Consider the following 57,671-nt stretch of genomic DNA (forward strand, 5'->3'; position numbering starts at 1 on the left):
AACGGTTTTGGAAACATTTAGTATTTCTTGCCCTGTTGCACCTCCGTAATTTACGAGAACTAATGCTTGGTTTTTATGAATTCCGGCATCGCCAAAACGTTTTCCTTTCAGACCAGCTTGTTCAATTAACCAACCTGCAGGTACTTTGACTTCGGTTTCTGAAATATCAAAGAATCGCATTTCGGGAAATTTTTGGTGGATTTTTTCAAAATCTGTTTTTAAAAGGATTGGATTCTTGAAAAAACTGCCGCTGTTTCCTAATTCGGCCGGGTCTGGTAATTTACTTTTTCGAATGGCAATTACTGCATTACTCACGTCCTTGAGTGTTGGAGTTGTAACGTCGTTTTTGGCTAATTCGGCGGTGATGTCTCCGTACGAAGTATTTATTTTATGGTTTTGCTTCGTTAGTTTGAAAACAACAGCCGTTATAATGTATTGGTCTTTTACCTCATTTTTGAAAACACTTTCTCTGTATCCAAAATGACATTCATCTTTGGTAAAGGTTCTCATTTCCTGATTTTCGATATTTATGGCTTCACAAGAAACAAAAGTGTCTTTGATTTCAGTGCCATAAGCGCCTATGTTTTGTACGGGAGTTGTACCGACATTTCCCGGAATGAGCGACATGTTTTCGAGTCCGCCAAAGTTTTGATCTATTGCCCAAAGCACAAATTGATGCCAGTTTTCACCTGCTTGACTTTCTACCCAAACATAATCGGGGTCTTCTTTGAGTATTTTTTTTCCTTTTAAATCAATATGAATGACTAAAGCTTCGATGTTTTTAGTCAAAAGCATATTGCTCCCGCCACCAAGAACGAATTTCTTTTGGTCTTTGTTTTGTTCCAAAATGCTTTTCAATTCGGGTACAGTGTGAACGGCAACAAATTGGTCGGCTTTGGCTTCAATGCCAAATGTATTGTAGTTTTTTAAAGAAAAATTATTTAGAATCTCCATAAAGAATTGGATTTAATGGTATTTGGCTCTTGGATCTATTCCGAATATAAAGCTCTGTCGATAAAATTATTGAAAGGTTTTAAAGCTATCATTTTTTCTACCATTGAAGGCACAAAATCTTTTTGAGTAACTAATTTGGTATCGAATGGTTGAGTAGCCGTAAAGCTTTTTAATTTCAGGAATTCAATGGCTGGATCTTCCTTATCGTAGCCTTTTGGAGGGTTTTTTAAAGTCGAATTTTCGTCTCTATTCAAATTTTTATAAATGGATTTAAATTTTTTGTCACTTAAAATCTCCTGTAAATCATCATAGAAAAAGTGAATTTCTTTTCTGATTTTTTGCAGTTGATCGGGTTGTGGGCAATACAATCCACCGCCTACAAAGCACTTTCCATTTTCTATATGAAGGTAATAGCCCGAAGCTTCTGCATTTTTGGCTCCTGCAGATATCCAAACCCCTAAATTTGTTTTGTAGGGCGATTTGTCTTTGGCAAACCGAACGTCTCTATTGATTCTAAATGTACAGTTTTTGACTTCTAGCATTTCTAAGGAAGAGTCGAGCGGTTTAAGAGCATCAAGAAAAGAAGCCACCAATTGATGGTAGTCTTTTTTTACGGCTTCGTAGCGTTTTTTATTTTCCAGAAACCAATCGCGATTGTTGTTGGCTTTTAAATCTTCGAGGAATTGTAAGGTTTCTTTTGAGAGCATAGACGAGATTATTGTAATTGGGTTTTTAAATCTTCTTCACTGACGAATCCTGATTTTTGCCATTTTATTACTTTGTTTTCATATAATATTAAAGTAGGAAGTTCGCTGATTTTTAACTCTTTCATTATGGTTTTATTTTCGTCTGCATTCAAGCGAATGATAACTACTTTGTCGGCCATTTCTTTTTGCATTTTTAGTACGTAAGGCTCCATTTTTTTGCAGGGAGCACACCAAGGTGCATAAAAATTCACTAATACTTTCTTGTCAGATTTTAATAATTCATCGTATTCTTGAGGGCAAACACCAATGATTTTAGTATCGGGTTTTGCTAATCCTGCAGCTTCCCATTTAAGCATTCCGCCGTCAAGATTGTAAACGGTTGTAAAACCTAATTCGGCTAATTTTGCCGATGCTTTGGCGCTTCTTCCACCACTTTTACAATACACAAAAACAGGTTTTGTTTTGTCGTATTTGTCGGTTCTTAAAACAAAACTTTCACTAAGCCAATTTACATTATCGGAATTTTCGATATTTCCAGAGGCATATTCTTCGGGTGTACGAACGTCAAGAATTTGTGCATTTGGGGTTGTCTTAATCTTTTCAGAAAAGGTAGTAACATCAATTGTTTTTACAGCGGGTGATGTTTGCCCGTTACAAGAGAGTATAAAAAAAGATATAAGGAATAAAAAAATGTGATTTGTTTTCATTGTAAAATAAATGATTTAGTGTTGGTGTAAAATTAAGCAATTTTTGTTTTTTGAATCTTTAAGTAATCTTAAATAAAAGTTACAAATTGAAAATAGTATAACTCTGCAATGTCGATTTTACGATTGTTTCCGTCCGTTCGGGATGGGTGTCTGATATAAAAAGTTGTCCGAATGTGTCGTTGTTGACCATTTCTATAATTTTAGAAACGCGATTTTCGTCTAATTTGTCGAAGATGTCGTCAAAAAGCAGAATGGGTTTTACACCACTTTGTTTTTTTAGGAATTCAAACTGTGCGAGCTTCAATGCTATCAAAAAAGACTTTTGTTGTCCCTGAGAACCGAATTTCTTAATTGGATAATTGTCAATTTCAAAAGAAAGATCATCTTTGTGAATGCCTAAGCTGGTATATTGCAGCATCCGGTCTTTGTTGATGCTTTGCTGTAAAAGCGTCAGTAAATTATTTTCAAATAGATGGCTTTCATAAATCAATTGAACCGATTCCTGTGAACCTGTTATGTTGTGATGATGAAAGTTGAAAATTGGAATGAACTCGGCTATGAACGCTTTTCTTTTTTCGAAAATGGACTGACCAAATGCGGTTAACTGTTCATTATATATAGACAATGTATCGTTGTCATAGGTATGATTTAAGGCGAAATACTTTAATAAAGCATTGCGTTGACTCATTACTTTTTGGTATTGGATGAGTTGTTGTAGATAATGTGGGTCCAATTGGGAAATCACACTGTCCATAAACTTTCTTCTGGTTTCGCTTCCTTCTACGATTAAATCCCTGTCGGCTGGCGAAATAATTACTAAGGGAATGAATCCGATATGATCCGAGAATTTATCATAAGCTTTTCCGTTGCGTTTCAGGATTTTTTTTTGGCCTTTTTTGAGACTGCACACAATTTGCTCGGTTCTTTCGTTTTTTTCAAATTCGGCGTCAATGACAAAAAACTCTTCGCCATGTTTGATGTTTTGTACGGCAAGCGGATTAAAATAACTTTTTCCGTACGACAAATGATAGATGGCATCCAATACATTTGTTTTTCCGATGCCGTTTTTGCCTACAAAACAATTGATTTTGCTGTCAAATTCGAAATTGGCTTCGGAAAAGTTTTTGTAATTGAATAGGGATATTTTTTTTAAATACATCTGAAGTTCTTGCTGGAATTGTTGACTTTGAAGCCTTTTTTTGGGCGGTTTCTAAGATGGTGCAAATTATTGAAAAATATCGATATATAAGGAAGGGAATTTATGTTTTCGTTTTTTTACTACGTTTGTGGCTCGCGTAAGGGATAGAAGCAAGCTACCGAAGTAGCGCGGATAGCCCGACAGCAGAAAGGGAAAAGGGCGCTGACGACAAAGAGGATAGCCCTTTTTTCTGACTGGTGATACGCCCTAATTGTTGTGATAAAGTGATGGGTTTATAGTAGTAAAATCACGGCAAAAAAATATTTTTTTAATTTTGAATATAAAATCGATTTTTTTTACGTGCATTAGAATAAAAATTTTATTTTTGCCGTTCACTAAATTAAATTTTAAATGGCTACTTACAGTAAAAGAGGATATAAAACACCAAAAGAAAAGGAAGTAAAAGACGATGCAGTTGATAACATTATTATTGACGAAAAAGACAGCACAACTGCTGAGGTTTTTTCGAAATTAGATGAGACGGCTTCAAAAACAGAATTGTGGGTTGCTGAAAACCAAAAAATAATTTTTGGTATTGTAGGGGCTATTGCACTAGTAACTGTTGGTTATTTTGCTTATCAAAAATTTATTGTCACTCCAAAACAAGAAGATGCAGCCAGCGAAATGTTTGTTGCTCAATCTAATTTTGAAAAAGCGACAAATGGTGTGGCAAGCGATTCATTATACAAATTGTCATTGAATGGTTCTGAAGGAAAATTTGGATTTTTGAAAATTGCAGATGAATATTCAGGAACAGATGCAGGTAATTTGGCTAACTATTACGCGGGTATTGCTTACTTGAATACAGGTAAATATGATGAAGCGATTACGTATTTAGGAAAATTTAGCTCTGATGATATGATTTTGAGTGCTTTGGCAAAAGGAGCTATTGGAGATGCTTATTCTCAAAAAAATCAGCCAAAAGAAGCTTTGGACTATTATATTAAAGCAGCAGAATCTAATAAAAATGATTTTACAACACCACGTTTCTTGATGAAAGCAGGTAAAGTAGCTTTGGCGTTGGGAAATAAAGCAGATGCTTTGAAATATTTTACAGATATTAAAGAGAATTACGAAAACGCTCCTGAAGCTGCTACAGTAGATGGTTTGATTGGTTTGTCGCAATAGTTAAAAAAGATTTAGGAATGTTGTTTTATGGATTTCAAAGTTCTATCTTTATTATCTAAAATATGAATTCTAAAATCTAAATTCTAAAATTAAATGGCTACCGTAAATAAAAATTTATCGGATTACAATAAAAACACAGTCCCAAACGCGAAAGATTTTCGCTTTGGGATTGTTGTTTCAGAGTGGAATGATACCATCACAGAAGGTCTTTTTAATGGAGCAATTACTGCTTTGCTAGAAAATGAAGTCCCTTCTCATCACATTATTCGTTGGAATGTTCCTGGGAGCTTTGAGTTAATTTATGGTTCTAAAAAGATGTTACAAACTCAAAATGTTGATGCAGTTATTGCTATTGGATGTGTGATTCAGGGGCAAACCAAGCATTTTGATTTTGTATGCGAGGGTGTAACTCAGGGGATTAAAGATTTGAATGTTCAAACTGATGTTCCTGTTATTTTTTGTGTATTAACAGACGATAACATTCAACAATCTATTGATAGAAGTGGAGGAATTCACGGTAACAAAGGTACTGAAGCAGCAATTGCGGCTATCAAAATGGCTTATATTCGTCAACAGGCTTCATTGTCTCACCAAATTGATGACCAGCACTTATTATCTGCGGGTGCTTTACGAATCGAGAATTTGCCTTTGCAAATAGAAGAATAAAAAATATTTATAAAATTTTAAAAAACCTATACTTTCATAGAATTGTATAGGTTTTTTTATTTTATGGAACATTTTTAATAGATTTATTTTGCTTATTCAAAAACTGAAACCGACAAAATAAAATCAGCTTATTATTGGTTTTAAAAGGATTATGTTTTATTAAGATTTGTTGCGTAATTTTGGTTTTTTTTATGAGTGCCAAAGCGATAAAACCCAGTAGAAATTCCTTAAATTTGTCATCTTTGATTTTAATTTTTGTTTAAAATCTGAAATCTAAAACCTGAAACCTAATATTTTATTAATGTCGAGTATAATTCAATTGCTTCCTGATCATGTTGCCAACCAAATTGCTGCTGGAGAAGTAGTGCAAAGACCTGCTTCAGTAGTAAAAGAATTATTGGAAAATGCAGTTGATGCCAAAGCTACTGACATCAAATTGATTATAAAAGATGCAGGAAAATCATTGGTACAGGTAATTGATAATGGCTCTGGCATGAATGTTACCGATGCCCGTATGTGTTTTGAGCGTCATGCGACTTCCAAGATTCGTCAAGCAGAAGATTTATTCTCATTGCATACCAAAGGCTTTCGTGGCGAAGCATTGGCTTCTATTGCGGCAATTGCTCATATGGAAATGAAAACCAAACAAGAGCAGGAAGAATTGGGAACACACATTATTATTGAAGGTAGTAAGTTTGTATCTCAAGATGTGGCGGTGCTCCCCAAAGGAACTTCATTTGCGGTTAAGAATTTATTTTTTAATATACCAGCTCGTCGTAATTTCCTAAAATCCGATACGGTGGAATACCGACATGTGATTGATGAATTTCAACGAGTAGCATTGGCGCATCCCAAAATTCATTTTACCTTTTACCACAACGGTAGTGACATGTACAATTTGCCGCCATCGAGTTTGAGACAGCGAATTGTCAATTTTTTTGGTGGTAAAACCAATGAAAAATTGGTGCCAGTTGTCGAAGATACTGAGATGATGAATATTCAGGGTTTTGTAAGTAAACCTGAATTTGCCAAAAAAAATAGGGGCGAACAGTTTTTCTTCGTCAATGACCGATTTATAAAAAGTCCCTATTTGCATCATGCAGTTATGGCTGCTTATGACGGAATTTTGAAAGATGGTGCTCAACCGAGTTATTATTTGTATTTAACCGTGCCGCCAAATACAATCGATATCAATATACATCCTACGAAAACGGAAATTAAATTTGATAACGAAAGCGCTTTGTATGCTATTCTGAGGGCTTCTATTAAACACAGTTTAGGTCAGTTTAATGTAGCGCCCGTTCTGGATTTTGAACGTGATGCCAATTTAGACACGCCTTATCATTATAAAAATTTGGACGCGGAAGTGCCAACCATTCAAGTAGATGGAAATTATAATCCTTTCGCCGAAGATAAACCCAATAAGCTTTTTTCATCTTATAAGAAAACAGAACCTGCTGCTAGTTGGGAAAGTTTGTATGTAGATGTAAAACACGATACCGCTGTGGTTTCTGGAGACGATGCATTTGCTTCGAGCAACAACGAATATGCTTTCGAAAACAATGAATTTATTTTTGAAAACGAAGAAGTTACATCATCGTTGTTTAATGATCACGAAGTAGAACAGGCAGTTCATAAATCATATCAAATTCATAAAAAATACATTGTTTCGCCTATAAAATCTGGAATGGTGATAGTAGATCAAAACAGAGCACATCAGCGTGTTTTGTATGAACAATTTCTAGTCAATATGACGGTAAATCAAGCATCGAGTCAGCAATTGTTGTTTCCCATTAATTTGTTTTATTCGGCAAGCGAAATGGAACTTATTGTAGAGTTGCAGCAATCATTGATGAATACTGGCTTTGTTTTTGAGGAATCAAATCATGATCATATAGTTATTTCGGGTATTCCGATAAATGTTACAGAGAGCGAAGTAGCTGCAGTATTAGATCAATTATTGAGTGATTTGCATAACGGAATACCGGAGAGCAGTTTCAGCCAGAACGATACTATTGCCAAATCATTGGCCAAGAGTTTGGCTGTAAAAACAGGTACTTATTTAACCGAAAAAGAACAGGAAAACTTAGTAAATGGACTTTTTGCCTGTAAAGATCCTAATGTTTCCCCATTTCAAAAACCGACTTTCATTACCATGCGTGTGGAAGATTTAGATAAAAAATTTGCATTATGATGAATATTACACCGACAGTAAAACAGTTATTGATAATTAATGTATTGTTTTATATTGGCTCCATGATTGTTGGAGAGCCCGCTTACAAATTGCTTTCGATGTATTATTTCGAAAGTCCGGATTTTCATTTTTGGCAAATTTTCACACACATGTTTATGCATGCGCCATTGCCAAATATCATGCACATTGCTTTCAATATGTTTGCTTTGTATTCATTTGGTTCTGCACTAGAACATTTTTGGGGAGGTAAAAAGTTTCTGTTCTTTTACATTTCTTGTGGTTTAGGAGCAGCTTTATTGCATACTGGGGTGAATTATTATTTTTTTGAAAATGGAATTAATACCTTATTAGCCAATGGATATCAAAAAGTAGAAATACTAAAAATACTAAGTGAAGGAAAGTATGAAACCAAATGGCAGGAAGTGTTAACTCCTTCTGATTTTCAATCTTTCATGGGGGCGTATTTAGGAAATGTAGTAGGCGCTTCTGGAGCTATTTATGGTCTATTAGTTGCTTTTGCTTTTATGTTTCCAAATGCCGAATTGGCCTTGATGTTCATTCCAATTCCTATCAAAGCAAAGTATTTTGTTCCTGGATTGTTATTGATTGATTTGTATTTGGGTGTTGGTGGTAGTTCTCCTTTTGGAGGTTCTAGTGGAATTGCCCATTTTGCCCACCTTGGAGGAGCTTTGGTTGGTTATTTAATGATGTTGTATTGGAAGAAAAATCAATTCAATAGAAACCGTTGGAATTAAATTCTCCCAAGAGAACTATAATATTGACTACAATTCACAACTCATAAACTTAAATATGAATATTTTAGACGATTTAAAATTGCAATACAGATTAGGAGGAATTGGCTTAAAAATGATCTTCTGGAATGTAGGTTGTTTTCTGGTTTCATTAGCATTTTTCTATCATTATAAAGAACGCATTTTTGTTTTCCCCAATTGGATTGCTTTGTCATCAAATCCAACAGATTTGGTAACAAAACCATGGACTTTTCTATCCTATGCTTTTTTTCATAATGATTTTTGGCATTTGTTTTTCAACATGATGGTACTCAATTTTGCAAGCTACTTGTTTTTGACTTTTTTTTCGTCCAAACAATATTTGGGCTTATATCTATTAAGTGCAATTTTTGCGGGATTGATTTTTGTTTTGGGATTCAATATCTTGCATTTGAGTGGTTCTATCATTGGAGCTTCGGCCGCTATCATGGCAATTTTAGTAGCTGTGACGACCTATAGTCCATTGATGAATGTGCGATTAATGTTTATTGGTAATGTAAAATTATGGCACATCACTGCTGTAATCCTAATTTTGGATTTAATGCAGTTTCGTTCAGAAAATACTGGTGGACATATTTCACATCTAGCGGGTGCTTTGTTTGGTTTTATTTTTATAAAATTACTTCAAAACGGAATTGACCTAAGTAAAATAGTGACCAGTATTTTTGATTTTTTTGCTAATCTTTTTAAAAAGCCAGCAACTCCATTCAAAAAAGTACATAAAAATTATAAAAAACCTGTCGAAAAATCAGCTTCAAAAATTGTGGTAAAAGACAAAACGCAACAACAAATTGATGAGATTTTGGACAAAATAAGTCAGTCTGGTTACGATAGCTTGAATAAAGAAGAAAAAGAATTTTTGTTTAAAGCTGGAAAATAGTTTATTTTTATATTATTAATCGGAGTATAAATCGTAAACTTTTATTGCATAAAGTTTTAAACGCATTAAAAAATGAAGAACCTTTCATGGTTTAATAAAGGAATGTTTTTTTTGAATTTAGTGCTTATAGTGCTGACATTCAGTGCGTATTTGCTTCCTTTTCTGTCGCCAAAAATTTTCCCTCTTCTTTCGGTTTTTACTTTATTTATGCCTATATTTTTTTTATTGAATGGGCTCTTTTTTCTGTATTGGGCGATTCAGTTTAAGAAACGCATGATTTTGTCAGGACTGGTTCTTTTAATTGGAATTACTTTTTTCAATAAATTTTATAAATTTTCGTCTAAGGAATTTCAGGAAAGTGATAAAGATTTTACGGTGATGAGCTACAATGTGAGACTGTTTAATGTTTTTAAATGGTTGGATCGTGATGATATTCCTACAGTGATTTTAGAATTTATCAACGAGAAAAATCCGGATATTCTTTGTATTCAGGAATTTTCTAATTCGGGCAATATTGATTTAAAAGTATATCCCTATAAATATGTTTTGATGGAAGGCAACCAAATAAAAACAGGTCAGGCCATTTTTTCTAAATTTCCCATCATAGATCAAGGAAATATTGTTTTTCCTAATTCGAATAATAATGTAGTATTTGCCGACATTAAGAAAGGGAAAGATATTGTCAGAGTGTATAATATGCATTTGCAGTCCATAAAAATATCGCCCGATGTCAATGAAATATCCGAAAACATTGACGTCATTGATCAACAAAAATCAAAGTCACTTATTAGAAGAATTAGTAAGGCTTTCAAGCAACAACAAGAGCAAGCTACTATTTTTCAAGAGCATAAAAAAGATTGTAAATACCCAATTATCATTTGTGGAGACATGAATAATAGTGCATTTTCATATGTGTATCGAAATATAAAGGGAAAACTGAAAGATAGTTTTGAAGAAGCCGGAAAAGGTTTTGGAGCTACTTATAAATTCCGATATTATCCCGCCAGAATCGATTATATTTTTGCTGATGAAACGATGGAAGTCAAACAATTTGAAAGCTTTCCTGAGTTTCAAAATTCCGATCATTATCCTATAATGGCGAAGTTATCGATGAAATAATTATTTTGAATTATTGATTAAAGTTTGATTTTTCAAATACTCCATGGCATATTTTCCTTCATTAAATAATAAATCAAGGACACTCAAATTATTCAGGAAACCATATTTGTCATCAAAAACCTGAGTGTAGTTTTCAAAAATTGAATTGTCTTTTTTTCCGTTTACCAAATAGCGAAAATCTGCAATTTGAGCATTGTCTACTTCATGAAAATACTCAGTTGTGGTGTTGTATTCCAATTTCATACGCAGACATTTGCACACAATTTCTAAAGCTTCAAAATTGAGATCCATCAAAAAAGTATGTTTCTTTTGAAAAATAGGCATTAAATCATCTTCAAAATATTCAAAAAAAGGAGAGCTTCTATAGGCAGCTTCAAGCGATTTGAAGTGCTGTTTTTGCCAGTCAAATTCCGATTCTATTTTAATGTCCTTTGTCTTCTGATGTGTTGCATTGGAATGTTTTATAGGGATATTCAGTAACTGAATTCCGTTTGGGCTGTAGATGTATGTTCTGTTGCGATTGGTTTGTTTCTGAAAATTATCCTCTATTTCAAATGTAATGCTATCCGATTGAGCCATTGCAACAAAATGACTTATGGACGGGAAATAAGAGGGATGTAGTAGTGTTTTCATCTTCGATGGTATTAAAGAAAAAAGTCATAACGTCATTTTATTGACAGTATGACTTTTTTATTTCTAATTGTGATGCAAAGCTATTGAATTATTTTTCTAATTGTTTCGCTTTTCTTTTTTTCCAAAAATATTCCCCAACAAAAAAGGCAGCTAGTGCAATCAAGAAGTATTTAAAATACGATTGCGGTTGTCCTTCCCCGCTTACTGTTGTAAATACTCTGTCCCAACGTATTTTCCCAAGTCCTTTTCCATTAGTATCCCAACTCATCCAAATGAATATTGGTTTTCCTACAATGTGATTTTCAGGAACAAACCCCCAGTAACGGCTATCTTCAGAGTTATGGCGATTGTCTCCCATCATCCAGTAGTAGTTTTGATCAAAAGTATAAGTCGTGGCTACTTTTCCATCAATTCTAATCTCATTACCATTTACTTTCAGGTCTTTTTTCTCGTAATCGGTTATGATGGTTTTATAAAAAGGTAAAGTCTCTAAAGTTAATGCAACTGTTTTTCCTTTTTGAGGAATATATATTGGGCCAAAATTATCACGGTTCCATTTGTTGATGTGTGGGAAAATACCATTTTCTACATTCTTGGATATAATTCGGTTTACAGAAGTGATTCCTGGGACATTTTTTAGTCGCTCCGCTCCAGCAGCAGTCAGTGCGCTAATAAATAAAGTATCTCTTGTTTGTTGGTTTAAGAATCCAGCACCGTCAGTGACATCCATATCCTTCAAAAGGTATTCGAAATCAATAGGTGTTTTATTATCCAAAACAACATTGTATGAAAACTGTGGTTTTGCACGTTCCGGTAAAATTAATTCTTTTCCATTAATGTAAACCAATCCATCTTTTATTGATAAACTATCACCAGGAATACCAACACAACGTTTTACATAGTTTGATTTTTTGTCAACTGGTTTGTCAACTCTTAGTCCAGATTGATCTCTAAATTTGTAAACAGTATCCGCTGGCCAGTTGAAGACAACAATATCGGTACGATTGATGGATTGTAAGGCTGGAAGTCTAAAATAAGGTAATTGAGGCCAATTCAAATATGACTTTTGCTTGGTAAAAGGAATGGTGTCGTGTACCATAGGCATTGCCACGGTTGTCATAGGAACTCTAGCGCCATAATTCATTTTACTTACAAACAAAAAGTCGCCAACCAACAATGATTTTTCCAACGAAGAGGTTGGAATAGTATAAGGTTGTACAAAATAGGTATGAACAATAGTTGCAACAATCACAGCAAAAAGCAATGAACTAATAGTATCCGCCGCTTTATGATCTGGACTTAAATGTCTGTCTGGTTCGTAATTTAAACTTTGGGTATAATTAAGATAAAAGATATAAAATCCAAAAGTTCCAATAACAAGTAGTGTGTCTATAAATGATTTTTTACCGAAACTACGGATGGTTTCTACCCAAATAACGGGAAACATAATCAGGTTAATGATGGGTATAAAAAGTAAAATAGTCCACCAAGTAGGGCGTCCTATAATTTTCATCAAAACAATTGCATTGTAAATAGGAACAGCAGCTTCCCAACGTTTTCTTCCAGCACTTTCGTATAGTTTCCAAGTTCCTAAGAAATGAATAACCTGAACAGCCAAGAAAAATACAAACCAAAGATATAAAGTCATAATTTTGAATTTTAGAAGTTTGAAATTAGAAATTAGATTTTTTATTCAATTTCTAATTATAATTTAAATTTTTTATTTGGAATTTAAGTTAAGTACATCTTTCATGGTATAAACTCCATGTTTTCCGGCAAGCCATTCGGCAGCAATTACAGCACCTAGGGCAAAACCTTCCCTATTATGCGCGGTGTGTTTTATTTCGATTGAATCAACATCAGAATTGTAAGTTACTGTATGCGTTCCTGGAACCGTTCCTACTCTTACAGCTTCAATATGAATTTCATTTTCTTTTGGCGTATCTAATGTCCAATTCGCATAGTTGCTGTTTTCAATAATGCCTTTGGCTAATGAAATAGCAGTTCCGCTCGGTGCATCTAGTTTCTGATCGTGGTGAATCTCTTCCATTTCTACTTTGTAATGGTCGAATTTGGACATGATTTTGGCTAAATATTCATTGAATTCGAAAAATAAATTGACGCCAAGGCTAAAGTTAGAACTGGAGATAAAACCACCATTTTTTTCTTTGCACAAAGCAATCATTTCGTCATAATGTTCAAGCCAACCTGTTGTTCCAGAAACTACGGGAACATTAGCGTTGAAACAGCTGGAAATATTGTTTACTGCTGCTGAAGGAACGCTAAAATCAATAGCGACATCGGCGCTTGAAAGGCCATCGTAAGTATTGAATTCGTCTTTTTTCAAAACGATTTCATGTCCTCTTTCCAGAGCTATTCTTTCGATTACCTGACCCATTTTTCCGTATCCTAAAAGCGCAATTTTCATGTTTTTTTGTATTTTAAATTCTATAACAAACGTATCGATTTTGTATTTTAAAAACGATAATTAAGGGTTAGTCCCAAATTTGATTTTAATGTTACACTATCAGGATTATATTCTGGTCGTAGCGATAAGTTTTGATTGACATTAAACTGTATCAAAGCTGCGTCAACGTTGGCGTCAATAATGTTAAGGATGTAAAAACCAACAATAAATAGTGCCGATAAAGAAGCATTTCGTTGGTAGAATTCTTGAGCCGATATTAATTGTTTGTCCGAAAGATAGTCATAATCAGGATCTGGATTTCCAGCCAGTCTGCTCTTGTAGGCATCTCTGTATTGATTGTATTTTTTGGTATTGTCTATGTATAAATAGGTACTTGTTCCAATAGCACCATAAACTATTGGAATTTTCCAGTATTTTTTATTGTATGCTTGACCTAAACCAGGTAATATAGCCGAATAAAAGGCAGCTTTTGCAGGTGTCAAAGGATCTATGTCGTTTGATTTTACAGTATCTTTTATCTTTAGAATTGCATCGTTATTTGTTTGTGCAAAAACTGCTGCGTTCCCAAAAATGAAAAGGAGTAGAACTATGGAAATGATTTTATTCACTACCCGTTTATTAATTTTAAAATTCTATTAAAATCGGTCTCAGAATCAAATGGAATTGTAATTTTACCTTTACCATTTCCAGCTACTTTTACGTCGATTTTTGTTCCAAAATATTTATTAAAAGTGCTTACTTGCTCATCATCAATTTCAAATGAAGCGGTTTTTGCTGGTAATGCAGGTTTAGGTTTTAAACTTTCGTGATAATTTTTTACCAAAGTTTCTGTTTCTCGAACCGAAAGATTTTGACTGACGATTTTTTGGTAAATATCCGTTTGAACATCATGGTCGTCAATGTTAATGATGGCACGTCCATGTCCCATACTGATGAAGCCATCACGTATTCCTGTTTGAATAATCGGGTCTAATTTTAAAAGTCTTAAATAATTGGCAATAGTAGATCGTTTTTTACCTACTCTTTCACTCATTTGTTCTTGAGTCAATTGAATTTCATCAATTAAGCGTTGATATGAAAGTGCAATTTCTATAGGATCTAAATCATGTCGTTGAATGTTTTCAACCAAGGCCATGATTAAAGATTCGTTATCGTTTGCAATACGAATATAAGCAGGAACGGTCGTAAGTCCAATCAATGTGGATGCACGTAAACGACGTTCTCCAGAAATTAATTGGTATTTATTGAAGTCTAATTTACGAACGGTTATAGGTTGAATAACCCCCAATTCCTTGATGGAGGTGGCTAATTCTCTTAGTGATTCTTCATTAAAATTACTTCGGGGCTGAAACGGATTTATTTCTATAGCATCAATTTCAAGCTCTATAATATTTCCAACCACTTTATCAGCATTTTTATCTTCTACCGATTGAATATCGTTTTCGGGATCTTTTAATAATGCAGATAAACCTCTACCTAAGGCTTGTTTTTTTATTGCTTTTGACATACAACTATTTACTGTTTTTCTTTATAATTTCTTGAGCTAAGTGGATGTAATTAACGGCACCTTTACTGGTTGCATCATAGTTTATAATACTTTCGCCAAAACTAGGTGCTTCGCTCAATTTTACATTTCTTTGAATTACGGTCTCAAAAACCATGTCATTGAAGTGCTTTTGAACTTCTTCAACTACTTGATTGGATAAACGCAATCTGGAATCAAACATGGTCAATAATAGGCCTTCAATGTCTAAATCTGGATTGTGAATTTTTTGAATGCTTTTTATTGTATTCAATAATTTACCCAAACCTTCCAGTGCAAAATATTCGCATTGAATAGGAATAACAACGGAGTCTGCTGCTGTTAAAGCGTTCAAGGTTAATAATCCTAGAGAAGGAGCGCAATCAATAAGAATATAATCGTACTGATCTTTGATGCTGTCTAATGCTTTTTTTAGCATATACTCTCTGTTTTCTTTGTCAACCAATTCGATTTCGATGGCAACAAGATCAATATGTGCAGGAATTACATCAACATTTGGAGCCGAACATTTTATAATAGCCTCCATTGGAGTGTGGCTGTGTTCCAAAATTTGATACGTACCAATTTCAATTGTTTCTACATCAATTCCTAAACCTGACGTGGCATTTGCCTGAGGATCAGCGTCTATTAGTAATACTTTTTTTTCTAAAACACCCAACGAAGCTGCTAGGTTAATAGAAGTAGTAGTCTTTCCAACTCCACCTTTCTGATTCGCAATCGCTATGATTTTGCCCATTTATTTTCTAAATTTTGAACGGTAAAAATACAATTATTTATGGGTTTAGAAAATCTATTTTGTTAACAAAAACAAATAGTTTTTATACTTTCCAATTTATCTTAGCAATACTGTGTATTCTTTGCTTTTTTTAAAATTATTATGCGTAAAAAAAGAGAACTGCATAAATAGTTCTCTTTTTATTGATTTATTATTTAGTGTAATTTCTGATTATTTACGATAGTTGTTGATGTTAATCGGTAAATATCACAGGTAGCTAACTTTTTTTCTTTGCTTTAATCATCATTTCCAATTGATCCCAAAGCTCTTCGGGTATGGCTTCGAGTAAATTGAATTGTCCAGCTCCTTTTAACCATTCACCTCCATCAATAACAATTACTTCACCATTGACATATGCAGAAAAATCTGAAACTAAATAAGCCGCTAAATTGGCCAATTCTTGGTGGTCACCGACGCGTTTCAAAGGTACTTTTTTGGCCAAATCAAATTTTTCGGCTAGATCGCCCGGTAATAAGCGGTCCCAAGCTCCTTTGGTAGGAAATGGTCCAGGCGCAATGGCATTGGTACGAATGCCGTATTTGGCCCATTCTACGGCAAGACTTCTCGTCATAGCCAGTACTCCGGCTTTGGCTGTCGCACTCGGAACAACATAAGCCGAACCTGTCCAGGCATAAGTAGTAACAATATTCAATACACTTGCAGATGTTTGTTTGGTATCTATCCAATGTTTTCCAAAGGCAAGTGTGCAGTTTTTGGATCCTTTCAAAACGATATCAATTACCGTGTCAAAAGCATTGGCCGATAAACGTTCTGTTGGGGAGATGAAATTTCCTGCGGCATTGTTCAATAAAACATCTACTTTTCCGAAGGCTTTCAATACTTCCTGTAACATATTCTCTACCTCTTCGTAATGACGAACGTCACATTGTAACGGTAAACACGTTCCTCCAGTTTCGGCTTCTAATTCTTTGGCGGTATTTTTTAGTTTTTCTAAATCTCTAGAAGTAATGGCAACTTGTGCCCCTAATTCCAGGAAATATTTGGTCATCGCTTTTCCTAAGCCACTTCCGCCTCCTGTAACTACTATTACTTTGCCTTTTAAAGCATCGTCTCTCAACATTTTATCGGTATAACTCATAATTTATTTTTTTTTGGATTGTAAATGTAATAAAATAAAATAGTATGCATGCATAATAAAAATATAAATTCAATTTTTAAATTTTACATAATCTTTTTGTAGCTTCTTCCAAAGTGTGATTGTCTTTGGCGAAGCAAAAACGAATTAATTTTAAATCTTTACCATTTTCATAAAAAGTGGATATTGGAATTGCGGCAACACCATACTCTGTAATTAGACGTTTGCAAAAATCAATATCATTTTCGTTTGAAATGTTGGCATACGAGGCTACTTGAAAATAAGTTCCTTCGCAAGGCATTAATTTGAATCGGCTGTTTTTTAATAATGTTCTGAAATAATCCCTCTTCTCCCGATAGAATGGCCCAATTTTATTGATGCTAACTAAATCCAGATATTCAGAAACAGCTACCTGACAAATGCTATTGACGCTAAACACCAAAAACTGATGGACTTTTTTGATTTCTTTCATCAAATAGTCGGGTGCTACAAGGTAACCTATTTTCCAGCCCGTTACATGAAAAGTTTTCCCAAAAGAAGAAACCATAATGCACCGATCAAGTAATTTGGGTCGACTGTGAGTTGAAATGTGTTTTTGCTCGAAAGTAATGTATTCGTAAACTTCGTCAGAAAGTAAAAGTACATTTGGGTATTTTTCAAGCAGAAATTCAAGATTTTCAAAATCAGATTCATTTAAAATTTTGCCCGTAGGATTGTGTGGATTATTGATGATAATCATTTTGGTTTTCTGAGAAAATGCTTTTTCAATTGTTGTCCAATTGGGTGTATAATCATCATTTAGCGCTACTCGTATTGGTTTTGCTTGGCTTAATAATATTGGAGCTTCGTAACAATCGTAACTTGGATCGAGAATGATAACTTCGTCGTTGGGTTTTAGTATGGCCAGTAATGCAGTGAATATCGCTTGGGTTGCACCGGCTGTAACGAGTATTTCGGTTTCGGGAAGGATATTGCGATTGTAGGATGATTTTACCAATGCTGCAATTTTGACTAACAAAGGTGTGTAACCCGACATGGGTGTGTATTGGTGCACTTCTTCTTTGGCAAGTCTAGAAACAGTCTCGGTCAGTCTTTCGTCAACGGGAAAGTTTGGAAACCCTTGTGAAAGATTGATAGCATTATGTTCTGATGCCATTTTGGACATTACCGTAAAGATACTGGTGGTTACGTTTGGTAATTTACTCATGTAATAAATGAATTTATTTTCAGGAGTATAAAAGTAGTTTTTTTAAGCTGATTTTTTCTTTTTTTGAAGGAATGATGTTCGGGTAAAATAAATATTCCGAGAAAATAAATATTCTTGCGAGCTGTGTGAGGGATAGACGCTGGCTACCAAAGTAGCGCAAATAGCCCGACCGCATAAGAGAAAGGGGCAGAATGATCGGTTTGAAAAGTTTGCCCCTTTTTCTTATGGGGTCACACCCAAATTCTTTTGTATTGTTACATTTTATGAATGATAAAAATAGTAGGACGATTGTGTAAATCGACTGTTTCTTTTTTCCAGGCTACAGCTCTTTTGGTTTTGATATATTCTGTTGGGAGTGTGATATCGGTGGCGATGCAGAGGTAGGTTTCTGGGTTTATGGCTTGTAAAATGTCTTCCAACATTTTGTTGTTTCGGTAAGGTGTTTCTATGAAAATTTGTGACTGATTTTTGTCTGAAGATAGTTTTTCAAGCGTTTTAAGAGCGGTTTTCTTTTCTCCTTTATCAATGGGTAAATAGCCGTTGAAGGTAAAACTTTGACCGTTCATTCCCGATGCCATCATGGCTAATAGGATAGAGGATGGACCAACAAGTGGTACAACCTGAATGCCTTTTTCGTGTGCTAATTTTACAATTACAGCGCCCGGATCGGCTACTCCGGGGCAACCGGCTTCGCTCATCAATCCCATATTTTTGCCTTCCAAAAGTGGCTTTATGAATTCTTGATGATCTTTGGCTTCGGTGTATTTATTGAGAACGAAAAGTTTTAATTCAGATTGTTTTTTCTCGGGATTGGTCAGTTTAATAGACTTTCGAGCTGTTTTGTCATTTTCAACAACATAATAATCAATTAATTCAACGCATCTTTTAATGGTTTGCGGTAATACGTCCATTGGGTCGCAATCGCCCATAGTTGTTGGAATTAAATATAGTTTTCCAAGAAGCGGTGCTGATTTCATAGGATTGACTTTCTGTTTTAGAAATAAAATATTTGTTATTAACTTTTACCAAATGGTTTTGGTTACTATTATTGTAGGTAAAGTTATGGAAACTTAGACTTTTTCTTAGGGATGTTTTGCAATCAAGTTTTGGGCAATGATATCACAAGCTTCGTTGAGCATTTCGTAAACCATATCAAAACCATTTGATACACCGTAGTATGGGTCTGGGACGTCTACGTTTTCACCAGGAAAGATGGCGTCTAGAATGAGTTGTACTTTTTGTTTTTGGGTTTCGTTTTGAGCAAGGTGAATGACATCTCTGTAATTACTGTTGTCCATTACAAAAACGTAATCAAAAGTATCGAAGTCAGATCTTTCAAATTGTCTCCCCTTTTGATTGGCAATATTTAAACCGTTTTTTTGGGCAGTGGCAATAGAGCGGTTGTCTGGACCGCGACCAACATGCCAAGAACCAGTTCCTGCAGAATCTACAGTAAATTTGTCATTAGGGAGTTTGGAGGCCAATATTCCTTCTGCTAGTGGAGAACGACAGATATTACCCAAACAAACCATTAATATTTTGACAGGCATAATGCTTTTATAGCGTTAATTTTGAATTAATATCCTCGACGTATTTTTTGAATTGTTTGTCGGTTGCTACTAAATTGTCTACAGTTTTGCAAGCATGTAATACAGTGGCATGATCGCGGTCTCCAATCTGTGAACCGATATTGGCCAAGGAAGCTTTAGTGAATTTTTTGGCAAAAAACATGGCCAATTGTCTTGCTTGAACTACGTGTCTTTTTCTGGTTTTGGATTGCAAGGTTTCTAAATCCAATTGAAAATAATCGGAGACAATTTTTTGAATGTAATCGATTGAGATTTCTCTTTTTACATTTTTCACAAATTTCTCTACTACACTTTTAGCCAGCTCGATAGTTACTTCTTTTTTGTTGAAAGAAGATTGAGCAATTAATGAAATGATAGCGCCTTCTAATTCGCGAACATTTGATTTAATGTTGCGAGCTACATATTCTATTATTTCGTTTGGAATTTCAACTCCGTCACGATACAAAATGTTTTTTAGTATAGATATTCTCGTTTCATAATCGGGTTGGTGCAACTCGGCAGACAATCCCCATTTGAAACGGGACAATAACCGCTGTTCAATATCTTGCATATCAACAGGAGCCTTGTCTGAGGTCAAGATAACCTGTTTTCCATTTTGGTGCAAATAATTAAAAATGTGAAAAAATACATCTTGTGTTCCTGATTTTCCGGAAAGGAATTGAACATCATCAATGATTAAAACATCTATTAATTGGTAAAAATGGATGAAATCATTTCTGTTGTTTTTCTTTACGGAGTCAATATATTGTTGGGTGAAAATTTCAGCAGATATATACAAAACCGTTTTTTCGGGATATTTGTCTTTGATCTCAACACCAATAGCATGAGCTAAGTGTGTTTTTCCCAACCCGACACCGCCAAAAATCAATAACGGATTGAATGAAGTTCCTCCAGGTTTGTTGGCAACAGCCATACCCGCTGAACGGGCTAATCTATTGGAGTCTCCTTCAAGGAAATTATCAAAACTATAATTGGCATTCAATTGGGACTCGATTTTTAAATTTCGAATACCAGGAATAACAAAAGGATTTTTTAATTCGGGATTAAGGTTTTTAAAAGGGGCATCAACCTCTTGGGGTTTCATTGGTCCTCTATTGGCACTTGGCAATTGTTCCGTAAACGGTTGTTTGTTGCCATAAGTATTCTCCATTTTGATTTTATAGAGTAACTTTGCATTTTTACCAAGTTCTTTGGTTAGGGCTACTTTTAACAATTTTACATAGTGTTCTTCTAGCCATTCGTAGAAAAATTTACTAGGTACTTGAATATATAATGCATTATCGGTAAGTTCAACTGATTTAATTGGTTCAAACCAAGTTTTATAAGCTTGATCCTGAATGTTGTCCTTTATGAAGGACAAACAGTTTTCCCATACTGATTGTGCAGTCTTGTTCATATATCTAGTTAAAATTATTTTTATTATAGTAATTATTGTCTTACAAAAAGAATAGGTGTAAAATTCTTTTTTCGGGATAACAAATATGTGAACAATTATCTGTAAAAAAAAATATTTTGGGTTATAATTTTTGAAAATATTGTTGTAAGGGGCATTTTAAAATTTAAATTTTTAAAACATAATTAATGAAAGATCATCAAATTCAAGTACGTGTTCGTTACTCTGAAACAGACCAAATGGGCGTTGTTTACCACGGAAATTACATACCCTATTTTGAGATAGGAAGAGTCGAATGGCTTAGAAACAAAGGGATTTCATATAAAAGTATGGAAGAAAGCGGGATTGCGTTGCCAATTGTCAATATGAATATCAATTACAAAAAATCGGCCCGGTATGATGAGTTGTTAACGGTGCATACCGTTTTCAAAAGTCAGACGTCTGTGAAGATCGAATTTGATTGTGCAATTTATAATGAAGCCAAAGAGTTATTAACAACTGCTCAATTTTTATTGGTTTTTGTGTCCTTAAAAACAGGCAAACCTATTGCTCCTCCAGATTACATTTTGGAACTACTAAAAACTTTTGAGTAATCATTAGAAAGAGTTCTTTTTAATGAGAATTTATAGTTTTATTATGTCAATTTCAAACAATGAATTAAAAGTGTCGAATATCATTTTGGCATTTTTTTTTCTACTTTTTACTATAATTTTGCCAATTGGCAAATTGGTTTCTTCATTTATTTCCATTTCTTGAGAAGTAATGTCCAATTTTTTTTCTTTGATCACTCGCATCACTTTATTCATGTTTTTGTAATCAAATGAAATCTGAAAAGGAATGTCAATTGTTTTTTCGATAATTTCACAAGATTCCAAAGTAATTTGTGCCGAAGTTTTGTATGCCGAAATCAATCCGCCAACGCCTAATTTTATTCCGCCGTAAATTCGAACAACTACGATAAGGATATTGGTAAGTCCAAAGGATTGTATTTGGCCGTAAATTGGAGCTCCTGCTGTATTGCTTGGTTCTCCGTCATCATTTGCTCTATATTGGATAGTTTCTGTTCCTATTTGATAGGCGTAACAATAGTGAACGGCGTGAGGATGTTGTTTTTTTAAAATTTCGATAATGGGTTTTACTTCTTCCTCTGATTCGATTGGGAAAGCATAGCCAAAGAATTTGCTACTTTTTTCCTTGAATAAAGATTCTTCAGAGGGAAAAGCAATGGTGTTGTAAGTGTCTTTAATTTCCAAAAGGGGATTCTTCTAAATTATTTTTTTATCAAACAAATCAACCACATCTTCTTCGCCTACCTGTAAATTCCAAACAGGAAGTCCAAGTGACAATGCAGCATCTGTATTCTCTTTTTTGTCATCAATAAATAAAGTGTGTTTGGCTTGCAGTCCATTTTGATCCAGTACGAAATTGAAAACTTCTGGATTGGGTTTTCTCATACCAATTTCAAAAGAAAAATATACTTTTTCAAAACATTGATAAAAATCACTATAAAATGTAGTACCCGTTTTTTGTTCGAAAGTATTAATATGAATGGCATCTGTATTGCTCAATAAAAACAGACGGTATTTTTTGGAAAGCATTTGAAGAAATTCCAATCGATACAGTGGGAAGTCCAGAAGTATTGCATTCCATGCTTTCGAAATATCTTCGATTGAAGCATTGTTGGTGTGTTTTTGAATCCCGAACAAAAAATCATCTTCCGAAATGGAACCTACTTCATACTGTAAATTCAATTGGTCTAAATCTTCATTCCATTGGGTTACACCAAGATTTTTTAAACCATCCATAGTTGCTTGCTTATCTAAATTGATAAACACATCTCCAAAATCAAAAATAATAGCATTAATCATGGTTTCTGATAATTAAGAATTCATCGGTGTCAATTGTATATTTTTCGAAATTTGTTTTTGAAATTAATGGAGCATTAATTCCTTTTCCAAAAATCATTTTTCCTGAAAAAACTCGAGCTTCGTCCCAAAGATTCTCATCGATAAAGGTTTGTAAGGTTTGGAGTCCACCTTCAATTATAACCGATTGAATGTTGTACTTGTAAAGCGAATCAACAATTTGTTTTGCTATATTTAGTTCAAAATCAATCACTTCAAAGGTAGTGTTTTCTTCGGAGACTGCGTTTTTAGATTTTGTAAAGACAATCGTTTTGATTTGATTGTCAAAAATTGAACTGTCTTCTGGAATTCTATTATTTTGATCTAAAACTATCCGTACGGGACTGTTTCCAGACCAATCTCTTGCATTCAGTTTGGGATTGTCGTCAATAACTGTTTGTGTGCCTACCAGAATAGCTTGTTCCTCGGTTCGCCATTTATGAACCAATTGTCTGGAATACGTATTGGTAATCCAAACTGGTTTTTTCTCCAATTTTTCAAGAGGAGCAATAAAACCGTCTTGACTTTGTGCCCATTTTAAAATAATATAAGGTCTTTGCTTTTGGTGAAAAGTAAAAAATCGTTTGTTGAGTTCGTTGCATTCATCTTCAAGAATTCCAATTGTAACATGAATGCCTGCTTCTATTAATTTTTTGATGCCATTTCCCGCTACTTTAATATTGGGATCAACAGTGCCAATAACGACGTTTGGAATTTTATTTTTTATAATCAAATCACAGCAAGGAGGTGTTTTTCCAAAATGGCTACACGGTTCCAGACTCACGTAGATAGTAGCTTTTTTTAGCAATGATTTGTCTTGTACCGAGTTTACTGCATTGACTTCGGCATGTGGTTCTCCTGATTTTTTGTGCCAGCCTTCGCCTATGATTTTGCCTTCATAAACAATCACGCTTCCAACCATAGGATTGGGATAGGTCGTTCCTAGTCCGTTTTTGGCCAATTGTATGCAACGGCCCATGTATTTTTCATGTATTTTCACTTTGCAAAAGTAGTAATTTTGGGATTAGGATTTAGTTTCAAAACTTAGGATGTTTTCCCATTTACAATGGCTATTTTTGTGACGTTGAATAAATAATAAAGTTTTATGAATAATTGGGTTATTAGAAAAATACAAAAAGAAGACAATCCGGCGGTCGCGCAATTAATCAGAGATGTTTTTGATGAGTTGAATATTCCAAAAGTAGGAACAGCTTATGAAGATCCTTATCTTGATATGATGTTTGAAGAATACAATAAACCGCGATCTGTTTATTATGTAGTCGAAAGTGAAGGTAAAATTGTCGGTGGAGCGGGCGTTGCACCACTCGCAAATGAAGCTGTCATTTATTGCGAACTGCAAAAAATGTATTTTCTTCCTGAAACCCGCGGAAAAGGAATCGGTAGTCAAATGATGGAGCAATGTTTGCAAAGTGCCAGAGATTTTGGTTATGAAAAATGTTATCTGGAAACGATGCCTTTTATGCATGATGCCCAAAAGTTGTATAGAAAAGTTGGTTTCGAAAATATTTGTTCACCAATGGGAAGTACAGGTCATACGAGTTGTCCGGTTTGGATGCTGAAAGATTTAGCGCTTTAGTAAGAAAAAAACAACATGAAAATAAAAGAATACAGAACTCAATTTATTGAAGCGCTTACTTCGATGTATGGTGAAGGCGAAGCGGAGAGTTTTTTCTATTTGATACTGGAAGAAAAACAACAATTGAAAAGAATCGATTTGGCTTTGCAGCCGGATTTGGTATTTTCTGAATCAGCAATTGAGGTTTGGAATTCTATTTTGGAACAATTGAAATTGGAAATTCCGATTCAGTATTTGTTAGGCAAAACAAGTTTTTATGGATTGGATTTTGAAGTCAACGAAAACGTTTTGATTCCGAGGCCAGAAACAGAGGAACTGGTGGATTGGATTATTAACAGTCAAAAGTCAAAAATCAAAAGTCAAAATTTAAGGATTTTAGACATAGGGACAGGAAGCGGATGCATCGCTATTTCGTTGGCTAAGAATCTCCCTAATGCTGAGGTTTTTGCCATTGATATTTCTGAAAAAGCATTGGCAACTGCCCAAAAAAATGCAACTCTAAACGAAGTAAACATTACTTTTATAGAACAAAATATTCTTGAAACATTGGATTTAAAACAGGAGTTTGATATTATTGTTTCAAACCCGCCGTATGTTCGGAATCTGGAAAAAGAGGAAATCAAAAAAAATGTTTTGGAACACGAACCTCATTTGGCTCTTTTTGTGGAGGACAATGATGCCTTGATTTTTTATAGAAAAATAGCCGATTTGGCTCAAAAAAACCTCTCGAATTCCGGACAACTGTATTTTGAAATCAACCAATATTTGGGTCAGGAAATGGTTGAATTATTGGAAGGAATGGATTTTAAAAATATTGAATTGAGAAAGGATATTTACGGGAATGATAGAATGATGAGGACAGGTTTCAGATAGCAGATGGCAGAACGCAGAATTATTGCAGGTTTCAGAAGGCAGAATTTAGTTGGCAGATTGCTGAGAAGGTAGGGAACAGATTTTGTTAATTAAATTTATCAGGATTGGTCATCATATAATTTAATAATTTCCCAACTTCAAGACTTTTTGAAGTTAAATTGTCAAAAACTTCTTGATTGATATATTCACAGGCAAGTGCATATTCCAGCCAAGATTGGGTTTCTGAGTTTTCGGCATCACTATCTGTTAGTTTGGAAATAAAATGATTCACATATCTTCTTTTTCTGGTAGCTTCGGCAATATTTACCGAAACACTTCTTGAAGAACGCCTAATTTGGTCTGTTAACGAGTATTTCTCTTCTGTTGGAAAAGTTTTCGAAATATGAAAAACAGACATTCCGAACTCAAATGATTTCTTATAAGCTAACAAATCTTGAAATCTCATTGTTATTATTTAAAAAGCTAAGTTATTTAATTATCCTGTAATCTGAATTCTGCTATCTGCATTCTGAAACCTGCGTTCTGAAACCTGCGTTCTGAAACGTGCGTTCTGCAATTTGCAATCTTAATTCTGCGTTCTGCCACCTGCAATCTGAATTCTTATTCATAACGCAGCGCCTCAATAGGATCCATATTGGCTGATTTTAAGGCGGGATACAAGCCAGAAACAAGTGCCACCAAAAAGCTAACAACAAACGCTGCTATCATGGCTCCCCACGGAATTACAAAATCAAAGTCCATAACTTTAGAAAACCCAAAACCGATCAATATCCCAAAAATAATACCAACAAAACCACCTAGTTGTCCAATTAGTAAGGTTTCTATAAAAAACTGAAAGGCGATAGTTGATTTTTTTGCTCCCAATGCTTTTCGAACACCAATTTCTCGGGTACGCTCCGTTACCGAAAAAATCATAATATTCATCAGTGCGATAGACGATCCCAGGATGGTAATTATCCCGATGAGCCATGCTGCAAGTCCAAGATATTTGGTGATGCCAAGAATTCTGTTGATCAAATCGTCGCTTCGTACTATGGCAAAATTATTGTCTTTTACAGGGCTTAATTTTCGTATTCTACGCATGTTGCTATTGGCATTGTCAATGGCTTGATCCAGAAGTTCTTTTTTACTGACCATGACGCTCAAAGTGTAGTTGATGTTCGGTGCCGTAAATAAGGAACGGGCCACTTGTATCGGAATCAAAACCCTTAAATCCTGGCTGTTTCCAAAGGTCGAGCCTTTCTCTTTTAGTACACCAATGACTTTAAATTTGGCACCTCGTATCGAAAGCGTTTTGCCAATTGGGTTGACATCTTTCAGGAGTCCTTTTTCAAAATCAGAACCCACCACACAGGAGTAGGTATTGTTGTCGATGTCAAATTTGGTAAAATTTCTGCCTGAACTGGTTTCGAGCCCCGAATTGGTCAAAAAATGCTCATCAACGCCCAGAACACTTATTTCGGGATCTGTTTTGGTAGCTTCGTATTTTACTTCGGCAGTTCCCGTAGCTGTAAATGACAGCGAGGTTTCGGTAAATGGGTAATTGTATTTGTTCTTAAAAGCCATTGCCTCGGGATAGGAAATAATAGGATTTATGATTTCGCGTTCCCCGCCGCCACGTCTTCGAGAGGTGTTTTCGTATTGATTAATGTTGAAAGTATTGGCTCCCATTGAAGCAAAATTGGAAGATAAAGTATTTTCCAGTGCAGCCACAAGGGTCAGGATTGCAACCAGCGCCGTTATACCAATGGCAATAATCATTACGGTTAAAATGGTTCTTAGCAATTGAGTTCGGATAGAACCAAATGCGATTCGGATATTTTCTTTGAATAGTTTTAGCATCATGCGTTATTTGACACGAAAATACACTTTTTGTTACAATTATGATTTGAGAAATTTGGTTAAATAGTTGTAAGGAGCTATTTCCAGCGGTTGACTCCTTTATTAACCGCAAAGGCCGCAAAGGTTTTGTTGCTTTGTCTATAATTCCGCAAGGAACGCTAAGCTTTGCGAACCTTGCGTTTTTCAAGAGAGCCAATATCTTAGCGCTCCTTGCGGTTAAATTTATTATAGGAATCCCTTGCAGTTAGTCTCTATTTGAAAAAGTCATAAATCAACTTTCTTGAAAACAGGATTAAAGAAGCATTAAATTAAATCACAAATTTTTCAAACGGAATTATTTTAAAAGTAAGATATTTGCAGTGAGAATTAGGAATTTTAAATTACGAATTACGAGTTACGAATTATGGTTTTGAGTAAATCGCTTTTTTTGAAGTTTAAAATCCGTAATTTGTAATTTAAAATTCATAATTGATGAAACCGAGTATTCCAAAAGGAACCAGAGATTTTTCACCTGCTGAGGTGGCAAAAAGACAATACATTATCCAAATCATAAAAAGCAATTTCGAAAAATTTGGATTCCAACCTATAGAAACCCCTTCATTCGAGAACTCCGATACCTTAATGGGGAAATACGGAGAAGAAGGCGACCGATTGATTTTCAAGATATTAAATTCAGGTGATTTTTTGGCAAAAGCCAATGCAACTCATATAGAAAATAAAGACAGCACCCGATTAACATCAAGCATTTCCGAGAAAGCCTTGCGTTATGACTTAACCGTGCCGTTTGCGCGTTATGTAGTGCAACACCAAAACGAAATTGAATTCCCTTTTAAAAGATACCAAATTCAACCAGTTTGGCGTGCCGATCGTCCGCAGAAAGGGCGTTTCAGAGAATTTTTTCAATGTGATGCCGATGTGGTTGGGTCGAAATCCTTGTGGCAAGAAGTAGATTTGGTGCAATTGTACGATTCTGTTTTTACCGCTTTGGGATTGGCAGGCGTTACCATAAAAATCAATAACCGAAAAATACTTTCCGGAATTGCCGAAGTCATTGGCGCATCGGATAAATTGATTGACTTTACAGTTGCTTTAGACAAACTCGACAAAATAGGCGAGGACGGCGTAAAGAAAGAAATGATTGAAAAAGGAATTGCCGAAGAAGCGATTGTCAAAGTACAGCCGTTATTCAATTTTACAGGAACCATCTCTGAGAAAATCGAAAAACTGTCGGCTTTACTTTCTTCATCAACCGAAGGAATGAAAGGAGTGGAGGAGCTTCGTTTTATCTGCGATAATGTTATTAATCTAGGATTGTCAACAGCTAGTTTGGATTTGGACGTGACATTGGCCAGAGGACTGAATTATTATACAGGAGCCATTTTTGAAGTAGCTGCTCCCAAAACAGTTGCAATGGGTTCCATCGGTGGCGGTGGTCGTTACGATGATTTGACCGGTATTTTTGGATTAAAAAATATGAGTGGAGTTGGAATTTCTTTTGGACTAGACCGAATTTATTTGGTGGTCGAAGAGTTAGGATTGTTCCCGGAAGCGGTAACATCGACTTCACGAGCTTTGTTTCTCAACTACGGTGAGGCAGCAGCTTTCTATTCGATGAAAGCCATCAAGGAATTACGCGCTGATGGAATAAAAGTAGAATTGTATCCTGATAATGCCAAAGTGGCAAAACAATTTCAACACGCTGATAAGCGATTTATTCGGTATGCAGTAATCGTAGGCGAAGAAGAAATGAATGGTAATCAATATAGTTTGAAAGATTTGGTTTCTGGAGAGCAGAAAAAAGTCAGCTTAGATGAGCTGAAGGCCATTTTAAAATAAAGAAAATTAAAAGCTGAAACAAGCGATTGTTGAATAGGTAATGCTATTCGCAATCGCTTTTTTTGTTGGTTGTATTTCCAAGAGTTAGGACCATAATTGGTATTAAACTTTATTTCACAGAGAAACGCGAAGAATTCACAAAGTTTCACGAAGCTTTTTAACTCAATCCAAAGAATCCTCCCTGCTTTCTGCTTTCTGCTTTCTGCCCTCTGCCTTCTACTTTCTGCCTTCTACTTTCTGCTCTCTGCACTACGATAACGTGCTTTCATGACAAGTAAACCTAGCTTTATGACAAGTCATGGTCGCTGGATGCTAAGTTCACGTATCTTTATGACAAGTCTGCGTAGCTTAATGCTAAGCAGGCTTACTAAAAAGGAAAGCACAGCTAGCGGGAACAGTAATGCAGTAACTCACATTTTTGGCAGATCATTTTGTTTTTTATACTAATTACGGGAAACCGTATAGAATAGTAAAAATGGCTTTGTAAGTTTGAGACTAACAGTAATAAACGAAATGAACTTTTGACTGAGCTAATCAGTTTTGGGTGTATAGACGCTTTATTGTAGTGGGCATATACAATTTGTAGCCATTGTGACAGAAAATCGTAGAAAACAATAACTAAAAATAACCAAATGAAAATTATAGGATTTAACTTTACAATGAATGACTTTCGTTATTGTGTCCTTGATGGAATTTCTAATCCGCCAACAATAATTGAAAAAAACAAGATTGTCTATCCAAACAATATGGATACATCTGATTTAATGGAATGGTTTGAAACACAATTATCACTTATAATTGATAAACATCAACCAAATAAAATTTCACATAAAATTTCATTAACTCTAACTAAATTAGACCAAATTAGAAATTCTTGTTATCCTCAAGCGATTTTGAATTTACTTGCAAAAAAGAAAAATATTCCAATAAATAGTTATTCAAGTCCTGCAATAAATGCAACAAAATTTGGACAACCAAAGAAAACAGACGTTTATTCTCATATCGATGGAATTATAGGCAGTAATCCTCCATATTGGGACAAAGCAACAAAAGATGCAGTTTTAGTTGCTTGGTTTAATTTATTGTAATATGATAGGAACTACATTAGATAAATTTCAAGTTGTTGACCATTTAGGTAATGGTGCATTTGGACACGTATATTTGTGTTATGACCCGTATTTACAAAAAGAAATTGCAGTAAAAGTAATTAAAGTTCCAAATCCAGAAAATTTTGTAAATGCTGTAAAAGAAGGCCAAACTTTAGATTTATGCAGACATAAACACATTGTTGATGTTAAAGATGTAAGAGCAACTATGTATAATGGCGAAGCAGTTGTAATAATTGTAATGGAATATCTATCTAAAGGCTCAATTCAAAAACATATTGAAAAACGGTTTATTTCAGTTAAAGAAAGTTGCAAAATAATACAACAAAGTCTTTTAGGACTTGAACAAGCACACAATAATAATGTTTTACACAGAGATGTGAAACCAGGAAATATAATGTTCGGAGATAATGGCGAAGCAAAACTTTCAGATTTTGGATTAGCGATAAATTATCATTCTGACCCAAGTGATGTTTTGGGTTACAGACCACATCAGCCTTTGGAAGTTATTGAAGGAAATCCAATGGATAAATTAAGTGATATTTATGCAACAGGCATTACTCTTTACAGATTGTTGAACAACACAAACAAACTTCCTTTTACATTTAGTAGCAAAGAAGAGTGGCTTAAAGCAGTTAAAAAAGACTTATTTCCGCCAAGACAATATTTACCAAATATTCCTGAAAAAGTAATCAAATTATTAAATAAATCTATCCACAAAAACAGAGGAACTCGATTTCAAAATTGTACTGAATTTAGACAAGCAATTGAAAAATTAAATTTTCAAATTGATTGGGTTTATGTTGATGATGACAATTGGATTGGTCAAAATAATGGGATAAATTATTCAATTCATAAATTTAAGAAAAGAACAGGTTGGGTTATAGATTTTAAAAAAAATGGAGTCCGTAAAACTGAAAACTGTTTCATTAATTTACCCGACGATTTTGTAGAGATTGAATTTTTCAAAATAATAAGGGAAACATCATTAAATTGAAATGACAAAACAACGAACTTCTTTTGGCGCGATAACGATAGCGACACCTGCTACAAAAATAAGAACTTAAAAAACAATTTATGAGAGAATGGATAAATGATAGATTTGATACAAATTTTACTGAAGTAGATTTATCAAGTGTTAAAGATTTTTCTTTGATTTGGAATGTTTTTGAAAATGTGGTTTGCCAAAATAATTTTTCAATTGTCCGTACTGAAGAAGGTATAGAAAATAGGGTAATTGATTCAGCTGAATTCAATAGCTATTTACAATATTTTCAAAATAGATATGTTTCAAACGGTACATTTACTAATCGCTTTCAATATTTACATTTTAGAGCTAACAATCATCGAAATCTTGTTGAAGAAGTATTACTTGGAAACAACACAAACAATAACGATATAATATTAGCATTAGTAATAATTGTATATCGATATAGAAATAATCTTTTTCATGGAATAAAAAGAATCCAAGAAATTGATCAACAAAGAGAAAATTTCGAAAATGCAAATGGAGTCTTAAAAACTTTATTAAATCATTTCTAGCAAAAAAGGCAACGGCCAACACCTACTACAACGAATTTGGGCAATTGGCCTAATGGTAAGTTGGTTTTGTATTTGGGATGATTTGGCAAATCCGAAAATAGGGCATAATTTAGTCCCAAACTACTTGTAGCGCGGGAACGTTACAGTCGGTTGTGCGGAACTTAGAAAATAATACTTAATAAAGAACTCATGGGATTAGAAGATTTATCTAATATTTTAGGTGCAAAAACTGTAGAAAAAGCATATGACGACGCATTATCACCACCAATGAAAGAAGTTGGCAAGGCTACATCAGATATTGTTAAAACATTTAGACTTTTTACTACTCCTTTTCAATTAGCAGCAACTCTACAAGACAGACTTGAAATCTATCTTGAAAAAATTCGAAATAACGTTCCCAAAGAAAAACAAATAGAATGTCATCCAATGATTGCAGGACCAATATTTGACAGACTTAAATATTTGGACGATGACAACAAATTAACCACACTTTTTTTGAATTTACTTGAAAGAGCGATTGATAGTGAGAGAGTAAATGAAGCTCATCCTGCATTTATTCATATTATAGAACAATTGTCGCCTGATGAAGCTCTAATACTGTATTTATTGAAAGATAATGAGATACATGTTGTGGATACTTTAGACTTAGACATAGCTGCTAATAAATTCATCAATTTTAAAATAATTGAAGGTGGGTTTCCACAAGAAAAATTAAACATTCCTAATAATTTTGAATTATACTATTCTCATTTAGAAAGTCTTAATTTAATAAAATGGCCAATTATTAATCAAGAACCTATTAGAAGTGAAGATAACTCAATTCAGCTTGGTGTAAAAAGGTTTAGCAAAATAACTGTTACTTCTTGGGGCAAGCTTTTTATTAAAGCATGTATTCCCGATAAAGGTTTTGAAGTTTAATAAATTTCAAAATCAACCGAACCGCTAACAGCTACAACGGATTTAGGCAATTGGCTTAATGGAAAGTTGGTTTTGTATTTGTGATGATTTGCTTCGCCTGTTCACTGTCGCTCGAGTGACAAATCTGCCCTAGTCCCAGAACGTTATCACTCGGATGCAAAATTTGTATTCAAAAATTGACGTTTAATAAGGTAACCCAATACGGTTGCCTTTTTTTATGGGATAAATTTAGCTTGACTCAACATCCAGTTGTAAATTTTGTCTTCTCTAAAATAGCGCTCCACACTGCCGTGATTCCCGCCCTTAACAACGGTAAAAGTAAGATTGGCATCGGGATTGCAAGTCTGTATAGCTTTGACCATTTTTCTGGATTCAGATAATGGGACTATATAATCTTTGTTTCCATGAATAACCCACAAAGGAATCGTTGCTAGGTTGCAGGCATCTTTTGTGTTTCCACCTCCGCAAATGGCTACTGCTGCGGTAATTTTATCGGGATATTTACCGGCAAAATCAAAAGTGCCGTATCCGCCCAAACTCATTCCGCATACATAAACCCTCGATAAATCGGTGTTGTAATTGTTTTGTACATATTCCAAAAGCTTCAAGAGTTTGTCGGGATCCCAAGCACCGTGAGCTACTTGTGGCGCAATAACGATGGCTGGTATTTCTTTTCCTCCTTCGATAGCTCGAATTACGCCGTAACGTTTTACGCGATCCAAATTAGTCCCGGACAGGCTTTTCCCATGTAAAAATAAAATGATAGGCGCCTTTTTGTCCAACACTTCCTGATTGGGCAAATTAATCCAAAAAGGATAATCGGTTTGGTCTGTGATGGCTTTTAGTTGTGCTTGTGCAGTAGGAACAGCGCAAAGCGTAAGTAGGTAAAGTAAAATATGAAATCGCATGAATTGGGGATAATTTTTTGAAATGGGTTCGCAAAGTACCTTTTTATAATTAAAAGGGGAAACTTTTTTGGATAAAAACAAAAATGCAAAATATCTCCTTTTTGGCAATGTCATTAAGGTTAAGGCGTTTAACCGTCACTTCGAGTGATTTTGAATAGTAATGCGATAGCTTTAATATTTAAAATTGTATCGAGAAGCTTTCAAAACGTAAAGGTTCTCGATACTTCGTAAAAATTTTCTATCGCAAATTATTACTCAACTCGAACTGACGAATCCTTAACCTTAATGATATTGCCCTTTAGCCCCGATTACTTCACTATACTTTTATTTTCATCGGAGTTCAGTGAACTTCGTTTGTAATGGAAATCCTTGTGAGCCGGGGTTCGGCTTACAAGATTGCAATGTAGAGCGGGACCAATGCTGCAAAAAGATCCAATCTTTCTGCTCCAAAATTTTATAATCAAATGCAGATGATATGAACTACGGATAGTCGTCTAACCCTTAAATAGTTAGCGATAAATCATTTATTTGGTTTTAAAAAGCAAAATAGCGTGAATTATACAAGTCTTGTTGAGAATTCTATAATATTTCGGAAGCGTTGTAGAGCCACCTTTGTTGTATTAAATTATTTAATTCCTAAATCAAAAAAAATGAAAGCTAAAATTTTACTATTCACTTTTGCAATACTGTGTGTTGCATTAATTACCGGATGCGAAAAAGACGATTTTGAAGAAGTCGTTGGAGTATGTCCGATAGTGGAATCAACAACCCCCTTGAGCAATGCATTAGATGTTCCATTAGGACAAATCATTACCGCAACATTCAACGAGGAAATGGATCCAAGTTCGATTACTTCAACCTCATTTACGGTTGTTGGGGCTGCACCCTTAGCAGGGACGGTTACATATACAGGCAAGACGGCCTCATTCACGCCAACACTTCCACTAGCAGAAAACACCACTTATACGGCTAGAATTACTACTAAAGCAAAAGACTTAATGGGTAATTTTTTGCAGGTTGAGTATGTATGGGCATTTTCAACAGGGACACTTTTGAGACCTGTAGTAACTGCAACAGATCCTATTAATAATGCTATTGCTGTGCCGTTGAATAAAACAATTTCGGCAACATTCAATATGGCTATGAATTCATCAACATTAAACAGTACCACTTTTAAAGTGAATCAAGGAGTTAACGTTGTGACGGGAGCAATTTCTTACACAGGGACAACAGTATCTTTTGTTCCAACAAATCCTTTAGTAGCCAATAAAATCTACACTGTAACGATAACTACGGGTGCTAAAAATTCATTGAATACTGCCATGGCAGCAGATTATACTTGGACTTTTACAACAGATGTAATACCAACAGTAACTGCAACAGATCCTATTAATAATGCTATTGATGTAGCCTTAAATCAAACAGTAACTGCTGATTTTAGTACTATAATGGATGCTGCTACAATCACTGGGACGACATTTACTTTGAAACAAGGAACAACAACAATTCCGGGAACGGTTTCTTATTCAGGTACTACAGCTTCCTTTAACCCAACAAATTCGTTGGTAATTGGCAAAGTTTATACAGCAACAATTACAAATGGAGCCAAAAATGTAGCAGGAACTCCATTGGCTAGTGACTTTGTTTGGAAATTTACGACTATACTGGCACCTCCTGCAGCTATAATTATTGATCTTGGTACTGCTGCTATGTTTGGAGTTTTTGGTGGTAATGCCGGAATGACAAACGAAGGATTAAACACAGTAATTAATAATGGAAGTATAGGGACAACTGCTGTTTCAACAAAGGTTACAGGATTTCATGATGGGGTTGCCATTTATACCGAAACGGATCTAAATGTTGGAAATGTTACAGGTGATATATTTACTGCACCTCCAGCTCCAGGAACAGCCACTTCATTTGCAATTGCACAAAAAGCATTGCTTGATGCAAATGCAGCGTATTTAAGTATTTCCCCAGCTTCAAAACCAGGAGGATCTGATCCAAATGCGGGTGAGTTAGGTGGATTGACATTAGCTCCGGGCGTTTATAAATCGGCAAGCGGTACTTTTAAAATCAGCAATGGTAACCTGACGCTTGATGCACAAGGTGACCCAAATGCCACTTGGATTTTTCAAACGGCTGCAGGTCTGACAGTTGGGATTGCAGGTCCTACAGGTGCCAAAAGTGTAATATTGAAAAATGGTGCATTAGCTAAAAATGTATTTTGGTATGTAGGTAGTGCTGCAACTATTAATGGTGCTGGTGGCGGAACCATGGTTGGAACTATTATTGCTAACTCGGGTGTTACTTTTTCTACTTCCGGAAATGCAGCCCAAACAGTACTCAACGGAAGGGCAATATCCTTAGTTTCTTCTGTGACCATGGTAAATACAACCATTAATGTACCATAAATAATATTGCTAAATAATATATCCCGTTTTCGGACGGGATTCTTCTCAAAAAAAAAATATCTAAATAGACATAAAATGAAAACTAAAATTAGTTTTAAAATAGAATTATATACAACGTGGATTTCAGATAATTTTCACTTAAGTAGCTTTTTCTTATTGACGTTGTTGTGCTTAAGTGCTCAAACAAAGTTGCAGGCTCAAGAGGTTAATTACACAAAACCTACTTGGTACTTTGGTGTTGCAGCTGCAACCAACTATAGTTTTTACCGTGGTTCAACACATCAGCTTAATTCGACTTTGACTCCTCCGGTTACTTTTCATAATGGAGAAGGAGCAGGGCTTTATTTGGCACCGCTTATTGAATTTTATAAACCGAATACAATATTGGGATTTATGTTTCAGGCAGGTTATGACAGCAGAAAAGGTTCCTTTGATCAGAAAATGACTCCTTGTAATTGCCCTGCAGATCTATCTACAGAATTAAGTTATATTACGGTAGAACCAAGCATTCGTATTGCTCCTTTTAAATCTAATTTTTATATATACGGAGGACCACGTTTGGCTTTCAATGTAGATAAATCATTTAAATATCAGTTAGGTATTAATCCGGCATATCCTAATCAAGAAGCATCACCTGAGGTAAGAGGTGATTTTGACAATGTTGACGAAACGCTTATTTCGATGCAAGTTGGAGCAGGGTTTGATATTCCGTTATCCTCACAAAAACACAAAACACAATTCCTTTTGTCTCCTTTTGTGAATTTTCAACCTTATTTTGGACAACATCCCCGCTCAACCGAGACTTGGAGTTTAAGTACTCTTAGAGTTGGTATGGCACTTAAATTTGGGCAGGGAAGTAGAGTGGAAACTCCAGAAGTCGAAACAACTCAAGTTCAGTTTTCGGTATATGCGCCTAAGAATATTCCGGGAGAACGTAATGTAAGAGAGGTATTCCCATTACGTAATTATGTTTTTTATGATCTTGGATCGAATGAAATACCAAGTCGTTACAAATTATTGAAAAAAGAGAATGTAAAAGACTTCAATGAAGATCAGATAGGAGGAGTTACGGCTTCTGTGAATCCGTCGGGTCGTTCTGCACGACAAATGACGGTTTATTATAATGTGATCAATATTCTTGGGAATCGAATGGTAAAAAATCCATCAACAACTATTACACTTGTTGGTTCTTCAGAAAAAGGATCAGAAGATGGTGTCTTGATGGCTGAATCTATCAAAACATATTTAGTTAATGTATTCGAAATAAACGCGTCAAGAATAAGTACGAAAGGGCAATTAAAACCCAATATTCCATCTGAACAGCCTGGAGGAACAAAAGAATTGGAATTGCTTCGCATGGGAGATCGTAGAGTTTCCATCGAAAGTAATTCACCTCAATTATTGATGGAATTTCAAAGCGGTCCAGACGCTCCATTAAAACCATTAGAGTTTGTTACTGTTCAAGAAGCACCTATAGACAGTTATGTTACCATTGATGCAACTGGTGCAGGGCAAGCGTATTCCTCATGGTCTTTAGAAACTACTGATCCAGACGGACAGATGAAAACTTTTGGTCCTTATACGCAAGAAAAAGTAAGTATTCCTGGTAAAAGTATCATGGGAACTCGTTCTGAGGGTGATTATAAAGTAAAAATGATTGGGACAACCAAAAGTGGTAAAATTGAAGAAAAAGTAACCACAACTCACATGGTGCTTTGGACACCTTCTAAAACAGAAGAGGGTCTTAGATATAGTATAATTTTTGAATTTAATAAATCAAAAGCAATTACCATGTATGAGAAATATTTGAGAGAGGTTGTTACGCCTAAAATACCTAAAAACGGTGTTGTCATCATTCATGGTCACACGGACATCATTGGTGAAGAGTCTTATAATTTGAATTTATCTTTGGACAGAGCCAATGAAGTAAAAAGTATTATCGAAAATGCTTTGTCGAATTCAGGCAGAAGAGATGTAAAATTCGAAGTGCATGGTTTTGGAGAAGACGAAAGTATGTCTCCTTTTGAAAATAAGCTTCCTGAAGAACGTTTTTATAACCGTACGGTGATAATTGATATTGTTACGGCTACAAAATAATAAATAAATTTGGTTAGTAATACTCTTTTAGAGTTTAAAAAGACAGGGATTTAAGTTCCTGTCTTTTTTTTGATTTAAAATCCAGAAGAATTTGATATTCTCATAATTTTAGACTCCTTCTTACAAAAACACTGAAAAATAGTTTAAAATATTTAACTTCTAAAGAGTTGATAAAAACAGGATTTGAAGAATTAAATCGATAGTAAATTATATACAAAGGATGTCCGTAATTGGATGTCCTTTTTTAGTTTTGGTTTTGTTTCTTGTTTTGTCGGTGAATGGTCTCTCTATGAATCGTAACAATTTGACTTATGAATATTGTAGGGAATAAGATGCCTGCCAATCCTTCTAAAATTGAAAAAGATTGTGCAATTGGCGTATTTGGAGTGATATCTCCATAGCCAACGGTGCAAAGGGTTGTGAAACTGTAATAGATAAATTTATAGGATATTAGCCCTCCTTTTTTAATATTCTCACTAATAGTATAAGCATTATGGTTTATGTGGAATATCAAACCATGTATAAAAGCAAATAACAAACCTAAAAGTAAAAAACAAGCTATGCCCCCCTGAATCCGGTGAATGTTTTTGTCGTTTTTTTCAAATACTTTGAGTAAAAAAACGATTTCTAAAAACAAAAATAGCGATACCCATAGCGAAGATGAAAAAATCAGCCAAAATTCATTTTTAAATTGAGCATGAAAAAACTCAATTGTTACAATGATAAAAGCCATTGTAGCCGTTATATACTTAATGGTTTTACTGGAATCAATTGAAAATACTCCAATCATTATGTTTGTTCCCAATAAGATCGCCACTATGAATTGTGCCCAATATAAATTTCCAAAAATGGGCACTATAAAGAAAATTATAAGCAGCAATGAAATCAGGAACACGGGAAAGATTTTCGATTCTTTATTTTGAATAGGTATTTTTATCATGGTTTTTTAGGAATATCTGAATCAAATTATAGCTGACATCAAGGAATATAATAAACACTTTAAAAGTAAATAATTTTTGTTTACAAAAGTGTATTTAAGTAAAAAACCCTTAAACGATTGATGTTTAAGGGTTTGTTCTTGTAGCGAAGATGAGACAATTCTCGAACAATTTATTAAGTATTTATGTTATTGTAAAACTAATTTAATCGAAATATCTTTTTTTCACTATTGAAATCTATTTCTATAGAATCCTTGTAAATCTTTTTTACGGTAATACCTTCCGACTCCTCATTTAATTTTAGTTTATGCAGTTTTTTATCAATGTTTACTAATAATAGTAATTCATCTTTTCGATCTTTAGAATTAATATAGCCATGATATGAAATAACTGGCCAATTTAAAATTTCTACATTTTTAATTAATTCGGGTTTTAATTTCTTTTTTATAATCGGGCTTTTAAAATGCGTTTTAGGAGCTAACGAAGAAGTTATTATTCTACTTTCTTTGTTTAAAAAAGGATCCCTGTCAATATGATTGATAGAAAAGGTGTCTTTATTTATCTGATTTATTTTTAAATTTGAATTGTAATTTTTCGAATGATTTGTTTTTTTATCTAAAAAAAAATATTGTTTTAGCGTTTTTGATGCCACTAAACCCCATACTGTCAAAACAATTAAAATTAAAGCGATATTAATTTTCTTTTTCATTAGGATGGTTGAGAATTATTATTTTACTATAAATTTGAACGCGGTACTATAGACACTTATGTTTCCAGCCAAATCGGTTGCTTTAACTCTCCAATAATAACTTCCAATTGTTGTGAAAGCTTTATCAAATGTCGCTGTTGAAACGTCATTTTTTTGGATTATAGTTGTAAAATTTACATCGTTTGCAAATTCTATAGTGTATGTAATAGGTGATTGAATAGCACCTACATCGGCTAGGATTGACCAACTAAAATTAATTGTTTGGTTTATTGTAAATGTTGCATTTTGTATGGGAAGAGTGTTGCTAGGTTGATTAGGATTAGTTCTATCAACTGAAAATGTACTTGTACTAAATGGTGTTTCAGATGTGCCATTTACTCCTTTTATTTTCCATTTATATTTAGCTTCTGCACTTAAATTAGTGTTATTTATTATAAATGTTGGGTTCGTAATATTTGTTTCTTGAAAAACAATAGTTTCTCCATTGGTCACATTTAATAATTCAAACTCGTAATAATCTGCCATTGTAAGTACTGCCCAATTACAAGTTATGGTGCTGTTTTTCGTATAAAAATTGTCGGCTGGGCTTTTTAAAATAATTTGTTGATTACTTAGATCTGTTGATTCAATTACAGAGAAATCAGCTTGAAGAGAGTAGGAAGATTGATATGCAAAATTTTCGCCCCTTATCCTCCATTGATATTCGCCATGAGGAAGAGGATACGTTAAACTCGTTTTAGTTATTAAGGAATCTAATATTTTTGTTTTATCTGTTTTAAAAATTTGTATGCGATATTTATCTGAGTCAGTAAGACTATTCCATTTAAAAGTAACTACATTACTTTCAATTTCTTCGTAATTTATGGGAGATATAAGTTCTACCATATCATTTGTTATGTCCTTTTCCAAAACATCATCGCATGAAAACAAAATTAATGCAATTGCTATTAATGAAACTCTATTTATTTTTTTCATAATTTTGAAATATAATTTTAAAATGTAAAAGATCTGTTTTGTTATTTTTTTTTGAGACATAGAAATGCATATTTACAATTCTTGAATCACTAAAATTTTTCTCAAAATCGTATCCTAATTGTAATAATTGGTTTATGTTACCGGTAACGTCCAGTTGATTTGTGATAATGGTATGATTTTCATCTTGAAAAAGGTGTATTGGCTCTAATACATTAATTGATACTTTAGGGTGTCTTTTTGCTGTAAAGTTTACAATTTCTTGCTGTATTACCTCTTTTGACACTCCCTCTTTACCTATTAGTCTGTCTAAATAAGCCACCTCTTTGGCCAAATTACTTGAATTATTCGCTTTTTTATTTACATCTTTAATTTTTTCTGATAAAGCATTATGTTCTTTTATTACTTGAATTAGCGTACTAAATGACCTTTTGTATGCTGTTATCGCAATTATAAAAGTCAAAAGGAGTAACGCTAGAAATTTTTTCTTAAAGGAATATTTTTCAAACATTTTTTATTGTGATTTTTATTTCAAATTGAGATTTATTTTTTTTGTCTTTTTTCAAACTAATAATTTCAAAATTCCCTAACCAATTCATTTTTTTTAGACTTTCCATCCAAGTGGTAAATGAATATTCATTAAAAGTTTCTCCTTTTACAGTTATTGTGTTAGACTCAAAAATTAATTTTTGGTTTGATTTTGATTCCTTGGTTAGAGGAGTTATTTCTAAAACGGTTAATGAGACATCTTGCGGAACTATTTTAATGATTTCATAAGAATAGAAGGAAAGGAATTTTGAAGATGAGAAGCCTGATTCTAATAGTATTTTCTCTTTATTTTCTTTTTGTTTTTCTAAATTTAATGTTTGCTGATAGTTTTTATCTGTGTATATATTTTGAATATTCAGAGCTGTGTTTTTTGATGTATAATACTGAATTAAAAAGAAACTTATCAAAAGCGAAATCAAGAAACCAACTAGAATTGAGATTCCAAAATATTTAAAAGCTTTCTTGTATATAATTTCGTCTGTATTTAAAGTCTCAATTTTTGTTTTTGAAATTTCTTTAGATTTTATGAAAAAATCAATTACTGTGGCATATAAAGGCAAGTATATGTTGGTGATTGTCTCGGTTCCAATGATGTAATTTTCTTTTTTTGCAAAATCAACTTGTTTTTCAAAGTTATGTAGTTTTTCATTTTTGAATTCTAATAATAAATCATTAGAAAGGATTGCGTCTTTTTTTATAGAATTTATTAATAAAGCTGATAAAAATGAACCTAAATAAACATCTATTATTTCGAAATTGTTCTTTTTAAATTTTGATATAGTGTCAATTATAATATTTTTTCTGCAAAAGCTTATAAAATCAATATTTAGACCTTTTACACTTGTATGGTATATTGAGTTTAAATCAATGTTTTTATACCAACTTACATCTGCTTCATTATTGAAATCAATGGCTTTATTTAATACTCCCTTTCCATCAACCAACAATAGTAACGGCAAATTTTGATCTACGTTTTTTTTAAGGTCTTCAAATTCTGTAAATGAAGCCATAGAAACAATCGTTACTTTATTTCCCTTTTTTTTAACAGTTAAGACATGATAAAACTCTTCATTTTCGTTTTTAATGAGACCTATAACATGCAGTTCGTTAATTTTTATTATTTTGGATAGAATCGTAATCATTAATATACTACAGTTGGTTTGATAAATAAATGTAATTTTGAGGTACTTTTCCCTTTTTGGCGACTACTGAAAAACCATTTAATGATTGGTATTCTTGAAATTATAGGTGTTCCAGTTCCAGAATTTTCTTTTTTTAATTCATCTAGTCCTCCTAATAAAATCATTTCATTATTTTTTACCCTAACAAGAGATTCAAATTTTTGTGTTGCTTTTCCTGGAGGAGCATCTTCACCAGCTCTTGCTAAAAAAGAACTTTTTTCGACAACAATAGTTAGAGTTACATTTTCATCCGTTGAGACAAAAGGCTTTATTGATAAACTGAGATTGGCATCGGTCGATTTCCAAACACCAGAATTTAATACATCATTACCAATACTGTTGTTTATAAGTCGATTAGTTTGTTCAAAATAATAACTGGTTTCGCCAATTGATAGTTTTGCCTCATGACCACTTATAGTCGCAATTTTTGGTGTTGATTCTACATTAATTATAGAATTATTTTCAAGTAATTTTAAATTGGCATAAAATGACTCTGCTACTTTTCCTAATTTAAAAATACCGAAACCATTAAAGGCATCAATTAAACTATTTATGGATGATGAATTTACTACTACATCTGTGGTGGGGAATATTGTTCCGCTAGTTACTACCTTGTTTAATTTGTCTATTCCAGCCTTCATGCCGGTTTGAATAGAATAGGATTTATTGTATTGGACAATAATTACCTCAATTTGAACCATAGGAACAATTTTGTCTATTTGCTTAATGTATATTTTTAATTCTTCAACAGTATTTTTTGATCCAGAAACGATTAATCCATTTAATTCAGTGAATTCTTTTATTTCTAATTTATCTGAAAACACCTTAGGTAGAGATCCAAGAACGAGTTCTATAGATCTATTTTCCATTTGTATTAGTTCAGTTACTCTTAATCCTTCTGTAATTTGCTCTCCTATTAAATAAAATTCCCCCTGCTTTTTGAAGGTGTATTTTTTGCCTTCAAGAATTTGTTCTAAAAGATCGTCAAATGTTATATTTTCTACTGAAAGAGTAATTTTTTCGTTTTCAGGTTTGTTATAAAAAAAATAATTAATTTTTAGTTTTTCCGCGGATTCGGTGATTAGGTCAGCAATATCAGCAGCGTATGCTTTTACAGATAGCAACCCGTTTTTAGTAGTCGAAACGTCATAATACCCTGGAAGTCCTACAGCAGCTTTAGGTTGTTTGGCTTTTAAATTAGAACTATTGTTTAAGGAATTTGCATTTGAGTCTGTATTGTTTTTTTCGATATAATAAAATCCATTATCGTCTACAGTTGCCAATAGATCATTTGATTTCGCAATCATTTGTATCACTTGGTCAAATGGTCGATTTAATATGTAAGAGGAAACGGTTATATTTCTGATGGTTGGAGCCAAAATCAAATTCTTACTTGTTTTGTCTATAATTGTTTTAATGACGGATGATAAAGTGTCATTTTCCAATTTAACGGATAAAAAATCATTTAAAGGATTGTACGTAACATCAATTATTTTTGCTGATTTTTTTTGAATAATATTTTTTTCAATTCTTTTGTTGAAAATAATAATGTTATTTCTAAAAGTTACTTCGAGATCATATTTTTGAACTAAATGTATAAAAACATCTTTAACTTTTACATCAAAAAAATTATTCGATACCATTTGATTTAGACTCTGATCCACGTCAACATTTAATTGATGATCTTCTGCGATAGTAGAAATAAAGTCATGGAGTGTAAGGCCATTTATATCTATTTTTATTGATTCGTCAAGCCCTTTATTTTGTGCTGACATTGCATCAAAATTTTTAACTAATTCATTTATGTCTTGTTGTGCAATAATAGTGTTTGTGAAAAATAAACCAATTAGTACGTAAATAATTTGTTTGAACATTATATATTTATTAAAATAGAATAAATTTCTTCTAGTGCTGTTTCTCCTTTTGATAAGATATCAAATGCCTTTTCAGACAACGATTTGTAGTTATCATTAGGGTTATATTGTTTTGATAATGTATTGTTTTTTATGGCTTCAACGATAGCGTTTTCAATTGGTAAAACTTCATAAATAGCTGTTCGGCCTTTATAGCCAGTATGATAGCATTTATTGCAACCTACAGCTTTATAGTAGCTAGAAATTTCATAAGGAAATTGGAAATTACTTGGGAAATCACTTTTATTGCATTTTATTTCTTTCTTGCAATCATTGCATAGCTTTCTTATCAATCGTTGCGCTACCGAAAGGTTTAAAGTCTCGGCTATCAAATAAGATGGAACCCCCATGTCTATTAACCTTGAGATGGTTCCAATTGCAGAATTGGTATGAATGGTCGATAATACTAAATGACCCGTTAAAGATGCTCTAATTGCCATCAAAGCTGTTTCTGAATCTCGAATTTCTCCAAGCATAATAACATCTGGATCCTGTCGCAAAAACGATTTTAAAGCAGCTGAAAAAGTAAGTCCAATATCTTCTTTTAATTGAACCTGATTGATTCCTTTTAATGTATATTCAATTGGATCTTCTACAGTAACAATGTTTCTTTTACTGTCGTTGAGCAATCTAAGAGTAGCGTATAGGGTAGTTGTTTTTCCTGATCCAGTTGGGCCACTTATTAAAATAATTCCGTTCGGTTTTTTTACGGCTTCTAAATAGTTTTGTAATTCTTCTTGCTGAAGACCAAGAGTATTCAAATCTATATTTGATGCATCTTGTCCTAACAAACGCATAACTATTTTTTCGCCAAATAAAGTGGGTAAAATGGAGACCCTAATATCAAATGAATCATTAGTAATTCTTCCATCTTGTGGCAAACGTTTTTCGGTAATGTTAAGCTTAGCTTTTATCTTTATTTTGTTGACTAATTCCAGATAATTGTCTCTTTCAATTTTATATCGCTCGATTAATTGCCCATCAATTCTAAAACGAATTCTGGACGAATCTTCATAAATTTCAAAATGAATATCACTGCATTTTAGAGATTTTGCTTCTGTCAATAAATTTTCAAGGAAATCACCTTTGTCAACATTAATGGATTTACTTGAACTAGTAAGCCGTTCTTTGCGATAATAAATGGATAATGCTTTTTCAATTTCTGATGAATCAAACGAGATTAAGGATATGTTTTTTCCAATAAAAAGTTCTAATTCTTCTTTGGTATCCAGATTGTTATTCGATTCATCTATATAAAGTTCTAAATTAGAATCAGACACAGTTTTTGGCAATACCCTATACTGATTTGCGATGTCATTGGACAAAATATGCTGATTTTCTGGATGAACTATTATAGTTTGCATTATATTAAAGAGATTTTCGGGATGCTTAATAAACCATCCATTGCAAGAATTATGAATAAAAATAATGCCGAAAATCCAGCTAAAGGTACCGTATTGTGTTTTATTTTTTTTCTCAATGTAAATTGCAAACAAATGGCAAAAATCATTGAAAGTATAAAAAAGAGAATGTAGTTTTTAAGATTGAATAATGGAGTAATGCTGATGTAAAATAACAAATCACCCAATCCAAAATAGTTCTGAAAAGGATTTAAAAAGTGTTTGTTTTTTAAACTCATATAAAGGGTTAATATGCTTAGAGTTATTAGAAAAAAGCATAAGTTTAGAATCATGATTTTATTTGAAAGTTTATTTTCTTGATTTATTATAAAATAGGATAACAAGAAAATCAGTGTAGGCAAAACCACATGAATTGCTCTGTATTTCCAATCTTGAAAAAACAGCACTAGTAGACAAAGTAATAAACCTATAAAAATTATATTCAATTTATTCTTTTGTTACTTCTGTTAACATTTTTTTACTGTCAATTTCCCAAGTGTTTAAAGCTCCATCTCCATCCAAATCAGAGGTTGCTGTTGCTCGAGCCAAAAAGGAATCATTTGAAGCTTCTACAATTTCAATTTTATATACCGCCTGACCTCCTTCGTCAACTGTAAGTTCTGGCTCAAAACCAAGCTCTTCTAGGTTACTTGAATATTTTGAATGTCTGTAGAAATGACTTTTTTCTAAGCCATAAACTTGATTTAACATCGCTTGAGCCTCAATCGCTTTTGCTTGACCAATAACTGAGGTTTGATTGGGTAATACCATTAAGAGTAGTATACCAATGATACATAAAACAATCAAAATTTCAGTTAAAGAGTAGGCTTTAACCATTGTTGTTTTAGTGTTTTGAAAGTATTTTTTAATATTATTCAACATCTTTATGTTATTTTATTCGTTAAAAATTGTTAATTTCAAAAGTGGCAAAAATACAAATAGTAATGAAATTATTGTTATTTATTTATTATTTTACTTAAATCAAACATTGGGGCATACATAGAGACCATTATTACTCCAACAATCACTCCAATTACTATAATAATCATAGGTTCCAAAATGACACCTATCATCTTTGTTTGATGGCTAATTTCCTCATTATATTGTTCTGTTAATCTTTCAAACATAGTTTCAAGTTGATTCACTTGTTCAGCTACTTCAACCATAGAAACCATTTTATTCTCGAATACATTGTGTTTTTTTAAACTTTCATGTAACGAAGCACCTCTTGTTATGTCTTCTTTTATTTCTTCAATAGCAACTTCGATAGGATAGAAGCCTATCATTTTTGCGGTTAATGTCAAAGAATTTATTAATGTTGTTTTAGATGTAATTAATAAATTCATTGCTTGGCAAAAGCGGGATATATAAATTTTTCGAATTAAATTTCCAAAATAGGGTGTTCTCAAAATTATTTTTGTTGTAAATGCTCGGTAATTTTGATCTTTTTTAAGTAAAGTATGTGCAGCGATTAGCCCAATAATAATGGCTAGTACGACCGTAAAAATTGCTCCTGAATGATTTGATAATTTTATAATGATTTGAGTGCTTTTTGGTAATTCACTTCCAAATTGTCTAAAAACAGAACTGAACATTGGTACTACTTTATTGAGCATAAAATAAAGCACTAAAAAGGTAACCAACATTACAATTGCTGGATAGGTCAACACAGAGATAATTTGCCTTTTCATCTGAATTTTTCTGTTGAAATATTTTTGCAATTCGGCTAAAACTTCTTCTAGTTTACGGGTTTCTTCTCCTATTTGAATGCTGTAATATTCGTAAGGTGAAAATTGATTTGTCTCTTTTATTGATTCATAAATGCTTCTTCCTTCTACAACTTTATTCTTTAATTCAATGATTATTTCTTTTTCAAATTTATTGGAAGACTGGTTGCCTAATATTTCTAATGCTTTTTTAAAATCAACTCCTGATTTTAAAAGCATACTCAACTCTCTGTAAAATACTTCTTTTTGTTTATCTGAAAGTGATTTTGAAAACTGAAGATTAATACTTTCAATTTTAATTGGTTTTTTTTCAGATTTATATGTGCTTAAATCAAGACTCATTTTTCGTTGTTTTCTTTTAATAATAATTCATTTGCATAAATGCGCTTATAGAATTTCAAGTCCATTTTGTTTTCATTTATTTCTATATTGAATTTTAATTTTTGAAAAACAAATTGTTCCGATTTACTTTTTACTGTATCAATATGTATTTGATTAAGCTTAATTTTAAATGTATCTATAAATATTTCATTATTTCTCAAAGTATAGTCTTCAAGAAAACTATATTTTATGTTTTCGCCAGAATAACCTTTAAATGTAATTTCATTATCAAAAACAGTCATTTTTTCGTTTTCAAAAATATCTTTGTTGACACTATAAGTCAATCTATTTAAATCACAGATTGATTCATTTTGATTTTTGTAATCCATCATTCTTTCCGTTACAATAGAAAAAACCACAAATATTATGCTCATAATGATAGCGGTTATAGCCATACCGACAATAGCCTCTACTATAGAAAAGGCAGATATCATTTTTCTGTTATTCATGATTATTTTGAATGTAAAAACTTTTTTCAAACTCAAACTGTGTGCTGTCTTTAAAGCGGATGGTTGTTTTTTTTAGGTTTTCATTAATGTATTCCTCTTCAATTAAAAGATTCTTATCCTCATTTTCATTGAGTAAGGAGTCATTTTTTATTTGTGCTATAAAGAATAATTCATTTACTTTATTTTGGGTATTATAGAATTTTGCAGATGTTCTTGGTGTAAAAACTGTTGCAAAAATCAGTATTGTGAAATAAAAACATATTGAAATAATAGTCAAAGCAATGACTGATTCCAATATAGAATTTGCTCTTAAACTATAATACTTTTTTAATGATGCCATGAGATACATTTTTTGAATCAAATATTGGAATTGATATAAAATAGTTTGGTCTTTTTTTAGCATTAATTTCTATATCCGAAATAGTATTGTCATAGGATGCAGATTCTGTTTTGTAAAATAAACGATTGGTATATACAGAACCGTAAACTTTACTTTTTAAAAATAATTTTCCCGTGCAATAAATGTCGCCAAATAGCAAACCTTCTTCATCTATTTCTATACTATTTTTTTCTATCATTTCGTTTGTGTTGCCAAATAGAACAACAGCGCCAGTTATTTCGCATTCTTTTTTTATTTTTATTTTGCTATCATCACCATTTTCGTTGTAAATGCATAGTACAGAAGGGTAGTTTAAAATAACATTTTGTTCCAATTCTATTCTTTCAGTAGCAAAAGCTTGAACGGTTCCCTTAAATCCAGATTCGAATGTTATTTTTGGTGCAATCAATATTACATCTTCTAAAATGGTATTTTTTTTAATATGCAAAGAATCTTTGGAGCGTATAATAAAATTGCCTTTAAAAATCACATTCGAAACAATGGAGTTTAGATAAATTTCTTTAGTTGTATTAAAAAAAGAGTTGAAGTACAAAGAATCTTTTGGTTTTTCAACATCAGATAAATTTGTTTTTATAGTTCTTATTCCATTGAATATTTTCTTAAAATCAGGATTGATCTCTGGAAGTTGATTTTCAGAAATTGTATTTTTCCCATCGATTATAAGTTGATTGGGTCTATTGTTAATATAAGCAGTTTCAATATAGGTTGATGGGAGTGAATTGTCTCCAATTAATTTTACCGTACCAGTATAAGTAAGTGATTTAGAGAAATTGGATAAAAACAATGCTGTATTATCTTTGGTATAAAGCCCGATAAAATGTGCAGACTGAACTGTGTCTTTATTTGTTTCTGATTTTACTAACAAAAGATTTAGCAGACCATAGGGTTTTGTTGTATAGCTTCCTATAATGCCTGATTTTTCATCTTGTATGGGTTCTTGTAATGTCTCTTTATTCTCTAATGCAAGATTAACTATAGATTGATTATTAATGTATAACTCTTCCTGAAGATTATAGTATAAATTGAGTTGACCGTATAAATTTGAAAAAAACAATAGAGCACCACAAATTATGGATACAATCAAGCAAATGTAAATGGCATATAGTAAACTGTGGGCCTTAACCATAGCTTATTCGCTTGTTTTTTTACTGAATAATTTATTATAATAGCGATTAAATAAATTTTCTTTTTTAGGTGTAGTCCCAGAGTTTATATTTTCTTTTTCTGTAGCTTTTGCCTTTTCTTTCGCTTCTTTTGCGGCTTTTTTATTTGCTTTTGCGGTTTTTCTTGCGGTTATTTTAGCTTCTTTGGCTTCTTTTTCGCTAAGCTTTGCATTAGTTTTTTCATTTTCTAATGCTAATTTTTGGGCCTTTACATAATCTTTTTCTGCGTTTTTCGCGGCGGTTATTTTATTTTTTTCAGATTCTATTGCCGCTTTTTTAGTAGCATCGTCTTTTAGCGTTTGCAGTTTCAAGGTTAATTTGTCTAATTTCGATAATTTTTGTTTTTTCACAACAGGGATTCCATCTCTATATTTTGTAGTGTCTTTTTTTACAAAATCATACCATATTCCTTGTTTTTTGTCGTTTTTATAACAACCGGTTTCTGCAACAAGTCCATTTTCATCATATTTATAATACATGCCAGTTCGTATGCCATTAGCCCATTTTTGAGTGCTTTCTATTGAGCCATTGGGATGCCATGTTTTCCAAATGCCTACTTTTAAGCCATTTTTAAAGTTTCCTTTTTCGGCTATTTGATTACTATGATACGTTTTTAAAAATACATCATTTAGTAATTCTCCTCCAAAATCACCTTGAGCACTATGTATTGCACCGCCTTTAAACCAATAATATACTTTATTCGCTTTTGGTGTTAAAGTTTTCTTAGTAATATAGAATTCATATCTAAAATCTGCATCACTGATTCGTTTTATCGAATAAGGGTCTGAAAACGATACTAGAAATAACGCAATAAAAAAGGAAAGTAGAGATAATGACAGTTTTGTTTTCAAAGCAGATTATGTTTAATAATGGGCACAAGATACTATTTTATAAATTGTTTTTCAAAAATTATTGTAGTCTAAATATTATTTTAGTTTCAATTAGTTTTGTGTTTTTTCAGCATTTTTAGGTTAATAGAATGGAGTCTCAATTATTATTCAATTATTAATTTTTTTACGGTTTTTTTATCTCCATCAGTTAATTCCAATATATAAATACCAGTTTGAATTTTATTCAAGTCAATGTTTTTATTGAAATTTGATTCGTTTTTATAATTTTTATAGAAAATTTGTCTTCCCAATAAATCGTAAACGGAAAGTTTTATATCATTTGTACTAGTGCTAGTAAACTGGATATTAAAATTTCCTTTATTTGGATTTGGATATAAATTATATTTATCGACTTCAAAATTTGTAGCCACCAAAGAATTTGATTTTGTACAGATTGTTAATGATGCAGATTCTAATATTCCTGTATCTCCCGGAGAAAAGTCCCTTATGCGTAATGTCCATTTACCCTCTGGATTGAGATTATTAAAAGCGCTTAATGGTTGAGCAGGAGTAACTGTTTGTAAAGTCGTTGTAGTGCAAGAAAGAGAAATTCCTGAATCATCATATTTTAAAAATAACTTATTGTTTGAAGCTCCGCAAAAGCTATCAAACAATTTTACAGCTATTCCCTGTGGATTAACCAATTCTATTTGAACATCTGGCAAATAGGGATGGGTAAGTTTTATTTCTACATTTATATCAGCTACATTTTCTGTAGATGCGGGGACGTCTAATGTTAATGAACTATATACTTCGGACTCCGGTATTGCAAAAGGGGTTGTAAAAAAATATGTGTTACAAGAAGGTTCAATTGCATCTTTAATGGAAAAAGATTGGCTATTCACAGCATAATAGATATTTGCTGTAGGTTCTATTAAAATCCTGCAATTTGTTGCGGTAATGTCGGGTACTGTGATTTGTTCGGAACCATCATTTGGTGTATTGGAAATTAAAATTATTGGGAAAGTCAAACCGCCATCTGTCGAAAGTTTGATATTTACATAGTAAGAACCAGATAAAGTATTTGTATTGTTTACACTCCAATTTATAGTTTCTGTGGTTCCAGATATCCAATTGGTGTCCGGATTGTTTTGTGAGGTAATTGTAAAAGGACCTGTATTAGCTAATACTTTTACTACCATTGCATCGGTATTGGTTTGCGCAAGACCCAAAGGAGCATTAACTCTTCCTGTTAGAGTGAAGTTTAATGTTCTGTCTATTGAAGAAACTGACTCCCAGGTTGTAGTCAATTGGCTAAGCAGTACTTTGTCTAAAGCTGGCATATATCTATTAGCCGAACTACTTGGTGGGATAGATCTAAAAAGGGGACCATTGGTTTTTGTAGCATATGCAATGCTATTTGAACCTGTTTGATTGGAGGCAGAATCATATTGTTCCCAACAATATGACAAGGTATTTCCATTTGGATCTGAACCTGTTCCTTTTAAAACAAAAGCTGTATTTGCAGGAATGGTGTAGTCTAACCCAGCATCTACTGTGGGAGTTTGATTGCTTAATATTACATTTACGGGACAAGTTTTTGATGCCAAATTATTTTGCATTTGCAATATGCTAGCATATCCAAAATAATCATCGGAATGACTTTGAATATCATAATCAGTAATTCCTGCATATCCCATAATAGTAGATCCACTACCCGGTTCAACGCTTACTCCCGTACCTTCCACATCGTATGAAAAGGTATGGTTTGCACCTAGTTGATGTCCCATCTCGTGAGCTACATAGTCTATGTCAAATGTGCTTCCTTCTGGTTTGGAATCGGCAGGAGAAGTATAGGCACTTCCTTTTCCTGTGGTATAAATGGGTGTTGAAATTGTATTGGTAACTGGACTACAAACACAGCCAATACAACCAGCATCTCCTCCTCCTCCAGAGGCAGCAAATAAGTGACCGATGTCATAATTTCCTTCTCCAATTATGCTTGAAATTGTGCTTTGTACTTCTTTGTTCCAAGTTCCCGGACAGTCTCCAGTACAACCAGAAATCGTGTTTAAGCCTTGTGCTTCATCAGAATAAGGATCTGTATTAGCATTGGTGTATATAATCAAATTTGTATTGGCAATTATTTCTAGTTTTAATGCTAAATCTTTATTGAAAACTGCATTTACTCTCGTCATGGTTGCATTCATACCTGCCAAAGCTCCTGCGACAGTTCCTCCAAAATAGCTTGCATACTCGCCAGTACAGGACAATGCCAATCGCATAGTTTTAAACACGCCAGAGCTTGACTTTAATTGACTAATTTTTTTAGTCAATTCTTTATTCAACCCAAGATCTGAAGTTCTACACAATAATGATAAATTTCCTTTGCTTGTACTTTTTGAAGTTGAAAGAACATAAATTGATTTGTCTTTGGTCAATGGTTCAATAAATTCTGAGCCACTATCTCCCCTCATAACTATAGTTTCTATTCCTATTGGAGAAATGCTAAAACTTATAGAAGCATTTGGGTCTGTAATTCCAGTTCCGGAGTAAGCTCGAATGTCTGGGTATAGCGCTTGTAATTCGGGAGCAAAATTGGATGACTCTTTTACAGCAAACTCTTCTATTGTTCCATTACTGTTTGGTATTAAGATTTTTATTGTTTCGTTTATATTTGATTTACTTTGAAGACTAAACATTCTTTGTTTAAAGTCTGTTTCATTTAGTGTATAAAGTAAATTTTTGTCTACTTCAGCTTTTTTTAAAAGTTTTTGATAGGAAGAATTGTTTGTATTATTTACTATTTTCCAAAATGACTTTTCCTGGGAATAACCAATATAACTTGCATTAACGATTACAAAAAAAAGTATAAATTTATTCATGAACTTAAAAATTGAGCGGCTAAATTAATTTATTTTATTTGGAAAACAAGAATAGTTTTTGACATTTGAAATTTAAAAGAGTTTTTTAATGAAATTCTTTTAAATTTTGCAATTGAAATTTTTATGTAAAAGCCACTGATTAAAAATGAAAATAAAATAGTGTTATTTTTTAAAAATTTTGTAGAAGTTATTTTGTATAATATGAATAATACTTGTTAATTTAATTTGTTGTGAAATATTTTTTTAACATAATATTTTTTGCTAAAAACAAGTTTTTTTGTTGATTTTATGTTTATTTTCGTATTTATTCTAAAATTTTATATTTTTTTAGTTGTAAATTCCTAAATATTTCTATTTTTGCATTTAAAAAATTAACAAGTTATTTGTGCTTAAATATAAAACCATCCCTCAGTTTATGGTTAACATCTTATTAATAAGTGTGTTAGCTCTTTTCCTGCTTTTTTATTTTTTCAAATCGAATAAAGAAATCGTCTATGTCGATTCTGTGAAATTATTTGATGGTTTTGTAATGACAAAAGAAATGAAAAGAGTAGGGGAAAAAGAATTTAATTCCAGAAAATTAGTTTTGGATAATTTGTATTCCAATTTACAGTCTCCTACAATTTCTGCTTCTGAAAAAAAAGAACTCATGCAACAATTCATTCAAGGGAAAGAAGAATTGGAGCAGTTCAATCAAACTTTTGCTGCTGAGCAAACAAATAAAATTTGGTCCAGAATAAAAAGTTATACTGCTGAATTTTCCAAAGACAAAAATTATCAATTAGTAGTAGGGTCTGATAACAAACAAGCAGTTTTGTTTGCAGATGAAAAAATTGACGTTACCAATGATCTTCTTATCTATTTAAACAAAAAGTATGAGGGTCTTTAATAAGTTAGTTTTTATTTTTTTTATTTTTCTTCTTATTTCTTGTAAAAAAGAGCCAAAAAACAATCAACAAGATTCTGAAATTAGAGATCGCTATTTCAACCTTGAAAAAATAGGTTGGAAATCCCGCTCCTACACACAAGTTGTGGATGATATCGGTTTTACCGCAACCGAAGTTCCCATTCAATATTATTTATTAAAAGATTTAGGGAATGATAATCTCAAGCTCATCGATTCACTTTATGAAGAAAATAAAAGAGAACGTGTGATAGAGTTTGTCTTTCAGCAAGATGAAGAGAAAGATTTATTAGGAAAAGATTTTACAGGGATGGATTATACTGATGCTGTAAAGTATATGTCTTTTGGTCTTGATAAAGATTTCTATGTGGTAACTTCAAAAAAAGATACAATCCTGTGCTCCGGTGTAAATTTTGAACGCAACTATAAAATTGCTCCTTTTCAAAAAGTACTATTATTCTTTTCAGGAATAGATCCCAACGATAAAATACAATTGATTTACAATGACTACCTTTTTAGAAAAGGAACATTAAAATTTAAATTCAAAGATACTTTTACCCCTATAGCCTTATGATTCAACAAGTAAAAAAAAGTAAGTTTAAAAAAACAGTCGCTATTTATTTAGCCATGATGATTCTTTTAGAAACATTCCAGCCAATGCAAATTTATGCGTTGACAGGAGGACCGTCACAACCAGAGTTCCAGTCCTTCACACCTATAGGAACCTCGGATATGGTGGATTTGGCTAGCGGTGATTTGAATTACAATATTCCTATTATGGATGTAGGTGGATATCCATTGAATCTAGCCTATAGTTCTGGTGTATCTATGGATCAAGAAGCTTCTTGGGTTGGATTGGGATGGGATCTTAATGTAGGACAAATATCAAGACAGCTTAGAGGACTCCCTGATGATTTTAATGGGGATGAAATGATTTATGAGAATAACATGAAGCCCAATGTTACTATTGGTTCTAATGCTAATGTATTTTTTACTGCTTTTGGTGTTAAGGAGGCTAAAGCTAGTGTTGGAATTGGTATAAAGTATAATAATTATGATGGTCTTGGTGTAGCATTAAATGGAGGATTGACTTATCAGATAAATAATAATCTATCTGTTGGAATGAATCTTGAATCATCTGCTTCAGAAGGTGTTTCAGTATCGCCGAGTGCCTCATTTTCTCAAAAAGTGGGAAGTACAAGTAATACAGATATTAATTTAGGACTTAATGCAGGGGTAAGTTATAATAGTAGAAAAGGTGTTGAAAGTGTAACTATAGGAGCCAATGTCTCAACTAAATCTTATCAAGATGATAATAAAGCAAAAATGGGTAAGATTACTCATTTTAATGAAGGTGGTTCTGGTTCAATATCTTACATTGATGCTTCTTTTACGCCAACTAAACGTGTGGGTATGGTGTCATCTAATTTTATGTTTAGTGCAAATATTGAAGGTGAATTTTGGGGTATTGAACCAGGGTTTAAATTTTCTGGTTATAGAACATCTCAAGGAATCAAAGAATCAGAGAAATACAAAGTTGAAAAAGCCTATGGTTTTGAAAACACGTATTACGCTGGGAAGTCAGCTATTTTGGATTTTAACAGGGAAAAAGACAGAACATTCAATAAAAATTCCACTTCATTACCAATCACAAATAATACATATGATATTTATAGTATTCAAGGGCAAGGAGTTTCAGGAATGTATCGTCCGTATAAGTCACAAGTAGGCTATGTATATGATAATGAGATTAATGATGATAGTGCTGGTGGCTCTTTGGGTTTAGAATTTGGTGCAGGTGGAGGTGTTCACTTTGGTGCTGATAAAACAGTTACATTAGGAAAAAGTTATACTAAATTATGGGAAAATTCAAATCCTGCTTTAGAACGATTTAAAGAAAAGAGAAAAGGGAATAGACCAGATTATGAAAAAGTTTTTTTTAAAAATATTGGAGGTTTTCATACCGATAACGAATTAAGTTTATTCAATACTGATTTAGGAAATTACAATCCAATAAAGCTTGACATAGTTGGAAGTGGATTTGATACCAAAACAAATTCAAATTATTCTACCAATAAAGCAGTTATTACAAATAATAAACAGATTGTTCGGAAGGAAAGATTGTCCAGAAACCAATCTATTGAGAAATTAACTAAAGCAGAGGCTAAAAAATTTGGGTTCAAAACCCAGTTTAGTGATTTTGCCAAAGACAATCACACTGCCGAAATAAGAATTACAAAAGAGGGTGGTGAACGCTATATTTATGGTAGAGCTGCTTATAATTCGATTAAAAAAGAAACAACATTTGATGTGGGAAGTGCTCCAGAAGTTGATTCTAAAAAAGGATTGGTAAAATATCTTCCAGGAAAAGATAATTCAGCTAAAAACAGTCAAGAGGGAGATCAATATTTTAATAGGGTAACTACTCCTGCCTACGCTCATACTTATTTGCTAACATCTGTTTTATCCTCAGATTATCAGGATTTAAAAGGGGATGGGCCATCAGATGATGATTTGGGGACCTACACCAAATTTGAATATGAAAATAAAACAAAGGATCATATTTATAAGTGGAGAGTTCCTTTCGTTAAAGATTCGGCTAATTATGACGAAGGATTGCGCTCCAGCAAAAAAGACAATAAAGGGAATTATTTATATGGGGAAAAAGAGCTTTTATACATTAAAAAAATAGTGACCAAAACCCATATCGCTATTTTTTATCTTTCAGAAAGAAATGATGGGTATGGGGTAGAAGGAGAAAATGGAGGATATGGAGATGTTAAAACTATTTCTAATTCTAAAATGTATAAGCTAGACAAGATCTCATTGTATTCTAAACCAGAATACTTAGCTAATGGTGAGAAAGCTATTCCAATAAAAGAAGCTCATTTTGAATATAATTATAGTCTTTGTCAAAAGATTGATAATAACATAAATACAATTAGGAAACAAAATGTTGGGCAACAGGGAAAGTTAACCCTTAGCAAAATTTATTTTACCTATAAAAATTCGAATATGGGGAAATTTACGCCCTATGTTTTTAATTACGGATTTAATCCTGATTATGATATGAAGGCTTATGATGTATGGGGGAATTACAAACCAGTTGATAAAAATGTTGGTCTTGCTACAACAGACCCATTATCGAATGCCGAATATCCTTTTGTTGACCAAAAAAATAGACAGACTGCAGATCAATATACTTCGGCTTGGTTGCTAAAAACG

General features: G+C 33.1%; 55 protein-coding genes (2 of these 55 only partly in view). 19 read left to right on the plus strand and 36 right to left on the minus strand.

Features of this window, described 5'->3' with window-relative positions; genetic code table 11:
- The 4 genes from murB to recF form a co-directional block, all read right to left on the minus strand.
- Positions 1–954, minus strand: the 5' portion of a protein-coding gene (gene murB, locus OLM57_RS08645) for a UDP-N-acetylmuramate dehydrogenase (RefSeq protein ID WP_264566796.1). The gene continues 60 nt to the left of window position 1, outside the view; 954 of the gene's 1,014 nt are visible here — the first part of the coding sequence; the start codon lies at positions 952–954; its stop codon lies off the left edge, out of view.
- Positions 955–989: 35 nt separating this feature from the next.
- The gene (locus OLM57_RS08650) at positions 990–1,661 is read right to left on the minus strand and encodes a DUF2461 domain-containing protein (protein WP_264566797.1); all 672 of its coding nucleotides are present in this window, start codon (positions 1,659–1,661) and stop codon (positions 990–992) included.
- Positions 1,662–1,669: 8 nt separating this feature from the next.
- Positions 1,670–2,368 carry a thioredoxin domain-containing protein gene (locus tag OLM57_RS08655; RefSeq protein WP_264566798.1) on the minus strand — a complete coding sequence of 233 codons (699 nt, stop codon included), beginning with the start codon at positions 2,366–2,368 and terminating at the stop codon, positions 1,670–1,672.
- 79 nt (positions 2,369–2,447) lie between these two features.
- Entirely contained in the window at positions 2,448–3,527 is a 1,080-nt protein-coding gene (recF, locus tag OLM57_RS08660) for a DNA replication/repair protein RecF (RefSeq protein ID WP_264566799.1), read from the minus strand.
- Between the two features lie 390 nt (positions 3,528–3,917).
- Here recF and OLM57_RS08665 point away from each other — a divergent pair, with 390 nt between their 5' ends.
- The 6 genes from OLM57_RS08665 (at position 3,918) to OLM57_RS08690 (ending at position 10,344) form a co-directional block, all read left to right on the plus strand.
- Positions 3,918–4,694, plus strand: a complete 777-nt coding sequence (locus tag OLM57_RS08665; RefSeq protein WP_264566800.1) for a tetratricopeptide repeat protein — start codon at positions 3,918–3,920, stop codon at positions 4,692–4,694.
- Positions 4,695–4,787: 93 nt separating this feature from the next.
- The gene (gene ribH / locus OLM57_RS08670) at positions 4,788–5,360 is read left to right on the plus strand and encodes a 6,7-dimethyl-8-ribityllumazine synthase (RefSeq protein WP_264566801.1); all 573 of its coding nucleotides are present in this window, start codon (positions 4,788–4,790) and stop codon (positions 5,358–5,360) included.
- 301 nt (positions 5,361–5,661) lie between these two features.
- The gene (gene mutL / locus OLM57_RS08675; protein ID WP_264566802.1) at positions 5,662–7,554 is read left to right on the plus strand and encodes a DNA mismatch repair endonuclease MutL; all 1,893 of its coding nucleotides are present in this window, start codon (positions 5,662–5,664) and stop codon (positions 7,552–7,554) included.
- Positions 7,551–8,309: a rhomboid family intramembrane serine protease gene (locus OLM57_RS08680; protein WP_264566803.1), complete on the plus strand. Its 759-nt coding sequence runs from the start codon at positions 7,551–7,553 to the stop codon at positions 8,307–8,309. The genes mutL and OLM57_RS08680 overlap by 4 nt, the downstream gene beginning before the upstream one ends.
- A 55-nt stretch (positions 8,310–8,364) precedes the next feature.
- A complete protein-coding gene (locus tag OLM57_RS08685) occupies positions 8,365–9,225 on the plus strand; it encodes a rhomboid family intramembrane serine protease (protein WP_264566804.1) in 861 nt (286 codons plus the stop codon).
- Between the two features lie 72 nt (positions 9,226–9,297).
- Positions 9,298–10,344, plus strand: a complete 1,047-nt coding sequence (locus OLM57_RS08690; protein WP_264566805.1) for an endonuclease/exonuclease/phosphatase family protein — start codon at positions 9,298–9,300, stop codon at positions 10,342–10,344.
- Here OLM57_RS08690 and OLM57_RS08695 read toward each other — a convergent pair whose 3' ends face one another.
- From OLM57_RS08695 to dnaA, 11 genes are all read right to left on the minus strand, one after another.
- Positions 10,345–10,977 (minus strand): WbqC family protein, encoded by a 633-nt coding sequence (locus OLM57_RS08695; RefSeq protein WP_264566806.1) that lies wholly within the window; start codon positions 10,975–10,977, stop codon positions 10,345–10,347. It lies immediately after the preceding gene.
- 88 nt (positions 10,978–11,065) lie between these two features.
- The gene (gene lepB, locus OLM57_RS08700) at positions 11,066–12,625 is read right to left on the minus strand and encodes a signal peptidase I (RefSeq protein WP_264566807.1); all 1,560 of its coding nucleotides are present in this window, start codon (positions 12,623–12,625) and stop codon (positions 11,066–11,068) included.
- Positions 12,626–12,697: 72 nt separating this feature from the next.
- Positions 12,698–13,405 (minus strand): 4-hydroxy-tetrahydrodipicolinate reductase, encoded by a 708-nt coding sequence (gene dapB / locus OLM57_RS08705; RefSeq protein WP_264566808.1) that lies wholly within the window; start codon positions 13,403–13,405, stop codon positions 12,698–12,700.
- A 47-nt stretch (positions 13,406–13,452) separates the two neighbouring features.
- Positions 13,453–14,013: a DUF5683 domain-containing protein gene (locus tag OLM57_RS08710; RefSeq protein WP_264566809.1), complete on the minus strand. Its 561-nt coding sequence runs from the start codon at positions 14,011–14,013 to the stop codon at positions 13,453–13,455.
- Entirely contained in the window at positions 14,013–14,912 is a 900-nt protein-coding gene (locus OLM57_RS08715; RefSeq protein ID WP_264566810.1) for a ParB/RepB/Spo0J family partition protein, read from the minus strand. The genes OLM57_RS08710 and OLM57_RS08715 overlap by 1 nt, the downstream gene beginning before the upstream one ends.
- A gap of 4 nt (positions 14,913–14,916) precedes the next feature.
- Positions 14,917–15,684, minus strand: a complete 768-nt coding sequence (locus OLM57_RS08720) for a ParA family protein (protein WP_264566811.1) — start codon at positions 15,682–15,684, stop codon at positions 14,917–14,919.
- Positions 15,685–15,940: 256 nt separating this feature from the next.
- On the minus strand, positions 15,941–16,822 hold the full coding sequence (locus OLM57_RS08725; RefSeq protein ID WP_264566812.1) for an SDR family oxidoreductase: 882 nt from the start codon (positions 16,820–16,822) through the stop codon (positions 15,941–15,943).
- Positions 16,823–16,898: 76 nt separating this feature from the next.
- Positions 16,899–18,026: a methionine aminotransferase gene (locus OLM57_RS08730; RefSeq protein ID WP_264566813.1), complete on the minus strand. Its 1,128-nt coding sequence runs from the start codon at positions 18,024–18,026 to the stop codon at positions 16,899–16,901.
- Between the two features lie 254 nt (positions 18,027–18,280).
- On the minus strand, positions 18,281–19,003 hold the full coding sequence (locus tag OLM57_RS08735; protein ID WP_264566814.1) for an SAM-dependent methyltransferase: 723 nt from the start codon (positions 19,001–19,003) through the stop codon (positions 18,281–18,283).
- Between the two features lie 105 nt (positions 19,004–19,108).
- On the minus strand, positions 19,109–19,576 hold the full coding sequence (locus OLM57_RS08740) for a low molecular weight protein-tyrosine-phosphatase (protein ID WP_264566815.1): 468 nt from the start codon (positions 19,574–19,576) through the stop codon (positions 19,109–19,111).
- A gap of 7 nt (positions 19,577–19,583) precedes the next feature.
- A complete protein-coding gene (dnaA, locus tag OLM57_RS08745) occupies positions 19,584–21,011 on the minus strand; it encodes a chromosomal replication initiator protein DnaA (RefSeq protein WP_264566816.1) in 1,428 nt (475 codons plus the stop codon).
- 185 nt (positions 21,012–21,196) lie between these two features.
- Here dnaA and OLM57_RS08750 point away from each other — a divergent pair, with 185 nt between their 5' ends.
- On the plus strand, positions 21,197–21,601 hold the full coding sequence (locus tag OLM57_RS08750) for an acyl-CoA thioesterase (protein ID WP_264566817.1): 405 nt from the start codon (positions 21,197–21,199) through the stop codon (positions 21,599–21,601).
- Positions 21,602–21,631: 30 nt separating this feature from the next.
- Here OLM57_RS08750 and OLM57_RS08755 read toward each other — a convergent pair whose 3' ends face one another.
- Genes OLM57_RS08755 through ribD form a run of 3 tightly spaced genes read right to left on the minus strand, consistent with a single transcriptional unit; the run spans position 21,632 to position 23,912 of the window.
- Entirely contained in the window at positions 21,632–22,261 is a 630-nt protein-coding gene (locus OLM57_RS08755) for an IMPACT family protein (RefSeq protein WP_264566818.1), read from the minus strand.
- 12 nt (positions 22,262–22,273) lie between these two features.
- Positions 22,274–22,876 (minus strand): HAD family hydrolase, encoded by a 603-nt coding sequence (locus OLM57_RS08760; RefSeq protein WP_264566819.1) that lies wholly within the window; start codon positions 22,874–22,876, stop codon positions 22,274–22,276.
- On the minus strand, positions 22,869–23,912 hold the full coding sequence (gene ribD / locus OLM57_RS08765; protein ID WP_264566820.1) for a bifunctional diaminohydroxyphosphoribosylaminopyrimidine deaminase/5-amino-6-(5-phosphoribosylamino)uracil reductase RibD: 1,044 nt from the start codon (positions 23,910–23,912) through the stop codon (positions 22,869–22,871). The genes OLM57_RS08760 and ribD overlap by 8 nt, the downstream gene beginning before the upstream one ends.
- A 105-nt stretch (positions 23,913–24,017) precedes the next feature.
- Between ribD and OLM57_RS08770 the strand changes: the two genes are divergently transcribed.
- Complete coding sequence (locus tag OLM57_RS08770) at positions 24,018–24,509, plus strand: GNAT family N-acetyltransferase (RefSeq protein ID WP_264566821.1); 492 nt, start codon at positions 24,018–24,020, stop codon at positions 24,507–24,509.
- Positions 24,510–24,524: 15 nt separating this feature from the next.
- The gene (prmC, locus tag OLM57_RS08775) at positions 24,525–25,382 is read left to right on the plus strand and encodes a peptide chain release factor N(5)-glutamine methyltransferase (RefSeq protein ID WP_264566822.1); all 858 of its coding nucleotides are present in this window, start codon (positions 24,525–24,527) and stop codon (positions 25,380–25,382) included.
- 85 nt (positions 25,383–25,467) lie between these two features.
- Here the strand turns inward: prmC and OLM57_RS08780 are convergent, their stop codons facing one another.
- Together OLM57_RS08780 and OLM57_RS08785 are read right to left on the minus strand one after the other, a co-directional pair.
- Positions 25,468–25,827, minus strand: a complete 360-nt coding sequence (locus tag OLM57_RS08780; RefSeq protein ID WP_264566823.1) for a four helix bundle protein — start codon at positions 25,825–25,827, stop codon at positions 25,468–25,470.
- Between the two features lie 155 nt (positions 25,828–25,982).
- Positions 25,983–27,227, minus strand: coding sequence for an ABC transporter permease (locus tag OLM57_RS08785; RefSeq protein WP_264566824.1), 1,245 nt, complete (start codon positions 27,225–27,227; stop codon positions 25,983–25,985).
- A 468-nt stretch (positions 27,228–27,695) separates the two neighbouring features.
- On the opposite strand from OLM57_RS08785, the gene hisS reads away from it, so the two are divergent.
- From hisS to OLM57_RS08810, 5 genes are all read left to right on the plus strand, one after another.
- Positions 27,696–29,060 carry a histidine--tRNA ligase gene (gene hisS / locus OLM57_RS08790; RefSeq protein ID WP_264566825.1) on the plus strand — a complete coding sequence of 455 codons (1,365 nt, stop codon included), beginning with the start codon at positions 27,696–27,698 and terminating at the stop codon, positions 29,058–29,060.
- Between the two features lie 632 nt (positions 29,061–29,692).
- Entirely contained in the window at positions 29,693–30,148 is a 456-nt protein-coding gene (locus OLM57_RS08795) for a hypothetical protein (protein ID WP_264566826.1), read from the plus strand.
- A 1-nt stretch (position 30,149) separates the two neighbouring features.
- Positions 30,150–31,163: a serine/threonine-protein kinase gene (locus OLM57_RS08800; RefSeq protein ID WP_264566827.1), complete on the plus strand. Its 1,014-nt coding sequence runs from the start codon at positions 30,150–30,152 to the stop codon at positions 31,161–31,163.
- A gap of 80 nt (positions 31,164–31,243) precedes the next feature.
- Positions 31,244–31,708: a hypothetical protein gene (locus OLM57_RS08805; RefSeq protein WP_264566828.1), complete on the plus strand. Its 465-nt coding sequence runs from the start codon at positions 31,244–31,246 to the stop codon at positions 31,706–31,708.
- 189 nt (positions 31,709–31,897) lie between these two features.
- Positions 31,898–32,626, plus strand: a complete 729-nt coding sequence (locus tag OLM57_RS08810) for a DUF4393 domain-containing protein (RefSeq protein WP_264566829.1) — start codon at positions 31,898–31,900, stop codon at positions 32,624–32,626.
- 215 nt (positions 32,627–32,841) lie between these two features.
- On the opposite strand, the gene OLM57_RS08815 is transcribed toward OLM57_RS08810, so the two are convergent.
- The gene (locus OLM57_RS08815; RefSeq protein ID WP_264566830.1) at positions 32,842–33,534 is read right to left on the minus strand and encodes a prolyl oligopeptidase family serine peptidase; all 693 of its coding nucleotides are present in this window, start codon (positions 33,532–33,534) and stop codon (positions 32,842–32,844) included.
- Positions 33,535–34,184: 650 nt separating this feature from the next.
- Between OLM57_RS08815 and OLM57_RS08820 the strand changes: the two genes are divergently transcribed.
- The gene (locus tag OLM57_RS08820) at positions 34,185–35,948 is read left to right on the plus strand and encodes an Ig-like domain-containing protein (protein ID WP_264566831.1); all 1,764 of its coding nucleotides are present in this window, start codon (positions 34,185–34,187) and stop codon (positions 35,946–35,948) included.
- A gap of 75 nt (positions 35,949–36,023) precedes the next feature.
- A complete protein-coding gene (locus OLM57_RS08825; RefSeq protein WP_264566832.1) occupies positions 36,024–38,045 on the plus strand; it encodes an OmpA family protein in 2,022 nt (673 codons plus the stop codon).
- Positions 38,046–38,289: 244 nt separating this feature from the next.
- Here OLM57_RS08825 and OLM57_RS08830 read toward each other — a convergent pair whose 3' ends face one another.
- The 15 genes from OLM57_RS08830 to OLM57_RS08900 all read right to left on the minus strand — a co-directional run bounded on the left by OLM57_RS08830 (position 38,290) and on the right by OLM57_RS08900 (position 53,542).
- Entirely contained in the window at positions 38,290–38,985 is a 696-nt protein-coding gene (locus tag OLM57_RS08830) for a potassium channel family protein (protein ID WP_264566833.1), read from the minus strand.
- Positions 38,986–39,182: 197 nt separating this feature from the next.
- Complete coding sequence (locus OLM57_RS08835) at positions 39,183–39,692, minus strand: hypothetical protein (RefSeq protein WP_264566834.1); 510 nt, start codon at positions 39,690–39,692, stop codon at positions 39,183–39,185.
- An 18-nt stretch (positions 39,693–39,710) separates the two neighbouring features.
- A complete protein-coding gene (locus tag OLM57_RS08840; RefSeq protein ID WP_264566835.1) occupies positions 39,711–40,667 on the minus strand; it encodes a hypothetical protein in 957 nt (318 codons plus the stop codon).
- Positions 40,651–41,175, minus strand: coding sequence for a hypothetical protein (locus OLM57_RS08845; protein WP_264566836.1), 525 nt, complete (start codon positions 41,173–41,175; stop codon positions 40,651–40,653). The genes OLM57_RS08840 and OLM57_RS08845 overlap by 17 nt, the downstream gene beginning before the upstream one ends.
- Positions 41,168–42,355, minus strand: a complete 1,188-nt coding sequence (locus OLM57_RS08850) for a PilN domain-containing protein (RefSeq protein ID WP_264566837.1) — start codon at positions 42,353–42,355, stop codon at positions 41,168–41,170. Before OLM57_RS08850 ends, OLM57_RS08845 begins: the two co-directional genes overlap by 8 nt.
- Positions 42,355–44,268 carry a type II secretion system protein GspD gene (locus OLM57_RS08855; RefSeq protein WP_264566838.1) on the minus strand — a complete coding sequence of 638 codons (1,914 nt, stop codon included), beginning with the start codon at positions 44,266–44,268 and terminating at the stop codon, positions 42,355–42,357. Before OLM57_RS08855 ends, OLM57_RS08850 begins: the two co-directional genes overlap by 1 nt.
- On the minus strand, positions 44,268–45,671 hold the full coding sequence (locus OLM57_RS08860) for a GspE/PulE family protein (RefSeq protein WP_264566839.1): 1,404 nt from the start codon (positions 45,669–45,671) through the stop codon (positions 44,268–44,270). The genes OLM57_RS08855 and OLM57_RS08860 overlap by 1 nt, the downstream gene beginning before the upstream one ends.
- Positions 45,671–46,114, minus strand: a complete 444-nt coding sequence (locus tag OLM57_RS08865; protein WP_319800275.1) for a hypothetical protein — start codon at positions 46,112–46,114, stop codon at positions 45,671–45,673. The genes OLM57_RS08860 and OLM57_RS08865 overlap by 1 nt, the downstream gene beginning before the upstream one ends.
- A 40-nt stretch (positions 46,115–46,154) precedes the next feature.
- Positions 46,155–46,589, minus strand: a complete 435-nt coding sequence (locus OLM57_RS08870; protein ID WP_264566840.1) for a type IV pilin protein — start codon at positions 46,587–46,589, stop codon at positions 46,155–46,157.
- 74 nt (positions 46,590–46,663) lie between these two features.
- Positions 46,664–47,776 carry a type II secretion system F family protein gene (locus tag OLM57_RS08875; protein WP_264566841.1) on the minus strand — a complete coding sequence of 371 codons (1,113 nt, stop codon included), beginning with the start codon at positions 47,774–47,776 and terminating at the stop codon, positions 46,664–46,666.
- A complete protein-coding gene (locus OLM57_RS08880; protein WP_264566842.1) occupies positions 47,773–48,264 on the minus strand; it encodes a hypothetical protein in 492 nt (163 codons plus the stop codon). The genes OLM57_RS08875 and OLM57_RS08880 overlap by 4 nt, the downstream gene beginning before the upstream one ends.
- Complete coding sequence (locus tag OLM57_RS08885; RefSeq protein WP_264566843.1) at positions 48,257–48,604, minus strand: hypothetical protein; 348 nt, start codon at positions 48,602–48,604, stop codon at positions 48,257–48,259. Before OLM57_RS08885 ends, OLM57_RS08880 begins: the two co-directional genes overlap by 8 nt.
- Complete coding sequence (locus OLM57_RS08890) at positions 48,579–49,790, minus strand: hypothetical protein (RefSeq protein WP_264566844.1); 1,212 nt, start codon at positions 49,788–49,790, stop codon at positions 48,579–48,581. The genes OLM57_RS08885 and OLM57_RS08890 overlap by 26 nt, the downstream gene beginning before the upstream one ends.
- A 3-nt stretch (positions 49,791–49,793) precedes the next feature.
- Positions 49,794–50,678, minus strand: coding sequence for a toxin-antitoxin system YwqK family antitoxin (locus tag OLM57_RS08895; RefSeq protein WP_264566845.1), 885 nt, complete (start codon positions 50,676–50,678; stop codon positions 49,794–49,796).
- A gap of 143 nt (positions 50,679–50,821) precedes the next feature.
- A complete protein-coding gene (locus OLM57_RS08900) occupies positions 50,822–53,542 on the minus strand; it encodes a reprolysin-like metallopeptidase (protein WP_264566846.1) in 2,721 nt (906 codons plus the stop codon).
- Between the two features lie 415 nt (positions 53,543–53,957).
- On the opposite strand from OLM57_RS08900, the gene OLM57_RS08905 reads away from it, so the two are divergent.
- The 3 genes in view from OLM57_RS08905 to OLM57_RS08915 are tightly spaced (each overlapping or abutting the next) and all read left to right on the plus strand, a layout consistent with a single transcriptional unit that may run on beyond the window.
- Complete coding sequence (locus OLM57_RS08905) at positions 53,958–54,431, plus strand: OmpH family outer membrane protein (RefSeq protein WP_264566847.1); 474 nt, start codon at positions 53,958–53,960, stop codon at positions 54,429–54,431.
- Positions 54,418–55,020 (plus strand): hypothetical protein, encoded by a 603-nt coding sequence (locus tag OLM57_RS08910; protein ID WP_264566848.1) that lies wholly within the window; start codon positions 54,418–54,420, stop codon positions 55,018–55,020. Before OLM57_RS08905 ends, OLM57_RS08910 begins: the two co-directional genes overlap by 14 nt.
- On the plus strand, positions 55,017–57,671 hold the beginning of the coding sequence (locus tag OLM57_RS08915; RefSeq protein WP_264566849.1) for a hypothetical protein. 2,967 nt of this gene lie beyond the right edge of the window; 2,655 of the gene's 5,622 nt are visible here — the first part of the coding sequence; its start codon is at positions 55,017–55,019; its stop codon lies off the right edge, out of view. The genes OLM57_RS08910 and OLM57_RS08915 overlap by 4 nt, the downstream gene beginning before the upstream one ends.

The sequence above is a fragment of the Flavobacterium sp. N3904 genome (assembly GCF_025947305.1).
Lineage (GTDB): Bacteria > Bacteroidota > Bacteroidia > Flavobacteriales > Flavobacteriaceae > Flavobacterium.

Excerpts from the sequence above, each read along its gene's own strand:
- OLM57_RS08650 (WP_264566797.1), bottom strand. The coding sequence starts at position 1,661 with ATGCTCTCAAAAGAAACCTTACAATTCCTCGAAGATTTAAAAGCCAAC.
- OLM57_RS08655 (WP_264566798.1), bottom strand. The coding sequence starts at position 2,368 with ATGAAAACAAATCACATTTTTTTATTCCTTATATCTTTTTTTATACTC.
- recF (WP_264566799.1), bottom strand. The coding sequence starts at position 3,527 with ATGTATTTAAAAAAAATATCCCTATTCAATTACAAAAACTTTTCCGAA.
- OLM57_RS08665 (WP_264566800.1), top strand. The coding sequence starts at position 3,918 with ATGGCTACTTACAGTAAAAGAGGATATAAAACACCAAAAGAAAAGGAA.
- ribH (WP_264566801.1), top strand. The coding sequence starts at position 4,788 with ATGGCTACCGTAAATAAAAATTTATCGGATTACAATAAAAACACAGTC.
- mutL (WP_264566802.1), top strand. The coding sequence starts at position 5,662 with ATGTCGAGTATAATTCAATTGCTTCCTGATCATGTTGCCAACCAAATT.
- OLM57_RS08680 (WP_264566803.1), top strand. The coding sequence starts at position 7,551 with ATGATGAATATTACACCGACAGTAAAACAGTTATTGATAATTAATGTA.
- OLM57_RS08685 (WP_264566804.1), top strand. The coding sequence starts at position 8,365 with ATGAATATTTTAGACGATTTAAAATTGCAATACAGATTAGGAGGAATT.
- OLM57_RS08690 (WP_264566805.1), top strand. The coding sequence starts at position 9,298 with ATGAAGAACCTTTCATGGTTTAATAAAGGAATGTTTTTTTTGAATTTA.
- OLM57_RS08695 (WP_264566806.1), bottom strand. The coding sequence starts at position 10,977 with ATGAAAACACTACTACATCCCTCTTATTTCCCGTCCATAAGTCATTTT.
- lepB (WP_264566807.1), bottom strand. The coding sequence starts at position 12,625 with ATGACTTTATATCTTTGGTTTGTATTTTTCTTGGCTGTTCAGGTTATT.
- dapB (WP_264566808.1), bottom strand. The coding sequence starts at position 13,405 with ATGAAAATTGCGCTTTTAGGATACGGAAAAATGGGTCAGGTAATCGAA.
- OLM57_RS08715 (WP_264566810.1), bottom strand. The coding sequence starts at position 14,912 with ATGTCAAAAGCAATAAAAAAACAAGCCTTAGGTAGAGGTTTATCTGCA.
- OLM57_RS08720 (WP_264566811.1), bottom strand. The coding sequence starts at position 15,684 with ATGGGCAAAATCATAGCGATTGCGAATCAGAAAGGTGGAGTTGGAAAG.
- OLM57_RS08725 (WP_264566812.1), bottom strand. The coding sequence starts at position 16,822 with ATGAGTTATACCGATAAAATGTTGAGAGACGATGCTTTAAAAGGCAAA.
- OLM57_RS08730 (WP_264566813.1), bottom strand. The coding sequence starts at position 18,026 with ATGAGTAAATTACCAAACGTAACCACCAGTATCTTTACGGTAATGTCC.
- OLM57_RS08735 (WP_264566814.1), bottom strand. The coding sequence starts at position 19,003 with ATGAAATCAGCACCGCTTCTTGGAAAACTATATTTAATTCCAACAACT.
- OLM57_RS08740 (WP_264566815.1), bottom strand. The coding sequence starts at position 19,576 with ATGCCTGTCAAAATATTAATGGTTTGTTTGGGTAATATCTGTCGTTCT.
- dnaA (WP_264566816.1), bottom strand. The coding sequence starts at position 21,011 with ATGAACAAGACTGCACAATCAGTATGGGAAAACTGTTTGTCCTTCATA.
- OLM57_RS08750 (WP_264566817.1), top strand. The coding sequence starts at position 21,197 with ATGAAAGATCATCAAATTCAAGTACGTGTTCGTTACTCTGAAACAGAC.
- OLM57_RS08760 (WP_264566819.1), bottom strand. The coding sequence starts at position 22,876 with ATGATTAATGCTATTATTTTTGATTTTGGAGATGTGTTTATCAATTTA.
- OLM57_RS08770 (WP_264566821.1), top strand. The coding sequence starts at position 24,018 with ATGAATAATTGGGTTATTAGAAAAATACAAAAAGAAGACAATCCGGCG.
- prmC (WP_264566822.1), top strand. The coding sequence starts at position 24,525 with ATGAAAATAAAAGAATACAGAACTCAATTTATTGAAGCGCTTACTTCG.
- OLM57_RS08780 (WP_264566823.1), bottom strand. The coding sequence starts at position 25,827 with ATGAGATTTCAAGATTTGTTAGCTTATAAGAAATCATTTGAGTTCGGA.
- OLM57_RS08785 (WP_264566824.1), bottom strand. The coding sequence starts at position 27,227 with ATGATGCTAAAACTATTCAAAGAAAATATCCGAATCGCATTTGGTTCT.
- hisS (WP_264566825.1), top strand. The coding sequence starts at position 27,696 with ATGAAACCGAGTATTCCAAAAGGAACCAGAGATTTTTCACCTGCTGAG.
- OLM57_RS08795 (WP_264566826.1), top strand. The coding sequence starts at position 29,693 with ATGAAAATTATAGGATTTAACTTTACAATGAATGACTTTCGTTATTGT.
- OLM57_RS08800 (WP_264566827.1), top strand. The coding sequence starts at position 30,150 with ATGATAGGAACTACATTAGATAAATTTCAAGTTGTTGACCATTTAGGT.
- OLM57_RS08805 (WP_264566828.1), top strand. The coding sequence starts at position 31,244 with ATGAGAGAATGGATAAATGATAGATTTGATACAAATTTTACTGAAGTA.
- OLM57_RS08810 (WP_264566829.1), top strand. The coding sequence starts at position 31,898 with ATGGGATTAGAAGATTTATCTAATATTTTAGGTGCAAAAACTGTAGAA.
- OLM57_RS08815 (WP_264566830.1), bottom strand. The coding sequence starts at position 33,534 with ATGCGATTTCATATTTTACTTTACCTACTTACGCTTTGCGCTGTTCCT.
- OLM57_RS08820 (WP_264566831.1), top strand. The coding sequence starts at position 34,185 with ATGAAAGCTAAAATTTTACTATTCACTTTTGCAATACTGTGTGTTGCA.
- OLM57_RS08825 (WP_264566832.1), top strand. The coding sequence starts at position 36,024 with ATGAAAACTAAAATTAGTTTTAAAATAGAATTATATACAACGTGGATT.
- OLM57_RS08830 (WP_264566833.1), bottom strand. The coding sequence starts at position 38,985 with ATGATAAAAATACCTATTCAAAATAAAGAATCGAAAATCTTTCCCGTG.
- OLM57_RS08835 (WP_264566834.1), bottom strand. The coding sequence starts at position 39,692 with ATGAAAAAGAAAATTAATATCGCTTTAATTTTAATTGTTTTGACAGTA.
- OLM57_RS08840 (WP_264566835.1), bottom strand. The coding sequence starts at position 40,667 with ATGAAAAAAATAAATAGAGTTTCATTAATAGCAATTGCATTAATTTTG.
- OLM57_RS08845 (WP_264566836.1), bottom strand. The coding sequence starts at position 41,175 with ATGTTTGAAAAATATTCCTTTAAGAAAAAATTTCTAGCGTTACTCCTT.
- OLM57_RS08850 (WP_264566837.1), bottom strand. The coding sequence starts at position 42,355 with ATGATTACGATTCTATCCAAAATAATAAAAATTAACGAACTGCATGTT.
- OLM57_RS08855 (WP_264566838.1), bottom strand. The coding sequence starts at position 44,268 with ATGTTCAAACAAATTATTTACGTACTAATTGGTTTATTTTTCACAAAC.
- OLM57_RS08860 (WP_264566839.1), bottom strand. The coding sequence starts at position 45,671 with ATGCAAACTATAATAGTTCATCCAGAAAATCAGCATATTTTGTCCAAT.
- OLM57_RS08870 (WP_264566840.1), bottom strand. The coding sequence starts at position 46,589 with ATGTTGAATAATATTAAAAAATACTTTCAAAACACTAAAACAACAATG.
- OLM57_RS08875 (WP_264566841.1), bottom strand. The coding sequence starts at position 47,776 with ATGAGTCTTGATTTAAGCACATATAAATCTGAAAAAAAACCAATTAAA.
- OLM57_RS08880 (WP_264566842.1), bottom strand. The coding sequence starts at position 48,264 with ATGAATAACAGAAAAATGATATCTGCCTTTTCTATAGTAGAGGCTATT.
- OLM57_RS08885 (WP_264566843.1), bottom strand. The coding sequence starts at position 48,604 with ATGGCATCATTAAAAAAGTATTATAGTTTAAGAGCAAATTCTATATTG.
- OLM57_RS08890 (WP_264566844.1), bottom strand. The coding sequence starts at position 49,790 with ATGGTTAAGGCCCACAGTTTACTATATGCCATTTACATTTGCTTGATT.
- OLM57_RS08900 (WP_264566846.1), bottom strand. The coding sequence starts at position 53,542 with ATGAATAAATTTATACTTTTTTTTGTAATCGTTAATGCAAGTTATATT.
- OLM57_RS08905 (WP_264566847.1), top strand. The coding sequence starts at position 53,958 with ATGGTTAACATCTTATTAATAAGTGTGTTAGCTCTTTTCCTGCTTTTT.
- OLM57_RS08910 (WP_264566848.1), top strand. The coding sequence starts at position 54,418 with ATGAGGGTCTTTAATAAGTTAGTTTTTATTTTTTTTATTTTTCTTCTT.